At 74.1% G+C, this 56,435-nt stretch carries 55 protein-coding genes and 1 rRNA gene (1 of these 56 running past the window's edge); 25 read left to right on the top strand and 31 right to left on the bottom strand.

The window, feature by feature from the left end:
- The 3 genes in view from ACFPK1_RS19995 to ACFPK1_RS19985 are tightly spaced (at most 31 nt apart) and all read right to left on the bottom strand, a layout consistent with a single transcriptional unit that may run on beyond the window.
- Nucleotides 1–230, bottom strand: the 5' end (the start) of a protein-coding gene (locus tag ACFPK1_RS19995; RefSeq protein ID WP_378022698.1) for a flavoprotein. The gene continues 328 nt to the left of window position 1, outside the view; 230 of the gene's 558 nt are visible here — the first part of the coding sequence; its start codon is at nt 228–230; its stop codon lies beyond the left edge, outside the window.
- A 4-nt stretch (nt 231–234) separates the two neighbouring features.
- Nucleotides 235–1,437 (bottom strand): helix-turn-helix domain-containing protein, encoded by a 1,203-nt coding sequence (locus ACFPK1_RS19990; RefSeq protein ID WP_378022697.1) that lies wholly within the window; start codon nt 1,435–1,437, stop codon nt 235–237.
- Nucleotides 1,438–1,468: 31 nt separating this feature from the next.
- Entirely contained in the window at nt 1,469–2,899 is a 1,431-nt protein-coding gene (locus tag ACFPK1_RS19985) for an ApeA N-terminal domain 1-containing protein (protein ID WP_378022843.1), read from the bottom strand.
- Nucleotides 2,900–3,142: 243 nt separating this feature from the next.
- On the opposite strand from ACFPK1_RS19985, the gene ACFPK1_RS19980 reads away from it, so the two are divergent.
- A complete protein-coding gene (locus ACFPK1_RS19980) occupies nt 3,143–3,445 on the top strand; it encodes a DF family (seleno)protein (RefSeq protein ID WP_378022696.1) in 303 nt (100 codons plus the stop codon).
- An 18-nt stretch (nt 3,446–3,463) separates the two neighbouring features.
- Here the strand turns inward: ACFPK1_RS19980 and ACFPK1_RS19975 are convergent, their stop codons facing one another.
- Nucleotides 3,464–3,817, bottom strand: coding sequence for a bleomycin resistance protein (locus ACFPK1_RS19975; protein ID WP_378022695.1), 354 nt, complete (start codon nt 3,815–3,817; stop codon nt 3,464–3,466).
- A 444-nt stretch (nt 3,818–4,261) separates the two neighbouring features.
- On the opposite strand from ACFPK1_RS19975, the gene ACFPK1_RS19970 reads away from it, so the two are divergent.
- Complete coding sequence (locus tag ACFPK1_RS19970; RefSeq protein WP_378022694.1) at nt 4,262–4,645, top strand: VOC family protein; 384 nt, start codon at nt 4,262–4,264, stop codon at nt 4,643–4,645.
- On the opposite strand, the gene ACFPK1_RS19965 is transcribed toward ACFPK1_RS19970, so the two are convergent.
- Entirely contained in the window at nt 4,593–5,591 is a 999-nt protein-coding gene (locus ACFPK1_RS19965) for a DMT family transporter (RefSeq protein WP_378022693.1), read from the bottom strand. The genes ACFPK1_RS19970 and ACFPK1_RS19965 overlap by 53 nt on opposite strands.
- A 60-nt stretch (nt 5,592–5,651) precedes the next feature.
- The gene (locus ACFPK1_RS19960) at nt 5,652–6,824 is read right to left on the bottom strand and encodes a serine hydrolase domain-containing protein (RefSeq protein WP_378022692.1); all 1,173 of its coding nucleotides are present in this window, start codon (nt 6,822–6,824) and stop codon (nt 5,652–5,654) included.
- A 109-nt stretch (nt 6,825–6,933) separates the two neighbouring features.
- Here ACFPK1_RS19960 and ACFPK1_RS19955 point away from each other — a divergent pair, with 109 nt between their 5' ends.
- From ACFPK1_RS19955 to ACFPK1_RS19930, 6 genes are all read left to right on the top strand, one after another.
- Complete coding sequence (locus ACFPK1_RS19955; RefSeq protein WP_378022691.1) at nt 6,934–7,491, top strand: DinB family protein; 558 nt, start codon at nt 6,934–6,936, stop codon at nt 7,489–7,491.
- A 39-nt stretch (nt 7,492–7,530) separates the two neighbouring features.
- A complete protein-coding gene (locus ACFPK1_RS19950) occupies nt 7,531–7,965 on the top strand; it encodes a PPOX class F420-dependent oxidoreductase (protein ID WP_378022690.1) in 435 nt (144 codons plus the stop codon).
- Between the two features lie 46 nt (nt 7,966–8,011).
- The gene (gene wsfD, locus ACFPK1_RS19945; protein WP_378022689.1) at nt 8,012–9,505 is read left to right on the top strand and encodes a glycan biosynthesis hexose transferase WsfD; all 1,494 of its coding nucleotides are present in this window, start codon (nt 8,012–8,014) and stop codon (nt 9,503–9,505) included.
- 9 nt (nt 9,506–9,514) lie between these two features.
- Nucleotides 9,515–10,420 carry an NADP-dependent oxidoreductase gene (locus ACFPK1_RS19940; RefSeq protein ID WP_378022688.1) on the top strand — a complete coding sequence of 302 codons (906 nt, stop codon included), beginning with the start codon at nt 9,515–9,517 and terminating at the stop codon, nt 10,418–10,420.
- 248 nt (nt 10,421–10,668) lie between these two features.
- On the top strand, nt 10,669–10,932 hold the full coding sequence (locus ACFPK1_RS19935; protein WP_378022687.1) for a hypothetical protein: 264 nt from the start codon (nt 10,669–10,671) through the stop codon (nt 10,930–10,932).
- A gap of 164 nt (nt 10,933–11,096) precedes the next feature.
- Complete coding sequence (locus ACFPK1_RS19930; protein WP_378022686.1) at nt 11,097–11,714, top strand: TetR family transcriptional regulator; 618 nt, start codon at nt 11,097–11,099, stop codon at nt 11,712–11,714.
- Here the strand turns inward: ACFPK1_RS19930 and ACFPK1_RS19925 are convergent.
- Genes ACFPK1_RS19925 through ACFPK1_RS19910 form a run of 4 tightly spaced genes read right to left on the bottom strand, consistent with a single transcriptional unit; the run spans nt 11,711 to nt 15,181 of the window.
- The gene (locus ACFPK1_RS19925; protein ID WP_378022685.1) at nt 11,711–13,096 is read right to left on the bottom strand and encodes a uracil-xanthine permease family protein; all 1,386 of its coding nucleotides are present in this window, start codon (nt 13,094–13,096) and stop codon (nt 11,711–11,713) included. The genes ACFPK1_RS19930 and ACFPK1_RS19925 overlap by 4 nt on opposite strands.
- 25 nt (nt 13,097–13,121) lie before the next feature.
- Nucleotides 13,122–13,700 (bottom strand): TetR/AcrR family transcriptional regulator, encoded by a 579-nt coding sequence (locus ACFPK1_RS19920; RefSeq protein ID WP_378022684.1) that lies wholly within the window; start codon nt 13,698–13,700, stop codon nt 13,122–13,124.
- 34 nt (nt 13,701–13,734) lie between these two features.
- Nucleotides 13,735–13,929: a ferredoxin gene (locus tag ACFPK1_RS19915; RefSeq protein ID WP_378022683.1), complete on the bottom strand. Its 195-nt coding sequence runs from the start codon at nt 13,927–13,929 to the stop codon at nt 13,735–13,737.
- Nucleotides 13,930–13,960: 31 nt separating this feature from the next.
- Nucleotides 13,961–15,181, bottom strand: coding sequence for a cytochrome P450 (locus ACFPK1_RS19910; protein ID WP_378022682.1), 1,221 nt, complete (start codon nt 15,179–15,181; stop codon nt 13,961–13,963).
- Nucleotides 15,182–15,287: 106 nt separating this feature from the next.
- On the opposite strand from ACFPK1_RS19910, the gene ACFPK1_RS19905 reads away from it, so the two are divergent.
- Nucleotides 15,288–15,989, top strand: coding sequence for an SDR family NAD(P)-dependent oxidoreductase (locus ACFPK1_RS19905; RefSeq protein WP_378022681.1), 702 nt, complete (start codon nt 15,288–15,290; stop codon nt 15,987–15,989).
- Nucleotides 15,990–16,030: 41 nt separating this feature from the next.
- Here the strand turns inward: ACFPK1_RS19905 and ACFPK1_RS19900 are convergent, their stop codons facing one another.
- On the bottom strand, nt 16,031–16,918 hold the full coding sequence (locus ACFPK1_RS19900; protein WP_378022680.1) for a LysR substrate-binding domain-containing protein: 888 nt from the start codon (nt 16,916–16,918) through the stop codon (nt 16,031–16,033).
- A gap of 140 nt (nt 16,919–17,058) precedes the next feature.
- Here ACFPK1_RS19900 and ACFPK1_RS19895 point away from each other — a divergent pair, with 140 nt between their 5' ends.
- Both ACFPK1_RS19895 and ACFPK1_RS19890 read left to right on the top strand, forming a co-directional pair.
- Nucleotides 17,059–18,165: an FAD-dependent oxidoreductase gene (locus tag ACFPK1_RS19895; RefSeq protein ID WP_378022679.1), complete on the top strand. Its 1,107-nt coding sequence runs from the start codon at nt 17,059–17,061 to the stop codon at nt 18,163–18,165.
- A 179-nt stretch (nt 18,166–18,344) separates the two neighbouring features.
- The gene (locus tag ACFPK1_RS19890; protein WP_378022678.1) at nt 18,345–19,253 is read left to right on the top strand and encodes a GDSL-type esterase/lipase family protein; all 909 of its coding nucleotides are present in this window, start codon (nt 18,345–18,347) and stop codon (nt 19,251–19,253) included.
- Between the two features lie 6 nt (nt 19,254–19,259).
- Here ACFPK1_RS19890 and ACFPK1_RS19885 read toward each other — a convergent pair whose 3' ends face one another.
- The 6 genes from ACFPK1_RS19885 to ACFPK1_RS19860 all read right to left on the bottom strand — a co-directional run bounded on the left by ACFPK1_RS19885 (nt 19,260) and on the right by ACFPK1_RS19860 (nt 23,181).
- A complete protein-coding gene (locus ACFPK1_RS19885; RefSeq protein WP_378022677.1) occupies nt 19,260–19,976 on the bottom strand; it encodes a PIG-L deacetylase family protein in 717 nt (238 codons plus the stop codon).
- 34 nt (nt 19,977–20,010) lie between these two features.
- Entirely contained in the window at nt 20,011–20,385 is a 375-nt protein-coding gene (locus tag ACFPK1_RS19880; protein ID WP_378022676.1) for an MmcQ/YjbR family DNA-binding protein, read from the bottom strand.
- Nucleotides 20,386–20,399: 14 nt separating this feature from the next.
- Nucleotides 20,400–20,546, bottom strand: coding sequence for a hypothetical protein (locus tag ACFPK1_RS19875; protein WP_378022675.1), 147 nt, complete (start codon nt 20,544–20,546; stop codon nt 20,400–20,402).
- A gap of 40 nt (nt 20,547–20,586) precedes the next feature.
- Nucleotides 20,587–21,711: a hypothetical protein gene (locus tag ACFPK1_RS19870; RefSeq protein ID WP_378022674.1), complete on the bottom strand. Its 1,125-nt coding sequence runs from the start codon at nt 21,709–21,711 to the stop codon at nt 20,587–20,589.
- 140 nt (nt 21,712–21,851) lie between these two features.
- Nucleotides 21,852–22,667 (bottom strand): Fpg/Nei family DNA glycosylase, encoded by an 816-nt coding sequence (locus ACFPK1_RS19865; RefSeq protein ID WP_378022673.1) that lies wholly within the window; start codon nt 22,665–22,667, stop codon nt 21,852–21,854.
- A gap of 43 nt (nt 22,668–22,710) precedes the next feature.
- On the bottom strand, nt 22,711–23,181 hold the full coding sequence (locus ACFPK1_RS19860; RefSeq protein ID WP_378022672.1) for a ribose-5-phosphate isomerase: 471 nt from the start codon (nt 23,179–23,181) through the stop codon (nt 22,711–22,713).
- 95 nt (nt 23,182–23,276) lie between these two features.
- On the opposite strand from ACFPK1_RS19860, the gene ACFPK1_RS19855 reads away from it, so the two are divergent.
- From ACFPK1_RS19855 to ACFPK1_RS19820, 8 genes are all read left to right on the top strand, one after another.
- Nucleotides 23,277–25,838, top strand: coding sequence for a glutamate--cysteine ligase (locus tag ACFPK1_RS19855; protein WP_378022671.1), 2,562 nt, complete (start codon nt 23,277–23,279; stop codon nt 25,836–25,838).
- A gap of 30 nt (nt 25,839–25,868) precedes the next feature.
- Nucleotides 25,869–27,644 (top strand): N-acetylglutaminylglutamine amidotransferase, encoded by a 1,776-nt coding sequence (locus ACFPK1_RS19850; protein ID WP_378022670.1) that lies wholly within the window; start codon nt 25,869–25,871, stop codon nt 27,642–27,644.
- Between the two features lie 14 nt (nt 27,645–27,658).
- Nucleotides 27,659–29,515, top strand: coding sequence for a S9 family peptidase (locus ACFPK1_RS19845; RefSeq protein ID WP_378022669.1), 1,857 nt, complete (start codon nt 27,659–27,661; stop codon nt 29,513–29,515).
- An 89-nt stretch (nt 29,516–29,604) separates the two neighbouring features.
- Nucleotides 29,605–29,961: a type VII secretion target gene (locus tag ACFPK1_RS19840; protein WP_378022668.1), complete on the top strand. Its 357-nt coding sequence runs from the start codon at nt 29,605–29,607 to the stop codon at nt 29,959–29,961.
- A complete protein-coding gene (locus tag ACFPK1_RS19835) occupies nt 29,961–31,226 on the top strand; it encodes an RNase A-like domain-containing protein (protein WP_378022667.1) in 1,266 nt (421 codons plus the stop codon). The genes ACFPK1_RS19840 and ACFPK1_RS19835 overlap by 1 nt, the downstream gene beginning before the upstream one ends.
- A gap of 12 nt (nt 31,227–31,238) precedes the next feature.
- Entirely contained in the window at nt 31,239–31,610 is a 372-nt protein-coding gene (locus tag ACFPK1_RS19830) for a contact-dependent growth inhibition system immunity protein (RefSeq protein WP_378022666.1), read from the top strand.
- Nucleotides 31,600–31,959, top strand: a complete 360-nt coding sequence (locus ACFPK1_RS19825) for a contact-dependent growth inhibition system immunity protein (protein WP_378022665.1) — start codon at nt 31,600–31,602, stop codon at nt 31,957–31,959. Before ACFPK1_RS19830 ends, ACFPK1_RS19825 begins: the two co-directional genes overlap by 11 nt.
- Nucleotides 31,956–32,639, top strand: coding sequence for a contact-dependent growth inhibition system immunity protein (locus tag ACFPK1_RS19820; RefSeq protein ID WP_378022664.1), 684 nt, complete (start codon nt 31,956–31,958; stop codon nt 32,637–32,639). Before ACFPK1_RS19825 ends, ACFPK1_RS19820 begins: the two co-directional genes overlap by 4 nt.
- Before the next feature lie 3 nt (nt 32,640–32,642).
- On the opposite strand, the gene ACFPK1_RS19815 is transcribed toward ACFPK1_RS19820, so the two are convergent.
- Nucleotides 32,643–33,746, bottom strand: coding sequence for an acyltransferase family protein (locus tag ACFPK1_RS19815; protein ID WP_378022663.1), 1,104 nt, complete (start codon nt 33,744–33,746; stop codon nt 32,643–32,645).
- A 20-nt stretch (nt 33,747–33,766) separates the two neighbouring features.
- On the opposite strand from ACFPK1_RS19815, the gene ACFPK1_RS19810 reads away from it, so the two are divergent.
- Complete coding sequence (locus ACFPK1_RS19810) at nt 33,767–34,120, top strand: DUF488 domain-containing protein (RefSeq protein WP_378022662.1); 354 nt, start codon at nt 33,767–33,769, stop codon at nt 34,118–34,120.
- On the opposite strand, the gene ACFPK1_RS19805 is transcribed toward ACFPK1_RS19810, so the two are convergent.
- Nucleotides 34,101–35,531, bottom strand: coding sequence for an aldehyde dehydrogenase family protein (locus ACFPK1_RS19805; protein ID WP_378022661.1), 1,431 nt, complete (start codon nt 35,529–35,531; stop codon nt 34,101–34,103). The genes ACFPK1_RS19810 and ACFPK1_RS19805 overlap by 20 nt on opposite strands.
- 82 nt (nt 35,532–35,613) lie before the next feature.
- On the opposite strand from ACFPK1_RS19805, the gene ACFPK1_RS19800 reads away from it, so the two are divergent.
- Nucleotides 35,614–36,510, top strand: a complete 897-nt coding sequence (locus tag ACFPK1_RS19800) for a phytanoyl-CoA dioxygenase family protein (RefSeq protein WP_378022660.1) — start codon at nt 35,614–35,616, stop codon at nt 36,508–36,510.
- Between the two features lie 24 nt (nt 36,511–36,534).
- Here the strand turns inward: ACFPK1_RS19800 and ACFPK1_RS19795 are convergent, their stop codons facing one another.
- The gene (locus ACFPK1_RS19795) at nt 36,535–37,143 is read right to left on the bottom strand and encodes a mycothiol-dependent nitroreductase Rv2466c family protein (protein WP_378022659.1); all 609 of its coding nucleotides are present in this window, start codon (nt 37,141–37,143) and stop codon (nt 36,535–36,537) included.
- Nucleotides 37,144–37,266: 123 nt separating this feature from the next.
- On the opposite strand from ACFPK1_RS19795, the gene pepN reads away from it, so the two are divergent.
- Nucleotides 37,267–39,828, top strand: coding sequence for an aminopeptidase N (gene pepN, locus ACFPK1_RS19790; RefSeq protein ID WP_378022658.1), 2,562 nt, complete (start codon nt 37,267–37,269; stop codon nt 39,826–39,828).
- A 69-nt stretch (nt 39,829–39,897) separates the two neighbouring features.
- Here pepN and ACFPK1_RS19785 read toward each other — a convergent pair whose 3' ends face one another.
- The 4 genes from ACFPK1_RS19785 to ACFPK1_RS19770 all read right to left on the bottom strand — a co-directional run bounded on the left by ACFPK1_RS19785 (nt 39,898) and on the right by ACFPK1_RS19770 (nt 42,852).
- Nucleotides 39,898–40,425 (bottom strand): DUF5130 family protein, encoded by a 528-nt coding sequence (locus tag ACFPK1_RS19785; protein ID WP_378022657.1) that lies wholly within the window; start codon nt 40,423–40,425, stop codon nt 39,898–39,900.
- The gene (gene ctaJ, locus ACFPK1_RS19780) at nt 40,412–40,657 is read right to left on the bottom strand and encodes an aa3-type cytochrome oxidase subunit CtaJ (RefSeq protein ID WP_465252225.1); all 246 of its coding nucleotides are present in this window, start codon (nt 40,655–40,657) and stop codon (nt 40,412–40,414) included. The genes ACFPK1_RS19785 and ctaJ overlap by 14 nt, the downstream gene beginning before the upstream one ends.
- A gap of 61 nt (nt 40,658–40,718) precedes the next feature.
- Complete coding sequence (locus tag ACFPK1_RS19775) at nt 40,719–42,125, bottom strand: amidase (protein WP_378022655.1); 1,407 nt, start codon at nt 42,123–42,125, stop codon at nt 40,719–40,721.
- A gap of 40 nt (nt 42,126–42,165) precedes the next feature.
- Nucleotides 42,166–42,852, bottom strand: a complete 687-nt coding sequence (locus ACFPK1_RS19770) for an HNH endonuclease (protein ID WP_378022654.1) — start codon at nt 42,850–42,852, stop codon at nt 42,166–42,168.
- Between the two features lie 263 nt (nt 42,853–43,115).
- Here ACFPK1_RS19770 and ACFPK1_RS19765 point away from each other — a divergent pair, with 263 nt between their 5' ends.
- Genes ACFPK1_RS19765 through ACFPK1_RS19755 form a run of 3 tightly spaced genes read left to right on the top strand, consistent with a single transcriptional unit; the run spans nt 43,116 to nt 45,254 of the window.
- Nucleotides 43,116–44,105, top strand: coding sequence for a mechanosensitive ion channel family protein (locus ACFPK1_RS19765; protein WP_378022842.1), 990 nt, complete (start codon nt 43,116–43,118; stop codon nt 44,103–44,105).
- 52 nt (nt 44,106–44,157) lie between these two features.
- Nucleotides 44,158–44,556, top strand: a complete 399-nt coding sequence (locus tag ACFPK1_RS19760) for a globin (protein WP_378022653.1) — start codon at nt 44,158–44,160, stop codon at nt 44,554–44,556.
- A 2-nt stretch (nt 44,557–44,558) separates the two neighbouring features.
- Entirely contained in the window at nt 44,559–45,254 is a 696-nt protein-coding gene (locus ACFPK1_RS19755; protein WP_378022841.1) for a dienelactone hydrolase family protein, read from the top strand.
- Nucleotides 45,255–45,295: 41 nt separating this feature from the next.
- Here the strand turns inward: ACFPK1_RS19755 and ACFPK1_RS19750 are convergent, their stop codons facing one another.
- From ACFPK1_RS19750 to rrf, 7 genes are all read right to left on the bottom strand, one after another.
- Nucleotides 45,296–45,868 carry a DUF8010 domain-containing protein gene (locus ACFPK1_RS19750; RefSeq protein WP_378022652.1) on the bottom strand — a complete coding sequence of 191 codons (573 nt, stop codon included), beginning with the start codon at nt 45,866–45,868 and terminating at the stop codon, nt 45,296–45,298.
- Complete coding sequence (locus ACFPK1_RS19745; protein WP_378022651.1) at nt 45,865–46,299, bottom strand: acyl-CoA thioesterase; 435 nt, start codon at nt 46,297–46,299, stop codon at nt 45,865–45,867. Before ACFPK1_RS19745 ends, ACFPK1_RS19750 begins: the two co-directional genes overlap by 4 nt.
- 26 nt (nt 46,300–46,325) lie before the next feature.
- A complete protein-coding gene (locus tag ACFPK1_RS19740) occupies nt 46,326–51,266 on the bottom strand; it encodes an NAD-glutamate dehydrogenase (protein WP_378022650.1) in 4,941 nt (1,646 codons plus the stop codon).
- A 154-nt stretch (nt 51,267–51,420) separates the two neighbouring features.
- Nucleotides 51,421–53,691, bottom strand: a complete 2,271-nt coding sequence (locus ACFPK1_RS19735; protein ID WP_378022649.1) for a hypothetical protein — start codon at nt 53,689–53,691, stop codon at nt 51,421–51,423.
- Nucleotides 53,692–53,704: 13 nt separating this feature from the next.
- Entirely contained in the window at nt 53,705–55,381 is a 1,677-nt protein-coding gene (gene ettA / locus ACFPK1_RS19730; RefSeq protein WP_378022648.1) for an energy-dependent translational throttle protein EttA, read from the bottom strand.
- 50 nt (nt 55,382–55,431) lie between these two features.
- The gene (locus ACFPK1_RS19725; protein ID WP_378022647.1) at nt 55,432–56,055 is read right to left on the bottom strand and encodes a single-stranded DNA-binding protein; all 624 of its coding nucleotides are present in this window, start codon (nt 56,053–56,055) and stop codon (nt 55,432–55,434) included.
- Between the two features lie 270 nt (nt 56,056–56,325).
- Nucleotides 56,326–56,435 (bottom strand): 5S ribosomal RNA (gene rrf, locus ACFPK1_RS19720); the annotation flags it as partial.

The following is a 56,435-nucleotide window of genomic DNA, read 5'->3' as shown; positions in this document are numbered from 1 at the left end:
ACCACGCGGTCCGGCCGGCCACTAGCTCGACTCTCGTCGGGCAAGCGGCGGCGGGTCGCGGTCGGTGCCGTCGCGGCCTCGGACAGGGTGTCCGGGTTCAGCCAGTCGGTGGCGGCGGCCGTGATGCCGACCGTGAGCGGCCAGCCCGCGCTGACGAGCTCGCGGGCGACGTCAGCTGCTCGGGCCGCGAGCGGCGCGCCGCAGACAACGAGTCCGAGGGGCGAAGTCACCGAGTCAGTGCAGCACACCCGCGCGCGTCGCGAGCGCTTGCAGCGATGAGCCGTGTCCTCGCTTCGACCGCGCCAGCATCTCGCGCATGATCTCGCGCGCCATCACGTTGTGAGCCACCGCTTCGGGCGCGGCCTTCTCGGCGTCGAGCAGGTTCAGGGTCGCTTCCGCGTCGCGCTTGCGCTGCGCCTGCGCCCACGCCAGGTCCAGGTTGACCTGCGCTCGACGGCTCGACAGCCCTGCCGGAAGCCGACCGAGGTCAACGCTCGACGCCGCTTCGAGTGCTGCGGCCGGATCACCCAGCTCAGCCGCGACTGACACGCGGTGGATAGCGACGTTCGTGGGCCCGAACGCAGTCCAGGCATAGTTGGCGTCATGACCGAGCAGGTCCGCGAGAGCCTGCGCCTGGTCGAGGCGACGCTCCGCCTCCCAACGCTCCGCGCGCCGCGCGGCGATGACGCTCGAGATGAGCCACAGCGCGCCGGCCACCGAGACAAGCGCCGGGTCATCGGATCGCACACGCGGGACGAGCTGGCCGGCCATGCGAGTCGCGAGTTGCTCCGCCTGATCAACCTGATCAGAACGCAGCAGGGCAGTCACGACCTGGTAGATCGCCATCCCCTGTGCCACGCCCGAGTCCGTGCGGCCTGCCGCCATCGCCGCACGATCCGCCGTCACCGCTCCGAGGTCTCCCACTCCAAGCTTCGTCAGCAGCTTCGAGGCCACCACGTACGCCTCGACGTACGACAGTGCTGCCTCGCGATCGTCACCACTGGCGCGTAGCAGCGCCGAGTCCGCTTGCCCGATAAGAAGTGGCAGCTCTCGAATGACGGTCGCGTACTTAGCCGCCTGATACTCCTGGTGCAGCGACGAGGCAATCGACCGCAGCGAGGAAGCTGACGGAGCGGGGACGTCGTCTTCGATAAGATTAGCGTATCTGTTGAGAACCCCTCGGACACTTGCCAGCCCTTCGGCACGCGAACCGCCGTTTGGCGCAAGCTGCCAAGGTGTGCCCGTAAGCGCTTGGACCTCAACGTCAAGCACACGGGACATGTCGAGCAAGACTGACATTTTGTCGACTGATCGAACTCCGCGCTCGACCTGCGAGAGCCAGGACTCCGACCGGCCGATCAGTCCAGCAAGTGCGGCCTGACTCAATCCGCGGCGACGACGATATGCCGCAACTCTTTTTCCTACTCCTTCGGCCACGTCATCATTATCTCACGCAAGATACACCGAATCAAGACTCGTCCACGAGATGCTTGGAGGCCAGCCAGAGAGCCATTCGCATACGACTGTTGCCCTGCGGGAGGTCCCGAATTACAGTGCCATCCAATTGTAGTTCAACAAACACCAAGACGGTGACTACAAGTAGGGTGGTCTCGACAATCGCGTCAAGCTGGTGCAGATCCATACGCCGCAGCTGTCGCGCTAGCGAGCCCGCCTCGTCGCGATGAACGAGCGCGTTTCGCGCCCGCTTCGCCTGAGCGGCCCACCGACCTGAGTTTATCGGGAGCTCGCTGCCACTGTAGCTCTCGATTCTCGACACCATATCGAGAAGCCTGTCGTTCAGCGTCGGCTCATTATGCAGTCGCTCCCGCAGCCACTTCGCGTCCTCTTCGACAAGACCGTCCGTCGCCGTGCTTCGAAGGGCGTCAAACCTCTCCTTAGTCATCGCCGTCGAGCGATACAGAGACCTATGCAGCCCCTCCGCCGCGCTTACGGCTGTCACCAGGCGCCCCTCAAGGTACCCATCCGAAACATAGGAGAGCCCCGTCACCATACGCACCGAAGAGCGAATCTTCTCGATAAGCGAGAACCAGCGAGCGACGAGCCCGGCGAAGTCCGCGTCTTCTCCGAGCAGCGCCAGCGCTTCAGAAGTGTCGACGGCATCCTTTTCCGGCTCGGGCGCTACCACGTAGCGCTTGTACAGCCTGGCCTTCGATTGCCCTTCGCGGCCACTCGCCCGCCCTCCTGCGACAGAAATCACTTCCCGTAGAATCGCCGACGGGCGATCCACGCAAAAAGTGATCAAATCCTGTAGATCCGAGACGTATCGATCATACGTTTCAAGCGATACCGGATTGTCAAACTCGAACTTTACGTAGCAATACTCTCTTATTGATACCGTCCGCTTGGCCGTGCTGTTTTCGAAATCGAGCGGATTAAACACGTGCTTAAGGTAGAGCCGCGCACCTGGGATCACCACTTCGTCGTCGTCGGTAGCCACTACGTCGATCCGTGAACGACCCGTCCAGTGACCAGAATCCTCCATCATCATCTGAGCTCGGATAGCCGTACGTCCCGCCCATACCGTCAAGTTCTCGACGTGCACCTCAGCGCCAGCAACGAATTCGCTGAACGGGTCCACAACATGCTGCCCAACGAGCGTGACGGCAGCAGCAAGCGTGTGCTCGTGCGGCCGACCGAGCAAGCCGCCCTTCTGCCCGGCAGTCGAAGAACCGAACAGGGTGATACTTTTACCTGACGCTTCACCGTGGATCGTACCTGGAGCTCTCAACTCTCCATGGGAGGTGAGCGATCCGTCTGGCGTCAGCTGCATAATCCGCAGCTCGAATCCGCCGATCAACCTCAGCACCGGATCGACGTTTCCGTCCATCTGCAAGATGCCAGGTAGCCTATTATCTGGGTCGCTAGTACGCCACCACACGCCAGGCTCGTCCAGGAACGGCAATTCTCCCCCTCGGGCCGTCGGCCGAAGCGGCCAGCTTAGCGTGAGGACTTTCTATACGTCTTCAAGCCGGCCCTGACGGGCCGGACGGGCGGGCTCGCTGCGGCACCGCCTCCTGTCTTCGACCCGGCGTGCCGCGCGGCCACGCCCGCCAGCACCTCGGGCCACAGCAGACGTCAGAAGCACACCGCACAGACATGGGCGCAGCGGATACTCACTCGGGTGCGACTGGAACTGCTGTACTTCGATGGCTGCCCGAACGCAGCGGACTACCTGCCCCGCCTGCGGAACCTCGCGGCGCAGACAGGTGATGAGGTCGTCGCGCGCCAGGTCACTAGCGCGGAGCAGGCGCTCACCGAGGGATTTCTTGGTTCACCAACGGTCCGAGTGGACGGCTCTGACGTGGAGCCCGGAGCCGACGCTCGACGCGACTACGGCTTGTCCTGCCGCGTGTACATCACCGACGACGGGGCACGGGGCACTCCCCTCGATGAGTGGGTGCTCGCAGCCCTGGGCGATCGCTGAACATGCAGGCTGTGTCGATCAGTCACCGCATCCCAGACGGATCGTGTTCCCGTCGGGGTCGGTCAGCGTGAACTCGCGCATCCCCCACGGCTCGTCACGGACCTCGGACACCTGCATGCCGGCAGACGCCAGGGTTGCCCGTAGCGCGTCGATTCCCGGTACGTGCAGGTAGCAGCCAGCCATGTTGTCCAACCGGTTCAACTCGGGTCGATGATCGAGGTGGATCACCTCGGCATCGAGATGGCGCACGAAGGCGTAGCCGCCGCCGCCGTACTCCTCGACCTCCAGGTGCGGCAGGCGTGACCAGAACTCCACGGCCTCGGCCATGTCCCGGACAGGCAAGATCGGCACGGCCACGAGGTGCTCAGACATGCCCGCATCCTCCCCCGAGGTGCCTGCAAGACCGGCGGGGCGCTCGCCGCCCCCGCACCCCCGGCGACCTCCGGGGAGGGGGTAGGGCAGGTCTCCCCGCCGGCCACCCACGGGCGTAGCACCCCAGAACCAGGGGGCCAGGTCGTTCAGCGCGTCGGGTGCTCCACCTGGCCCCCTGGCCCTGGCGCGCTCCGGGAGGACCTGGCCGACGGGGAGACCAGACACCGGCTTGCTGCGCTGCAAGGAGCACCACGAGGCAACCTCCCAACGTGCGATTAGCGTGCGATTAGCAGCGGTCAACCAGGGGCGCGAGCGGGCACGCCCGCCGGGCTCCGGCCGAGGTCGTGCCCTCCGACCCGGGCCCGGCGCGGCCTTCCAAACTGGCTACGCGGGTTCGATTCCCGTCGCCCGCTCCACACCGTTCGCGCAGGTCATGATGGGCGCATGCCCACGCTCGGCTCCTTCGTCCTCGGGACGCCCGACCCGCCGGCGCTCGCCGCCTTCTACCGCGACCTGCTGGGGTGGGTGACCGTCGAGGGCGCCGACGACCCGACCTTCGTGCGCCTGCGCGCCCCCGAGCAGGAGCGTCCCGGCCTCAGCTTCCAGCTCGAGCCCGAGCACGTCGCCCCGACGTGGCCCGCGCGCGAGGGCGAGCAGCGGATGCACGCGCACCTCGACCTGCTCGTCGCGCCGGACTCCCTCGACGCCGAGGTGGCGCGCGCCGCCGCCCTCGGGGCCACGCGCGCCGACCACCAGCCCGCCGAGGGCGTGGTGGTCATGCGGGACCCGCACGGCCACCCGTTCTGTCTGTTCGTGCCGGGGGCGTGACGGCGGGGGGTCCCACGGGGCCCCGCCGCCGCCCGACCAGCCCGAGCCCGATGTACATGCCCAGCAGGGCGACGACGAGCCCGGCGACGGCGTGCAGCGTCAGCGGCTCGCCGAGGATCGGGACGGCGGCGAGCGCGGTGACCGCCGGGACGAGGTTCAGCAGCGAGCTGACGTGCACCGTGCTGCGCCACCGCAGCAGCACGAACATCAGCACGAAGGCGCCGGCGGAGTTCACGACGCCGAGCCAGAGCGAGGTCCACCACCCGGTCGCGTCACTCGGCAGCCAGGCGGCGCCGAGGAACGGCATCGCGGCGGCGGTGACGACGAGCGAGGTGCCCATCTGCACGGCGACGCTCGTCGCGACGGGCGTGTCGTCGTTGAACCGCTTCTGGTAGAGCGTGCCGGCGGCCATCGACAGCGCGCCCAGCACCGGGAGCACGATCGTGGTGCCGAGGTCCCCGCCGAGCCGGTCGGACAGCACGATGTAGACCCCGCAGGCCCCGATGATCAGGCCGATGACGGGCGCCGCGCCGAGGCGGGTGGAGAGCACGAGCGGCGTCAGCAGCCCGACGAGCAGCGGCGCCATCCCGAGCACGAGGCTCGTGACGCCGGCCGGGACGCCGGCGGCCAGCCCGGTGTAGCAGAAGGCGAACTGCCCGACCTGCAGCAGCAGGGCCGTCACCACGAGGTGGCCCCACGCCCGCCCGCGGGGCAGCGCCGGACGCGTCGCGACGACGGCGACCAGCACCACGACCAGCGCGACGAGGAACCGCCACAGCAGCACCGTCGGCACCGCCATGTGCGCGGTGGCGATCTTGCCGACGACGAACCCGGACGCGTAGACCGGCACGAACAGGGTGCTCAGCAGCGGGACGAGCCAGGTCCGCGACGGCCCCGCGACACCGGTGGACGGCGCCACGGGACCGGCGCGCCTGTCACGGAGCATGGCCCCCAGTCCATAGCACCGCTAACGACAACGCAAACGGTCGCCGGTCACACACCGGCCTCACAGGGCCGCGTAGAGCGCCGACTCGAAGTCGCCGTAGAGCTTCCACGCCTCCTGCTCGGAGATGAACGGCAGCGAGTTCGTGTAGATCGACGCGCAGATGCCCGTCGTCCGGTCGATCCAGAAGTGGGTGTTGAGCAGGCCCGCCCACGCGCCGCTCCAGGCCCGGCGCCGCCCGGGGACGTCCTCGGTGTTGAGCAGCAGGCCGTAGCCCCAGGTCCAGCCCGGACCGAGGTGCAGGGTGTCGGTGGTCGCCGGGTCGGCGCTCGCGATCTCCTCGGGCATCGGGATGCCGCCGAGCTGGTCGGAGAACGCCGCGTCGACGGTCTCCTGGCGCAGGATGCGCGTCCCGTCGAGCTCGCCGCCGCGCAGCAGGGCCCGCTCGAAGCGGATGTAGTCCCGCGGCGTCGAGTGCAGGCCGTGCCCGCCGGGCCACCACTCGGGATAGTCGGGGAGGAAGTTGCCCACCGACATCCAGGCGCCGTCCTCGCCGCGCACGTGCACCGGGGTCTTGTTGCCCTGGCGGGCGTCGTCGAGGGCGAACATCGTGTCGTCCATGCCGAGCGGGCCGGTGACGTTCTCCTTGATCACCACGTCGAGCGTGGTGCCGGCGACGGCCTCGACGACCTGTCCGAGCCAGTCGGTGTTGATGCCGTACTCGTAGCGCGTGCCCGGGTCGGCGACCATCGGCGCGAACAGGGCGCGCTTCTCGCCGGGCACGACGTTCGGGTGCCCGGTGAGCTGCTCGTAGCGGCCGATGTCGGCGTTCCAGAACCAGTAGCTCAGGCCCGAGGTGTGGGTGACGAGGTGCCGGACGGTCGCCTTGGTCGCGGGCGCCCGCAGCTTCGGGGTGTCGCCGTCGAAGCCGTCGAGGACCTGGATCTCCGCGAACGACGGGACGTACTGCTCGACCGGGGCGTCGAGGTCCAGCTCGCCGCGCTCCACCTGCTGCAGCGCGGTGGTCGTGGCGACCATCTTGGTCATCGACATGATCCGGAAGTGGGTGCTCCCGGAGACCTGGTCGGCGTCCCCGACGGCGCGCGGCCCGGAGCCGCCCTCGTAGAACACGCCGTCCGCGTCGGCGGCGATCGCCACGACGTGCGGCACGGCGCCGGCCTCGACCGCCCCCGCCAGCACCTTGTCGATCCCGGAACCGTCGATCGTCCTGCTCATGGGGTGAACCTCCTGGAGTGATCGTCAGCACACAGTCTGCTGTGCCGCACGGTCCTCCGGCCCCGTCCGTCCGGGCAGGGCCGTCGGTCCCCCTCGCTACCGTCCCGCCATGGCGCTGGACTGGAACACCCTGCTGCTCGACCAGGTCGACTTCCAGTGGCGCGGGTGGCGCCCGCGCCTGGACGGTCTGACCGACGAGCAGTACCTCTGGGAGCCCGCCCCGGGTGCGTGGAGCGTGCGGCCCCGCGCGCAGGCGGCGACGCCGATGGCGGCGGGCGCGGGCGACATGGTGATCGACTTCGCGCTCCCGGAGCCGGACCCGCCGCCGGTCACCACCATCGCCTGGCGCCTCGGCCACGTCATCGTCGGCGTGCTCGCGATGCGCGTGGCGGGACACTTCGGCGGCCCGCCGGTGGACTACGCCACCCACCACTACGCCGCCACCGCGCACGAGGCCCGCCAGCAGCTCGACGACGCCTACGCGGCGTGGACCGCGGGCGTGCGCGACGCCGACCTCGAGGCGCCGTGCGGGCCGAGCGAGGGCCCGTACGCCGACGCGCCGATGGCCGTGCTCGTGCTGCACATCAACCGCGAGCTGCTGCACCACGGCGCGGAGATCGCGCTGCTGCTGGATCTGCACCGGGCACGGTCGGGCGCGACCGGGTAGCCCCGCGGGTCCCGCACGCCGATCAGGAAGGACGACACCGTGTCCGAGACCCGCAACGGGCCCGAGCTGCACCCGATGACCGAGGAGCTGGCCACCGGCCCCAACTTCGCCTCCGTGTCGACGGTGCTGCCCAGCGGCCGCATCCAGACGCAGATCCTGTGGGTGGGGGTGAAGGACGGCGCCGTGGTGATCAACACCGAGACCCACCGGAAGCGCTTCGAGAACATCGAGCGCGATCCCCGCATCACGGTGCTGATCCGCGACGAGAAGGACCCCTACCGCTACGCCGAGGTCCGGGGGCGCGTGGAGCGCACCATCACCGGCCCGGAGGCCCGCGAGCACGTCGACGAGCTCGCGCGGCGCTACACCGGCGGCGACTACCCGCCCGGCGCCATCAAGTCCGAGCGCGTGATCCTCCGGGTCACCCCGGAGCGCCAGACGATCGTCGACCAGAACGTCGACACCAGCGACTGAACCGCCGCCGCGGTGGCCGGGACGCGCTCGGGCATCATGGGCGCCGATGGCCACCGGGACGGCGGACGCGACCGACACGAGCGAGCCGCCCCGCCGCGTCACGCGGCCCGGCCCCCGCCACCGCGCCCTCCTCGGGGTCGTCGCGGGCGTGGCGGCCGCGGGGCTCGTCGCGCTCGCCACCCGTCTGTTCACCCTCGGCGTCGAGGACAACGGCGACGGCTACCGCCTCTTCTGCGGCGCCGGGCTCACCCCGCTGACGATGGACGGCTACGCGAGCTGGCGCGGCGGGTGGACCACCGACTTCGCCGTCGGGCCGATCACCTGCGACGACCCGGTGCCGTCCTCGGCGCTCCTGCTCGCCCGCGCGACCACGCTCGTCACCCCGGGGACGTGGTCGCCGACGGTGCTGGGGTGGGCCTACGCCCTGCTCGTCGGCATCGTGGTCGGCCTCGGCGCCTGGGCGGCGTCGGCCGCGGGGCGCCGCCGGGCGCTGGTCGTGGCGGTGCCGGTCCTCCCCCTGGCCGCCGCCACCTTCTCCCGCTTCTTCGTCTCCACCTACAGCGAGCCCGCCGGCCTGCTCGGGTGCCTGACGACGGCGGTCGGGGTGGCCGCGCTGCTCGCGACGCGCCGCGAGCACCGGTCGGCGCGCGCCGTCGCGCTGGCCCTGACCGCGCTCGGCGGCCTCGTCGCCACCACGGCGAAGGTCGCCTACATCCCGGTCCTGGGCGCCGCGGTGCTCGCGTGCGCGGTCGTGGCGGTCGGCGTCCGCCGGCCCCGGGTCGCCGGGCCCGTCGTCGCGCTGGTCACCGTGCTGCTGGCGGCCGTGCCGGTGCTCGCCGCGCTGGAGCGCCAGGAACAGGCGTACGCGCCGGTCAACGCGCACAACCTGGTGTTCACGACCGTGCTGCTCGAGGTCGGGCCCTCGGCGACCTCCCCGCTGGGCCTGCCGCCCCAGGCGGTCGCCCTCACGGGCAACGGCTACTTCAACGGTCCCCCGCGTCCCGACGGCGTCCCGTGGTGGGAGGGCGCGATCCTCGGCCGGCCCGCGGAGACCCGGTCCGCGGCGCTCCTGCTGCTCGCCGAGCACCCCACGGCGGCCGCGCGCGCCGTCGGGGTCGGCCTGCAGGCCACGACCCTCGCCGACCTCCCCTACCTCGACGCCCTGCCGGCCCCGTACGGGGCGCCGTCGTCGCCGGACGGGCACCCGGGCTGGTCGGGGGCGCGCCAGCCCGACCTCGCGCAGGTCCTCACCGACACCCGCCGCCCGCCGTGGCTGCCCGGCGCGCTGGTGCTCGTCGCCCTGGTGGCGGCGGCGACCGCGCGCTGGCAGGGCCGTGCCGGGCGCTGGTCGCTCGCGGCGGGGCTCGCCGCCGCCACCGGGCTCGGGCTCGTCGTCGTCGCGGTCGCCGGGGACGGCTACTTCGAGGTCTTCAAGCACGTGTGGCTCGCCGCGTACCTGCTCGCACTCGCCGGGCTGTCGCTCGTGGGGGCGGCCGCGACCGGCCTGCTCGCCGCGTGGAGGACCCGCCGCACGGAGTAGGAAGGTGCCGTGCGCGCGTACGGATTCCTCCGGGCCGGCGGCCCCGACCAGCAGGCCTACCTCGACGTCCCGGTGCCCGAACCAGGCCCCGACCAGCTCCTCGTGCGGGTCCGCGTCGCGGGCGTGAACCCCGGCGACTGGCGGCTGCGCCGCGGCGAGTACGGCCACGAGGGCCCGGCGGTGCTGGGTCGCGAGGTGGCCGGCACGGTCGTCGCGCTCGGCGAGGGCGTGGCGGGGTTCGCGGTCGGCGACGAGGTCTTCGGCGGCTGCCCGGGCATGGTCGGTGGCTGGGCCGAGCAGGCCCTGGTGACGGCGTCGTTCGCGGCGCACCGTCCGGACGAGGTCTCCGCGCAGGACGCCGCCGCCCTGCCCGTCGCCGCCGGCACCGCGTACGACGCCCTCACCGCGCTCGACCTGCCCGCGGGCGCGACGCTGCTCGTCAACGGCGCGGGCGGCGGGGTGGGCATCCCCACCGTGCAGCTCGCCCGGGCCCGCGGTCTGCACGTGATCGGCACCGCGAGCGAGGGCAAGCAGGACCTGCTGGGCGAGCTGGGCGCCACCGCGGTGGTCGGGGGCGGCGACGTCGCCCACCACGTCCGCGCCGTGGCCTCGCAGGGGGTCGACGGCGTCTTCGACCTCGTCGGCGGTGACGCCCTGCGCGCGGTCGCGCCGCTCACCGACCCGTCCCGGCTGTTCTCGGTCGCCGACAAGCCGCTGGTCGCCGAGCTCGGCGGGCGGGACGTCCCCCGGGACCGCAGCACGGCGGGGCTCGAGGCCCTCGCCGCCCGGGTCGCCGCGCAGGACCTCGACCCGTGGGTACGCACGGTGCTGCCCTTCGCGCGGGCCGCGGAGGCGCTCGACGCCGTGGAGGACGGGCACGTGCTCGGCAAGGTCGTCATCGCGGTGGACGCCTGAGCTGCCGATGTCACCGAGGGCGAACACCACGGTGGCATTTCACCCGAACGTTCTAGTCGTCACTCCGTCGAGCGTCCCTGAGAGCCATCTGCTCAATCTGAGTGGTCCGATCGGCCGTCCGTCTCCGGCCGTCCGTTTGACTGAGCGAATGTTCAGCGAACGACCCCTCGATGAGCCGTCCCTCACCTCGTCGGGAGACTCCTCCTCGCCGCGATCACGCGGCGGACCGACCGAAGAGGAGATCAACGATGAAGCGACTGCAGCGGATCGCGGCGGCGACGGCGCTGGCCGGCGCCGGCACGCTCGCCCTGTCCGGCGTGGCGAGCGCGACCGAGTCCCACGGCTCGGACGGCGGGAGCGAGTCGTCGCACGGTGACGCCCGGAGCGACCGCACGGGCCTCGTGTCCGGCGTCGCCCAGGGCGTCGGCGGCCTCCTGGGAGGCGTCGGCAGCGCCGCCGGCAGCGTGCTGGGGAGCGACGCGGTCGGCGACGTGGTCGACGGCCTGCTCTGACCCGGCCGCCGCGTCCCGACCCATCGGGGGAGCCGGGCCGCGCGCCGACGAGCAGGTGACGGGTGCGGGTCCCGGTGGCGCCGGAATCGCCACCGGGCCCCGCACCCCGTCGAGTCTGCAGGACCGCGTTTGCGGGACCCCCCGCCCGCGGCGACGCTGGGGCGGTGTCGACCCCCGACGCCCCCCGCTCCGGCTCCCGCGCCGCGGCGAAGGAGCGCACGCACGTCGGGCTGCTCGACGCCGCGGCCACCGTCTTCGCCGACCGGGGCTACGGCGCGGCGTCGGTGGGCGAGATCGCCCGCACCGCCGGCGTGTCCGTCGGCGCCCTCTACGCGCACTTCCCCAGCAAGCAGGACCTCTTCCTCGCCCTCATGGACCGCCGGCGCGTCGCCGAGATGGCCGCGGCCCGCGAGCACCTCGCCGACGGCCTGCCCTCCGCGCTCGACGCCCTCGAGCGGCAGGTCACCGACACCGCCGACGACGAGCGCGCCGCCCTCCTCGGCGCCGAGGCCTGGCTCTACGCCGTCCGTGACCCCGGCTTCGGCGCCGACCTCGCCGCCCACCACGAACGCCTGCGCGCCGACCTGCTCCCGCTCATCCGCGCCGAGCGCGAGCGCCGCGGGGTGACCTGGGCGCTGCGGGACGAGGAGGTCGCGGCCGTCGTGCTCGGGCTCTTCACCGGCCTCGTCCAGCACCGCCGCCTCGCGCGCGACACCGTCCCGGCCGATCTCTACGGACGCGCGCTGCTGGCCCTGCTCGACGGGCTGGCGACGGGCGACTAGGTCGACGGGCGGTCCTGCTCGTCGTCGACGCGGGACTCGTCGGTGCGCTCGACCGGCGCCGGCGCCAGCCGCCGCAGCACGTGGTAGCCGACGATCACGACGATCGAGCCCAGCGCGATCCCCGACAGCGACCCGCCCCCGGCCGACAGGGCCACGTCGCCGATGCCGATGACGATGCCCGCGGCGAGCGGGACGAGGACCTCGGGGCGGGAGAAGTCGACCTTGTTCTCGACCCAGATCCGGGCCCCGAGCAGGCCGATCATGCCGTAGAGCACCACCGTGATGCCGCCGAGCACCCCGCCGGGCGTGGCCGCGACGACCGCGCCGAACTTGGGGCAGAAGCCGATGAGGATCGCGACGACCGCCGCCACCCAGTACGCCGCGGTGGAGTAGACGCGCGTGGCGGCCATGACGCCGATGTTCTCGGCGTAGGTCGTGGTCGGCGAGCCGCCGACGCCGCCGGCCACGGCCGTGGCGATGCCGTCGGCGGCGAGCGCGCGCCCGAGGTAGGGGTCGAGATCCTCGCGGGTCATGCTCGCGACTCCCTTGACGTGCCCGGTGTTCTCGGCGATCAGCGCGATCGCGACCGGCACCACCAGGAGGATCGCCGACGCGCTGAACGCGGGCAGGTGCAGGCCGGGCATCTCCGGCGTGCCCAGCGGCAGCCCGATCCACGGCGCGTCGCCGACGCCCGAGAGGTCGACGCGCGGGTGGGTGGACACGACACCCGAGGCGTCCGGCCCGGTGATCGGCCCGAGCGTCGCGTCGAGCAGCAGCGAGAGCCCGAAGCCGACGACGAGCCCGACCAGCACCCCGAGCCGGGAGAGCATGCCGCGCCCGGCGACGGCGGTGCCCATGACCACGAGCATGGTGATGAGGGCGGCCGCCTCGTCCTGCGGCCAGTACACCCCGGCGACGACGGGGGCGAGGTTGAAGCCGATGAGCAGGACCACCGCGCCGGTCACGGCCGGTGGCAGCACCGCGGAGACGAACCGCGCCCCGCCGAGGTGCACGGCGAGCCCGACGAGGGCGACGACCACCCCGCAGACCGCGATCGCCCCGGTGACCTCGGCGCTCGTGCCCCCGTCCGCGCGGACCGCGGCGACGACGCCGACGAACGACGCGCTGGTGCCGAGGTAGCTCGGCACGCGCCCGCGCGTCATCAGCAGGAACAGCATCGTCGCGAGCCCCGAGAGCAGGATCGCGAGGTTGGGGTCGAGGCCCATGAGGACCGGGAAGACGAATGTCGCCCCGAACATCGCCAGCACGTGCTGGGCCCCGAGGCCCACCGTGCGGCCCCACGACAACCGCTCGTCGGGCTTGACGACCTCGCCGGGCGCGGGCGCCCGTCCGTCGCCGTGGACCGTCCATCCCCTCAGCACGGCTGCAGAGACTAAGGGCGGCCGATCACCGCTCCCGCGGTCGCATCCCGTCGAGCAGCAGCCCGAGGTAGCGCGGCCAGCGCCGCGCGCCGTCGGCCCGGCCCTCGGCGGTGGCGACGGCCATCTGCACGGCGACGAGCAGGTCCTCGGGCTCGAGGTCGCCGCGGACGACGCCGGCGGCCTGGCCGCGCCGCAGCAGGTCGCCCAGGGGCGCGAGGGTGCGCACGGCGAGCTCGGGGGTGAACGCCCCGACGGCCTTGGCGGCGGTCAGCAGGCCGCGGTGGCGGGTGACGCCGTCGACGAGGCCCTCGAGCACGCCGGTGAGCGCCGCCCACGGGTCGTCGACGGCGGCCGCGCGGGCCAGCAGCGGTTCGACGGACTCGGCGACGTAGTCCTCGAGCACCGCGGCGACCAGCTCGTCGCGTCCCGCGAAGCGGCGGTAGAGCGTCGAGGGGGCGACGCCCGCGCGCCGGGCGACCTCCTCGAGCGCGACGTCGGGTCCGTCGGCCTCGAGGGCGGCGCGCGCGGCGGCGAGGATCGCGGCGTGGTTGCGGGCGGCGTCCGCGCGCAGGGGCCGGATCACCGGGTCTGACGGGGCCGACATCCAGGTCACCCTAATCGGTCGTGCTCGACCGGTCTCAGTCGTCGACCAGCGACAGGGCGCCCGACGGGCACTGGGCGACGGCGTTGCGGACCTCGGACTCCTGGTCGGGCCCCGGGTGCTCCTGGAGCACCTCGACGACCGCGTCGTCGTCCTGGTCGAACACGTCCTCGGCCGCGAGCACGCAGTTGCCGGCACCGATGCAGATGTCGCGATCGGCCTGGATCCTCATGGTGGGTCCTCCCCGGGTGGTGGTGTGGCGGTCACCAGGTGACGGGCAGCGCGCGCAGCCCGTGCACCACGGTGGCCGAGCGGAACTCGACCTCGTCGAACGGAATGCCCAGCGCGAGGCCCGGGAACCGTCGCAGCAGTGCGGGGAACGCCACCGCCATCTCCGCGCGGGCGAGCGGCGCGCCGAGGCAATGGTGCACCCCGTGCCCGAACGCCACGTGCGGGGCGATCGCGCGGGTGACGTCGAGGTCGTCGGGGTGGTCGGTGGCCGCGGGGTCGCGGTTGGCGGCGGGCAGCGAGAGCACGAGCAGCTCGCCCTCCCGGACCGGGCGCCCGCCGACCGTCGTGTCGTGGCGGGCCAGGCGCGGGATGCCCGAGTGCACCACCGACAGGTAGCGCAGCAGCTCCTCGATCGCGGGCGCGACGGCGCCGGGCTCGTCGCGGACGTGGGCGAGCTGGTCGGGGGCGCGCAGCAGCGCGAGCGTGCCGAGGCCCAGCATGTTGGCGGTGGTCTCGTGGCCCGCGATGAGCAGCAGGGAGGCGATCCCGATGAGCTCGGAGCGGGTCAGGTCGTCGCCGTGCTCGCGGATCAGCATCCCGAGCATGTCGTCGCCGGGCGCGGACCACGCGCGGTCGACGAGCTCGCCCATGTAGGCGCGCGACTCGGCGGCGACGCGCCCGCGCTCCTCGAGGGGCAGGCTGAGGTCGATCTGGCGGGTGGCGCGGCCCTGGAACTCCTCGCGGTCGGCGTACGGGACGCCGAGCAGCTCGCAGATCACCAGGCTCGGGACCGGCAAGGCGAAGGCGCTCACCAGGTCCGTGTACGGCCTTCGGCGCGTCAGCTCCGCTTCGCTTCGTGCCGCCTGGCGGCCCGCGGCCGCCATGGCGTCGAGGTGGTCGTCGACGATCTCGGTGATGCGCGGCTCGAGGCGCCGGATGCGCTTCACGGTGAACTCGCCGGTGAGCAGGCGGCGCAGCCGGGTGTGCTCGGGCGGGTCGATGGCGAGCAGGTTGCCGGCGCGGGGGTCGACGCCGTCGTCGGGCATCGGCAGGCGGGGCAGGCCCTCGTTGGAGAACCGCTCGGCGTCGCCCAGCACCTCCCGCACGTCGGCGTAGCGCGTGACCAGCCGCGCGGGCGTGCCGATCGCGGTGCGGATCGTCGGGAGGTCGTCCTCGTCGCGGGCCGCCTGCGTCTCCGGGACCGGCGCGAAACGGTCGCGCTGCATGTGCCGCGGGATGGTGGGGGTGGACATCGTCGCTCCCGTCGTCGGACGTCCGGACGACCCGACCGTACTCGAAGTGAGAGTAAACTTCCGTTTAGGAACGCGTCGGGGGCGCCGGCGGCGGATACTCGTGGACATGAGCGAACCGAACGACGGGCGCGTCGTCCTCGTGACCGGGGCCGGGCGCGGGCTGGGCGTCGAGATCGCGCGGCAGCTGGTGGCCGCGGGCGCCACGGTGGTGGTCGCGGCCCGCGACGCCGGGGCGGGCGCGGCGACGGCCAAGGAGCTGGGCGACGGCGCCTGGCCGCTGACCCTCGACGTCACCGCGCCCGAGTCCGTGCAGGCCGCCGTGGAGGCGATCGACCGGCGCCACGGCCGGCTCGACGCGCTGGTCAACAACGCGGCGGTGAACTTCGACAGCGGCGCCGACCCCGTCACCGAGGACCTCGAGATCGCCGACGGGGCGTGGCGCACCAACGTCCTCGCGCCGTGGCGCCTCAGCCAGGCGTTCGCGCCGCTGCTGCGCGCGGGCCGCGACCCGGTGATCGTCAACGTCACCAGCGGGCTCGGGTCGCTGAGCCGCATGGGCGCCTCCTCGCCGGCCTACAGCGTGTCCAAGGCGGGCGCGAACGCGCTGACCCGCGTGTTCGCCGACGCGCTGACCCGCGACGGGATCGCGGTGCACGCGGTGTCGCCGGGCTGGACCGCCACCGACATGGGCGGGCCGAACGGACGCCCGATCGCCGACGGCGCGGCCGGGATCGTCGACGTCGTCCGCTCCCCCGGCGCCCACCCCTCCGGCTCGTTCCTGCAGGACGGCCAGCACGTCCCCTGGTGACCCACGTGAGCGAACTTCGGGGCTATGGCCCCGAAGTTCGCTCACGAACCGAGGGAGCGCGCCGCGTCGACGAAGTGGGCCACGGCGGGCGAGCGATCGGAGCGGCGCCAGGCCACCTGCAGCGCGACCATCGGCACGTCGCCCGACAACGGGCGGAACACCACGCCCGGCGGGCGCAGGTTCGCGTAGTACGCGGGCTGCAGGGACACCCCGAGGCCCGCGGCGACGAGACCGAGCTGGGTCTCGATGTCGGCGCCCTCGGCGACGATGTCAGGGCTGAACCCGTGGTCGCGGCAGTAGCTCGTGATGATGTCGAAGAACGCCGTGCCCAGCGGCCGCGGCCAGAGCACGAACGGCTCGTCGGCCAGCGCCTCGGGCTCGATCTCGTCGCAGCCCGCCAGCGGGTGGTCGTCGGGCAGCGCGGCGAGCAGCGGCTCGGACACGAGGTGCTCGACGGCCACCGTCTCGGTCGACGGCGCCGCGCGCACCAGCCCCACGTCGACCCGCCCGTCGGCGATCGCCACCAGCTGCGCCGCGGTGTCCTGCTGGGAGACCTCGAGCTGCAGGTCCGGGAACGACGCCCGCATCGACCGCAGGATGCGCGGGGTGATCGAGGCCAGGGCCGTGCCCACCGACCCGACGACGAGCAGCCCCACCGCCCCGTTCGACGCCTGCGTCACCAGCGACTGCGCGCGCTCGGCCTCGAACAGCACGCGCGGCGCCGCGTCGAGCAGCACCCGCCCGGCCGGCGTCAGCTCGGTGGCCCGGCTCGAGCGGTCGAACAGCGCCGCGCCGAGGGTCTTCTCCAGCGCGCGGATCTGCTGCGAGAGCGCCGGCTGGCTGACGTGCAGCCGCTTGGCCGCCCGGCTGAAGTGCAGCTCGGACGCCACGGTGAGGAACACCCGCAGCTGCCGCAGCTCGACGTCCATGAGGTGATCCTGCCCCCGGGGCGCCGCGAACGGGGCCCACTCATAAGTCCGACCTGATGAGAGCAGAGGCAGCCGCGATCGCCGATCCCGACCACGCGAGCGGGGGAACGGCGAGGGTGGGGCACAACCGAGTCATCGGAGTGATCACCGTGCCCCGCTCGCCCGACCTCCGCCACGTCGTCGTCGGGTGCGGGGGGCTCGGCGCCGCCGCGGCCTACTGGCTCGCCCGCGCCGTCGGCGGCCGCGCGCTCGTGCTCGAGCGCGACACCCTCGGCGGCGACGGCCAGGACCCCGCGCGGGTCCTCCGGTACGCCCAGCACCGCGACGCCGACGCCGCGCTGGCCCGCGAGGCCTACGCGACCTGGCGCGACGTCGAGCGCGTCTCCGGGCAGACGCTGGTCACCGAGACCGGCGGGCTGATCATCGAGGACGCGGGCCCGCGGCGGAGCCTCGGGGAGCGCGCCGCGGTCGCCGACCGCCACGACGTCGACTTCGAGCTCCTCGACGCCCGCGCCGTGGCGCGCCGCTGGCCGCAGTTCCGGCTCGCGGGCACCGAGGAGGCGCTCTACCAGCGCCGGACGGGCGTCGTCGACGCCGCGCGCGCCGACGCCACCCACGTCGCGCTCGCCCGCGGGCACGGCGCCGAGATCCGCGAGCACAGCCCCGTGCGCGCGCTGCGGCCCACCGCGGGCCACGTGGAGGTCGTCCTCGACGACGAGGTGATCCGCGCCGAGCGCGTGGTCGTCGCCGCCGGGGCGGGCACCAACGAGGTCCTCGACGGGCTGGTCGACCCGCTGCCGCTGACGGTCCGCCGGGAGCAGGTCACCTCCTTCGCGACGCCGAACCTCCTGGACTTCTCCCCCGCCCGCTTCCCGGTGTTCACCTGGCACGGCACCGACACCGTGCACGGCTTCCCCGTGGACGGCGAGGTCGTCACGAAGCTCGGGCACGAGGCCGCCACCGACGCCCGGCGCCGCCACGAGTTCCTCTCCGCGCACGTCCCCGGCTTCCTCGGCCCCGAGCGGCACACCAGGACGCGCCTGGCCACGGTCCCGGCCGACCAGCACCACGTGGTCGACACGCTGCCCGGTGAGCCCCGGGTCAGCGTCGGGGTCGGGGCCCGGGACGCGTTCACGTTCGCCTCGCTGATCGGGCGCATCCTCGCCGAGCTCGCGACCACCGGCGCCAGCCGGCGCCCCATCGGCTCCTTCGCCCTCGACCGCCCCGCCCTCGCCGCCGCGGCCTGACCTGTCGGTCAGCCTGGCGGCCACGCTCGCGTCAGACGTCAGTACCTCCCCCACGATCACCCCACCCGTGTGGGTGATCGTCGGCGCTCGACGGCGTGACGTCACCGCCTCGTGTGGCTGTCGAGACCGACACTGACCGCCGTCGGGATGCGTGATCACGGCGGAGATCAGGGGGCGGCATGGGCGCTCGAACGGTGGTGGCGGCGACGCTCGTGGCGGCGGCGCTGGTCCTGGGGGCGGTGCCCGCGACGGCGGCGGTCGGGACCGGGAGCCCGGGCAGCGGCGGTGACGGCAACCGCCGGGTCGCGCTCGGCGACTCCTGGGCTGCCGGCACCGCGGCCGGCGCCGTCGAGGCCGCGTCGGGGACGTGCCGACGCAGCCCCCTGGCCTACCCCGCGCTGCTCGCCCGCGCCGCCGGCGACACCGCCTGGACCTCGCGGGCCTGCGCGTCGGCGTCGGGCAGCGGCGGGAACGGGCAGTTCAGCTCGCTCTCGGACGCCACCGAGGTCGTCACCGCCACCGTCGGCGCCGACGCCACGGGCCTCGGCGCGCTGGCCGCTGCGTGCTCGAGCGCGGGCACCCCGGCGCGCTGCGACGAGGCCGCCGGTCGTTTCGACCGCGCCCTGCAGACGCTGCCCGGGTCGCTGGACGCGGCCCTCGCCGACATCCGCCGCCGTGCCCCGCGGGCCGCGGTGACCGTCACCGGCTACCCCCTGCTCGCCGAGGGCGCGGCGTGCCCGGCCGGGGCCGCCGACGCCGCACGGGCGACGCGCCTCGACGACGCCGTGAACCGCCTCGACACCGTGCTCGCCGAGCGCGTCGCCGCGGGCGGCATGCGCTTCGTCGACGTCCGCCCGGCCTTCGCGGGCCACGGTGTCTGCTCGCCGGCGCCCTGGGTCACCGCGTTCACCGAGGGCGAGGCGCTGCTCGCCGGCGGGCCGACCGCCGACGGGCACGCGCTCGGCGTCCTGCCCGCCCTCGCCGCGGCCGGACCGCTGCCCGCGCCCGCCCCGACCCCGACGGCGGCCCCCACCACGCCGGCACCGCCCGCGGACGGGCGCGCGGCGCCCGGGCTGTTCCCGGGCTGAGGCCCGTCAGCCGAAGACCTCGAAGCGCACCCGCGCCCGGCCGTCGTCGTCGCCCGTGGTCATCAGCACGACCTCGCGGGCCTGCTCGGCGACCGGGCGCGGGTCGAGTGCCGTGAGGTAGGCCGCGTGCTCGGAGAGCGACGCGATCGCGGCCTCCTGGTACCCCGTCACGTCCATCGCGTGGGTCGGCTGCGTCGAGGCCGCCACCGCGACACGCTTGACGCCGTCCCACGGCTCGAAGCCCTCGTCGACGAGCTCGGGGAAGATCCACCGGTTGCCGGCGTCGCCGACGGCGTCGATGGTCGCCCGGCCGACCGCGCGGTGGTCGGCGCTGTTCCACGCCCCGGCGCCGAACGTCTCGTGGTGGCTGTTGACGACCACCAGCTCCGGGCGGGCGCGGCGGATCTCGCGCGCGAGGTCGCGGCGCAGGTCGATCCCCTCGACCACCACGCCGTCGCGGTGGTCGAGGAACCGCACGTCGTGCACCCCGACCGCGGCCGCGCTGCGCCGCTCCTCGTCCTCGCGCACGGCGGCCGCCTTCTCCGGAGGCATGTCGGCGATCCCGGCCTCGCCGCGGGTCACCAGGACGTAGGACACCGCGCGCCCGCTCGCCGTCCACGCCGCGACGGCGGCGGCCGTGCCGTACTCGAGGTCGTCGGGGTGCGCGGCCACGGCCAGGACCCGCGCGAAGTCGTCGGGCAGGGCCGGCAGGTCGGTGCTCATGGCCCCCAGGGTGAGACCTCGAGCAAGGTCGAGGTCAAGCGTCCTGGTCGAGTCGCGCCGCGAGCCGCCGCGGCGCGATGTGGCGGTAGGCGTCGGTGACGACCTCGCGGACCTCGTCCCAGTCGGGCCCGCCGGGCTCGACGTCGAGCCGCAGACCCAGCCACCCGCGGTGCCCCACGTACGGCGGGACGAAGAACCGCTCGGGGTCGGCGGTGACCATCTCCTCCTGGGCCCCCTCGGGCGCGGCGGCCCAGAGGGCCAGGTGCTCGTCGCCGTGGTGGTACGCCACGTAGCTCACGAACATCTTGCGCACGAACCACGACGGCGACCCGTGGCTGATCTTCTCGGTGGTCTCGGGCAGCGCGAGACACACCTGGCGCAGGCGCTCGACCAGCTCGTCCGGGTCCACGCCCGGCATCCTGCCTACAGGGCCAGGGCGCTCACCAGGGTCGCGACGACGAACACCGCCAGGACGACCAGCGTGACGATCTTGATCCAAGGCCGGTGGGTGGTCACCCCGGGCTCGGAGGCGCCCTCGGTCGGGTCGGTGCGCTCGGCGGGCTCGGTCATCACGTTCCTCACGGACGGGACGGATCGGACACCGTCGAGGCTACCGAGCGGCGTGGCCGACGCTCGCGTGCCGGCCGGAGTTGGGTGCCGGCGTGCCCCGCCGCGCCGCGACCGGGTCCTCGACGTCCGCGCGGTGGCGGGGGCGGCGGGGTGCCGGGGTGTCCGCGTCCTCGGCGGCGTGCCGGCGACCGCCGGACCGCGGCGGGTCCCCGGACGTGCGGGCGCCGGCGGTGGCCAGCGGCCCCGAGATCGGCGAGGGCGCCCGGGGCGCCGGCGCGGCGTCGACCGGCAGCTCCGCGAGCACCGGGACGGGCGTGGACGGGTCGAGCGGGTCGGGCCGGGTGCTCCGCGGCGCGGGGCCGGGGCCGGTGCCGAAGGAGAGCGACGACCCACCTCCGGTGGGCCTCGCGGGCGCCGCCGCGGCACCGTTCCGGAAGGCGACGGTCGTCGGCTCGGGCAGCTCGGGGCGCCGGGCGGGGATCGCCACGCGCGCCGTCGCGGCGGGTGCGGGAGCCGGCCGCGCGGGGGCCGCCCGCGCGGCGGCCGGACGCGCGGTCGCCGGGGGACGCACGGCCTCGGTCCGGGCGGGCTCGGGAGGTGCGGGCGCCGGACGCGCGGGCGCCGGGGGACGCGCGGGCGCCGGGGGACGCACGACCTCGGTGCGGGCGGGCTCCGGACGTACCGCGGCCGGGCGGTCGGCGGCCGCGGCCGGGCGCACCGCCTCGGTGCGAGCGGCACGTTCCGCAGGCTCCGGCGCCTCTCGATCATGCGCACCGTGCCGGTCGCGCGCGGCCGGGCGCACCGCCTCGGTGCGGGCGGCACGGTCCGCAGGCTCCACCGCCGCGGACGCCGCCTCCTCCCGCCGCGGCCGGGGACGGGCCGGGCGGACGGGCACGGGGACGATCTCCTCGACCGGAGCGGCGGGGGCCGCGGCGGGTGCGGGCCGCCGGCGTTCGCGCAGGCGCGTGGCCGCGGCGGAGAGCAGGTAGCCGAAGCCGACGAGGCCCCAGAAGGCCACGACGACGATCTGGATGACGGTCGGGGGGTCGCTGAGCATCGCGACCTGCACGCCCGCGACCGCGAGGCCGGCGAGCCCGAGGACGAGCGCGAACCGTGAGCGGGTGGTCAGCTGCCACCGAGAACGCTGCTCCGTCTCCCGCGCCACGCACACCTCCTCGCCGGGCCCCAGGACCCGGACACCACGGACTCGCCCGGGGACGGTACGTGATCGGTTCGCCCGTTCGGGACGGACCACGCGTCATCCCCTCGGGTGACGCATCGGTGGCGGGGGGCGAAACGTAACGGTCAGGTCGCGGCCTGGCATCGGGCGCACCAGAACAGGTTGCGGCTCGCGTGCGTCCGTTTGCTGATCTCCGTGCGGCACACGCGGCACGGCTGGCCCGTCCGGCGGTAGACGTACACCTCGCGGCCACAGCTACGTCGGTGCGGCTGGTCGTGCTCGTGATCACACGACCGGTGCTCGGACCGGACGGTGTCGATCGCCCCGCGGCGCACGCCGTCGGCGAGCAGGTCGACGAGATCGGCCCACACCGCCTCCCACCGCTCGCGCCCGAGGTCGCGGCCCGGCAGCAGCGGGTCGAGGCCGTGCCGGAAGAGCACCTCGGCGCGGTAGACGTTGCCGACCCCGGCGATCACCGACTGGTCCATCAGCAGGGTCGCCAGCGGTGCGCGGGAGCGCGAGATGCGCGCCCAGGCGGTCTCGGGGTCGGTGTCGCGGCGCAGCGGGTCGGCGCCGAGCCGGGACCGCAGGCCGTCGACCTCGCCCTCGGTGAGCACCTCGCAGGCGATCGGGCCGCGCAGGTCGGCCCAGTGGTCCGGCCCGACCATGCGCATCCGGACCTGGCCGCGCGGCGGCGTCACGTCCCCGGTGTGCATCGAGAACTTGCCGTACAGCCCGAGGTGGACGTGCACGACGAGATCGTCGGCGTAGACGTGGAACAGGTGCTTGCCGTGGGCGTCGGCGCGCTGCAACACCCGGCCGTCGACCAGCTCGGCGTCCTGCGCGAACCGGCCCTGCGGGGACGACACGGCCACCTCGTGGCCCACGAAGCGTCGGGTGTGGGTGCGCGCGAGGCGGCGGATCGTGTGGCCTTCGGGCACGCGCCCGCCTACCCCGCCCCGGAGCCGGTCACTCCTCCGGCCGTCACTCCTCGGGCAGGGCCGGGGGCACGCCCGTCTGCTCGTAGGCGGTGAGCATGTCGATGCGGCGCTGGTGGCGCCCGCCCTCGAACGCGGTCGCGAGGAAGGCGTTGACGATCTCGGTGGCCTGCTCGGCGGTGTGCATCCGCGCGCCGACGGCGACGACCTGCGCGTTGTTGTGCTTGCGCGCAAGCTGGGCGGTCTCGACGCTCCACGCGAGCGCCGCGCGGCAGCCCGGGACCTTGTTGGCGGCGATCTGCTCACCGTTGCCGGACCCGCCGATGACGATGCCGAGGCTGCCCTCCGCCGACACCGTCCGCAGGCCCGTCTGGACGCAGAACGGCGGATAGTCGTCGTTGGGGTCGAGCTCGGCGGGGCCGACGTCCACGACGTCGTGGCCGGCCTTGGCCAGCTCGCGCAGCAGATGGGCCTTGAGCTCGAACCCGGCGTGGTCCGATCCGACGAAGACGCGCACCCGCGCAGTCTCGCAGGTGCGGGGAGCGACGCGACGAGGCCCACGATCGGGCCCTGGGAAACATTCCCGTGACACGTCCGGCCTAGTTTGTCGCCATGTCACTGACGCCCGCCCGCGACGTCGTCATCGGGGTGGAGGAGGAGTTCCACCTCGTCGACCTCGAGTCGCGGTCGGCCGTGCCCCGCGTGCCCGAGCTGCTCGACGAGCTGCAGTCGCTCGACGGCGAGGCGTTCGCCGCCGAGCTCAAGCCCTCGATCATCGAGACGAACTCGCGGTCGACGACGGACCTCGCCGACCTGCGCACCGACCTGGTGCGCCTGCGCGGGATGCTCGCCCACATCGCCGACGCGCGCGGTCTCGGCGTGGTCGGCGCCGGCAGCGTGCCGCTGATCGACGGGTCGGCCCAGGGGATCACGCCGTCGCCGCGCTACGAGCGGATGCGCGACGAGTACCAGATGCTCGCGTTCGAGCAGCAGATCTGCGGCACCCAGGTGCACGTCGACGTCCCCGACCGCGACGCGGCGATCGCCGTCATGCAGCACAGTGCGCCATGGCTGCCGGTGCTGCTCGCGCTCTCGGCCAGCTCGCCGTTCTGGAAGAGCGAGGACACCGGCTACGCGAGCAGCCGCACGCTCGCCTGGCACCGCTGGCCCACCGCCGGTCCCCCGGCGCCCCTGCGCGACGCCGCCGACTACGACGCGCTCATCGGCGACCTGCTCGCCTCCGGGACGATGTCCGACCCCGGCATGGTCTATTTCGACATGCGGCCCTCGGCGCACCAGGACACGGTCGAGGTCCGCATCTGCGACGCCGGCCCGAGCGTCGACGGCGTCGTGCTCATCGCGGGCCTGTCGCGGGCGCTGGTGCGCCACGGGGTGCGCGCGCACCTCGAGGGCCGGCCGACCCCGTCGTACCGCGCGGAGCTGCTGCGGGCAGCGAGCTGGCGGGCCGCGCGCTCGGGCCTCGAGGGCGACCTCGTCGACGTGGCCGGCCGCGACCTCGTGCCGCCGTCGCGCGCGGTGCGCCTGATGCTCGAGCATCTCGCCGACGACCTCGACGAGGCCGGCGACCGCGCCGTCGTCGAGGAGCTGGCGCTCGAGGCGCTGGCCCGCGGCAGCTCGGCGGCCCGCCAGCGCCAGCGCGCCAACCGCAGCGGCGGTCTCGAGGCCGTCGTCGACATGCTCGTCGCCGAGACCCGCGGCGCTCCCGACTCCCCCGTCGACGCGCCCGTGGGCAAGACGGTGGCCCCGGTGCTGCTCGCCGACTACGTCCCGCCCGGGTTCGACGAGGCGGTCGCCGAGGACGGCACGGTGCGCCCGGCGTACTCGTGGCTGGTCTCGACCCTCGAGCGGATCGGGCCGTCCGGCCTGCTCGTCCACGAGAAGAGCCGCGACGCCGAGCAGCGCGCCCGCAGCATGTTCTTCCCGCAGGGCGAGGACGCCGAGCGGCTCTTCCCCCTCGACCTGGTCCCCCGCCTGATCAGGCCCGGCGAGTGGGCGACCCTGTCCGAGGGGCTGATCCAGCGCGCCCGTACCTGCGAGGCCCTGCTGCAGGACCTCCACGGCGAGCGCGCCTGCCTGCACGACGGCGTGCTGCCCGAGGCCGCGCTGCGCTGGATCCCGCGACCCCACGAGGCCGCGATGAACCTGCCCCCGGCCTCCGTGCGCGCGCTGGTGAGCGGGCTCGACCTCGTCTGCGACGCCGACGGCGAGTGGAAGGTGCTCGAGGACAACCTGCGCATCCCCTCGGGCATCGGGTTCGCGATCGCCGACCGCCGCGTGATCCGCAGCGTCCTGCCCGAGCTCCAGGCCCCCGACGGGGTGCTCGACGCCGACGACGGCCCGGCGATGCTGCGCGACGCGCTGCTCGCGTGCGCCCCGCCGGCGGCCGGCAGCGACCCGGTGCTCGCCGTCGTCACCGAGGGACCGAGCGACGCGGCGCACTACGAGCACCGCCTGCTCGCCGAGGAGATGGGCGTGCCGCTGCTCACGCCCGGCGAGCTCCGCGCCGCCGCCGGGATGATCACGATCGCGGCGAGCGGGCGGCCCGTCGACGTCCTCTACCGGCGCATCGACGAGGAGGTCCTGTTCGCCGCCACCGACGCGTCCGGCGTGCGGCTCGGCGACCCCGTCCAGGAGGCCGTGCGGACGGGCCGGCTGACCCTGGCCAACGCGCCGGGCAACGGCCTCGTCGACGACAAGGGCGTCTACCCCTTCGTCTCGGCGCTCACCGAGTACTACCTGGGCGAGAAGGCGACCCTCGCGGCGGTCCCGACCTGGTCGTGCGCCGATCCCGAGCAGCGCGAGCACGTCCTGGCGCACCTCGACGAGCTGGTGCTCAAGCCCGTCGACGGATTCGGCGGGCAGGGCATCGTCGTCGGCCCGTACGCGAGCGCCGAGGAGCTCGAGGCGGCCGCCGCCGCGGTGCGCGCGGAGCCCGCCGGCTTCGTCGCGCAGGAGACCATCCGGATCTCCACGCACCCCACCTTCACCGGCACGGCGCTCGAACCGCGGGCTGTCGACCTGCGCGCGTTCGTCGTCCTCGCGCCGACCCCGACGGTGCTGCCGACGCCGCTCACACGAGTCGCGCCCGCGGACTCCCTCGTGGTCAACTCCTCGCGCGGTGGGGGCTCGAAGGACACCTGGATCCTGCGCTGAACGCGCGCACGACGAGCGAGGAGGACACCTGTGTGCGGCATCGCCGGTGAGTTCCGGTTCGACGGCCGTGCGGCCGAGGTCGCGACGGTGCTGGACATGGCCCAGGTGCTCGAGCCCCGCGGGCCCGACGGCTGGGGGATCGTCGGCCACGGGCCGCTGGCGCTCGCCCACCAGCGACTCAAGATCATCGACCTGTCCGAGGCCGGCGCCCAGCCGATGGTCGACGCGGAGCTCGGCCTGACCGCCGTGTTCAACGGGATCATCTACAACTACAAGGAGCTCCGCGAGGAGCTGCACGCGCAGGGCTACCGGTTCTTCTCCACCTCGGACACCGAGGTGCTGCTCAAGGCCTTCCACCGCTGGGGGAAGGCCTGCGTCGAGCGCTTCAAGGGCATGTTCGCGTTCGCCGTGGCCGACCGGCGCACCGGCGAGCTCGTGCTCGGTCGCGACCGCCTGGGGATCAAGCCGCTCTACGTCGCCCAGGTCACCGGCGCCCTGCGCTTCGCGTCGTCGCTGCCCGCCCTGCTCGCGGGCGGCGGGCTGAACACCGACGTCGACCGCGTCGCCCTCCACCACTACATGAGCTTCCACTCGGTGGTGCCCGCACCGCGCACGATCCTGCAGGGCGTGCGCAAGCTCCCGCCGGCGACCGTCCGCACCGTCTCCCCCGACGGCGGCACCGACGACTGGGTCTACTGGGAGCCGAGCTTCACCCGCGACGGGGAGCGGTCGGCGCAGGAGTGGGCCGAGACCGCGTTGACCTCGCTGCGCACCGCCGTCGAGCGCCGCATGGTCGCCGACGTGCCGGTCGGCGTGCTGCTCTCCGGCGGCATCGACTCGTCGATCGTCGTGGCCCTGCTCGCCGAGATGGGCCAGAAGGACCTCAAGACCTTCTCGATCGGCTTCGAGGCCGAGGCGGGCCAGAGCGGCGACGAGTTCGACTACTCCGACCTGGTCGCGAAGACCTACGGCACCGACCACACCCGGTTCAAGGTGCCGAAGCACGAGACCGACGACGCGCTGGCGGGCGCGGTCGCGGCGATGGCCGAGCCGATGGTCAGCCACGACGTCGTCGCCTTCTACCTGCTCTCGCGCGAGGTCTCGAAGTCGATCAAGGTGGTGCAGTCGGGCCAGGGCGCCGACGAGATCCTCGGCGGCTACGACTGGTACCCGCCGCTGGCCGGGGTGCCGCGCGACGGCGCGCTCGACTCCTACCAGAAGGCGTTCTTCGACCGCCCGCACAGCGAGGTCGCCCAGCTCCTGACGCCCGAGGCGCTCGTCGACGACGACGTCAGCCGCGCGTTCGTCGCCGAGCACTTCGGCCGGCCCGGCGCCGACTCGGCCGTCGACGCGGCGCTGCGCCTCGACACCACGATCATGCTCGTCGACGATCCCGTGAAGCGCGTCGACAACATGACGATGGCGTGGGGCCTCGAGGCGCGCGTGCCGTTCCTCGACCACGAGTTCGTCGAGACGATGGGCGCCTGCCCGCCCGAGTACAAGCTCGCCGACGGCGGCAAGGGCGTGCTCAAGGCCGCCGCGCGCGGGGTGCTGCCCGACGAGATCATCGACCGGAAGAAGGGCTACTTCCCGGTGCCGGCGATCCGCCAGCTCTCCGGGCCGGTCCTCGAGCGCGTCCGCGGCGCCCTCACCGACCCCGCCGCCACCTCGCGCGGCATCTTCCGTCCCGACGCCGTGACGCAGATGCTCGACGACCCCAACTCGTCGCGCACCAACCTGGGCGCCAACGCCCTGTGGCAGGTCGCACTCCTGGAGATGTGGCTCCAGGCGCACGGCATCACCTGACGTACGGTGCGGCGGTGGACGAGTGGATCAGCGCGACGCGTTGCTGGTCGCCCAGCCCCTCCCCGGACGGGACCACGATCGCGTTCGTCTGGGACGGCGACGGCCGGCCACAGGTGCGGATGCACCGCCGCGCCACCGGCGAGGAGTGGTCGCTCGACACCGGTGAGGACCTCGTCTCCACCGTGCGCTGGTCGCCCGACGGCGCCTGGCTGGCCGTCGAGACCGCGCCCGACGGCGGCGAGCGCACCCAGGTCGCGATCGTCCGCCCGGACGGCACCGACCTGCGGCCCGTGCGGGGCGTGGGCGACGGCGACCGCGGCGCGGTCACCCTCGACCGCTTCACCCACACGGGATCGGTCCTCGCGATCACCGAGTCGGACACCGAGACGACGACGGCCTGGCTGGTCGACGCCGACTCCGGCCAGCGCCGGCGCCTGGGGTCCGGGCACGCCCTGCAGATCCTCGACGTGAGCCGCGACCGGCGCCGCGTGCTGCTGCGCCGCGGCCGCCGCGGCTCCCGGCACGTCGGCATCGTCGACCTCGACGGCACCGAGGGCTGGCACGAGGTCGACTCCTCGCGCGGTCCGGGTGGTCCCCCGGGCGCCGTGGAGCACCCGGTCGCCATCACCTACGACTCAAGCGTCGTCGCCGGCCGCTTCACCCCCGACGGCACCAAGATGCTGCTGCTCACCGACGGCGGGCGCGAGCGGGCCGCCCTCGTGGCGGTCGACGTCGCCACCGACGCGAGCCCCATGACCCCCGAGGTCCTCGCCGAGCGCGAGGACGCCGAGCTCGAACGCTTCGCGCTCACCGAGGACGCCGGGCTCGCCGCGCTCGTGTGGAACGTCGAGGGACGCAGCGAGGTCGACCTGCTCGACCTGGGCTCCGGCACGTGCTCGGCGTACGCCCCGCCCGGCGACGTCGTCACCCACGCGGTCTTCAGTCACGACGGCGACTCGCTGGTGATGGGCATCCAGTCCCCCGAGGTCCCGGCCGCCGTCTGGTGCCACGAGCTCTCGTCGGACACCACGGCGCTGATCTGCCCGCAGGAGGAGCCGCGCTGGTCACCGGGCCAGCTCGTGCACCCGACGCTCGAGGTCGTCACCACCCCCGACGGCCTGCGCCTGCCCGGCTGGCTCTACCGCCCGCGCGGGCAGTCGGGCCCCTTCCCCACGGTGATCTACCTGCACGGTGGGCCCGAGGCGCAGGAGCGCCCGGTGTTCACCCCGCTCTACCAGCACCTGCTCGCCCGCGGCGTCGCCGTCTACGCGGCCAACGTGCGCGGCTCATCGGGCTTCGGGCGCTCGTTCGTCAACGCCGACAACGGCGCCGGGCGCTTCGCCGCGATCCGCGACGTGGCCACGTGCGTCGAGCACCTCGTCGAGAGCGGCGTCGCCGACCCCGCGCGCGTCGCCGTGATGGGCCGCTCCTACGGCGGTTACCTGACCCTCGCCGCGCTCGTGAACCACCCCGAGCTGTTCGCCGTCGGCATCGACGTGTGCGGCATGGCCGACTTCGAGACGTTCTTCGCGCGCACCGAGCCGTGGATCGCCGACGCCGCGGTCGGCGAGTACGGCCACCCCATCCACGACCGCAACCTGCTGCGCGAGCTCTCCCCCGTGCACCGCATGGAGCACCTGCGCGCGCCGCTGCTCGTCGTGCACGGCAAATGGGACACCAACGTGCCCGTGCACGAGGCCGAGCTCGCCGTCCACGGCGCCAAGGCCGCCGGCGTGCCCGTCCGCTACCTGCTCTTCGACGACGAGGGCCACGAGATCCAGCGCACCGAGAACCGGGTGCGCTTCATCCACGAGTGCGTCGACTGGCTCGCCGAGCACTTCGGGCTCGCCGAGCGCGCGGACGCGGGGTAGCTCGCCACCCCGACTTCTCCCGAACGCACCCTGCGGTCGGTGCGCCCCTGCCAACATCCGGTCGACGGCGACGATCGGACGGGGGCCGCGTGACCGCACCGGGCGAGGGGTTCGACGTCCGCCCCGAGGAGCTGCGGGCGGGCGCGGCGGCGCTGCGCGGCGACGCGGAGGCCCTGGTGGCGGCGTGCCGGGCGGCCTCGGCGGCCATCGCGTCGGCCTCCGGCGCCTGCGGCACCGAACCGCTGGCGTCGGCCGCGTCCCGGTTCGGGCAGGCGCTGGACGGCGCCGGCGGCGCCGCGGCGAGGCGGGTCACCGACGCGGCCGCGTCCCTCGAGGCCTCGGCGAGCACGTACGTCGCCCGCGACGGGGGCGTCGCCGACGGGCTGGGCGGGCCTGCGGTCCCCGGGGCGCCGCCGGTCGTGCTGCCCGGTCTGGGCGGGAACTGATGCCGGGCCCCCCCGGCGATCCGGGCGCGGTCGAGGCGGCCGCCGACGCCCTCGATCGCGCCGCGCAGGAGATCGCCGCTCTCGGCGAGGGGGTCGCGGGTCACGGGCGCGCCGCGACGGCGGGATGGTCGGGGATCGCGGCCGTGCTCGCGGCGACGAACGTCGGGACGGCCGCCACCGGCGCCCGCACCATCGCCGACGCCGCCCGCGCCGCGGTCGCGCCGATGCGGGTGTTCGCGGCCGAGCTCCGCCGCGCGCAGCAGGACTGGCTCGAGGGCGAGCGGATGGCCCTGCAGGGCCAGGCGCTCCTCGTGGGCGTCGGCTCCGGCGCCCCCGCCGACGCGGCGCGGGAGGCCGGACGCCTCGCCTACCAGGACGGCACCGCCGTCATGCTGGCCGCCGAGGACCGCGCCCGCACCGCCGCCGAGGACGCGGCGCGCGCCCTCGATGCGGCCGGCGCGGGACTGGCGAGCCTCCTCCCCGCGCCGCCGGCCCCGCCCGACGGCAACGCGTGGGACGGGCTGGTGAAGGCCGGCGGGGACGTCGTCGACGAGGTCACCGACACCGTCGGCGGCGTCATCGACCACGTCAACGTCGTCGACGACGACTTCGGGGACACGTGGGCGAGGACCTGGGAGACCACCCAGGCCGCCGTCACCGACCCGCTCGGCGCCGTCGGGGCGATGGTCCAGGGCACCGTCGCGCCGGTCGTCGATTCGTACCGGACCGGCGGCCTGGACGAGGCGATCGGCCGCAGCCCCGGCGTCATCGCCGCGGCCCTGGGCGGCAAGGGGCTCACGAAGCTCGGACGCCTCGACGACCTTCCGGTGCACGGACCGGACCCGCGGCCGTCGACGCCGCTCGCCCCTCACGGCGGGCTCCAGCGGCACGAGGATGCCGGCGGACACACGCTGAACCCGGAGAGAGCGCACATCGGGGCGACCGACCAGGAGCTCCTCGACCGCCAGGCCACGATGAGGCGGCCCACGTCGATCTCCAGCTTCGACGACCGCCAGACCGCGGAGCGCTCGGTCCACGACAACATCGCCGCCAACCGAGACCGCATCGAACGGTGGTTACGGTCGTACCCCGCGGACGCCGAGCCCTTCGAGTGGCAGCACGGGCACCCGATCGGTCGCTCGGCCCCGAAGAACGCGACGGGAGTCGACGACGTCGTCGACGCCACGTGGTCTCGTGTCGTGCTGCAACCAGACCCGAGCGCACCTGGTGGCTACTACATCCTGACGTCCTACCCGCGGCCGTGACGGAGGAGGCTCGTGAAGATCGACAGAGACGCGGAGGAGTGGGCGTCGCTGCGCAAACTGCTCGTGGCGTCCTTCAACCAGGATTTCGCGGAAATCTGGGGGTCGCCGGAGGACGTCGTCCTCGCCTTCTGTCGAGACGCGCCCGCGGAGAGCCGAGCTGCGGCCGACGCCATCGCCACGCTCCTCGACGGCACGGCGGACGACACCGACACGCTCCGCGCCCTCGAACCCCTCGGGCGTGATCACCGCCCCGAAGCCGCCGGGTGGTCGATCCGCGACTGGCTCGCCGAGGTGGAGCGCGTCCTCCGTGACCCGACCCCACCAACGAGGCTCAACGAGCGGCGCGGCCCGTCATGGCGATCCAGGAGCACCCATGGACATTGATCCGAAGGCCGAGGAGTGGGCCGGCCTCCGGACGCTCCTCGGTGCGTACTTCAACCAGGACTTCGAGGACATCCATGGATCGCCGACGGACACCGTCCGGGCGTTCTGCCGCGATGCCGCGCCGGAGAAGGTCGCGAACGCGGCAGACGGGGCGCGCCGCATCCTGGACGGCACCGCGAGTGAGGAGGAGGCCCTGCACGTCGTCCGACAGTTCGGGCTCGACTATCACCCGGAGGCGGAGGGCTGGCAGATCCGCGACTGGCTCGCGGAGCTCGAGCGGTTCCTGCGCGATCCCGAGGGCCCGACGCGGCTCGACTGGCCTCACGAATCAACGGAGTCGCCGCGGTGACCGACCCACGCATCGACCTCGACAGCATCGCCTGGGACTGGCAGCCCGGGAGGCAGGACGTCACGCCGTCCGGCCGGTCGATCGAGTCGTCGAGCTTCACCGACCGCGAGGTCGCGGAGCACTCCGTCGCGGCGAACCTCGCCGGCAACGCGGCCGTCGTCCGGGCCTGGCTCGCCACGGCCCGCCCGATGCTCGGGACCACGTGGGAGCACGGCACCGTCACCGGACGGCACGTACCCAAGTGGGCGGGGACCGCCGCCGACATCGACGACGTCACGGCGTCGCTCGTCGTGCTGCGCCGGGACCCGACCATGTCCGAGGGCTACCACGTGCACACCGCCTACCCGGTGCCCTGGCGTCGGATCGACGGCGCCGACCCGACGGCCGCGGAGTGGCAGGCCCTCGCCGGGCTCTTCAGCGGTTACCTGAACCAGGACGTGGGCGACGACCACGGGTCGGTCGAGGGCGGGCTGGTGGCCTTCGCGCAGCAGTGGCCGCGCGACGACGTGTGGGCGGCGACGGGCCAGGCGCAGCGACTGCTCGAGCTCTTCCCGGGCGAGGACGCCACGCGGGCGGCCGCCGAGTCGCTGGGCCTCGAGTACCACCCGCCGTCGGCGGGCCAGTCCTACCGGCGGTGGCTGGACGATCTCCAGCAGATCCTCTGGCGCGCGGTGCCCTGACCCCTACCGCAGCTCCGCGCGCCGGAACACCGCGACGAGCCCGGCGAGCACCACCGCGGGCGCGAGCAGCCAGAACGGTCGGGCCAGCACCCAGCCCGCGTCCGGCACCCCACCCGGCGCCGCCCCGAGGTGCTCCACCACGAGGAACACCGCGGCGAAGCCCGTCATGTGCCACACGAAGAGCGTCATCGCCGTCGCGTTGACCGCGACCACGCACCGCCACGGCCGGCGCCGCCGCAGCAGGCGGTCCGCGGCGGGGGCGAGGAGCGCCACGAGCCCGAGCTGCAGGACGGCCAGGGCGACGACCGCCGGCGTCGTCGGCCACAGGTTCGCGCCGACCATCGACCGCGGGTAGCCGAGCACGCCCGTCGCCACCACGAGCGACCCGAGCCCGACACCGGCGACCGCCAGCGCCACCCCGCCCGGCACTCGCCCATGGTCCCGCCACAGGTAGCCGAGCTGGTGGACGAGCAGCCACACCAGCGCCGAGGACATGACGCCCGCGACCGGCAGCGCGCCGGCCCGCCGCAGCGTCTCGGCGAGCACCACCACGAGCAGCAGCGCGCCGAGGGTCGCCGCCGGGGCCCGCCGGTGCCGGCCCGCCGTCACCGGCACCAGGGCCGTGACCAGCGCATACACCCCGAGGAACCACAGCGGCGTCAGCACGCCCGGGAACCACGCCACCAGCGGGCTCGCCGCTCCGGCGAGCGTCGCGACCACCTCGACCCCCGCCCACAGGACGACCCACACCCCCACCGGCGCGAGCAGCCGCCGGGCCCGCCGCCGCAGGAACACCCCCGCGCGGTGCCCCGCGGCGTCCCACCCGGCCAGGTTCGCGAACCCGCCGACGACGAAGAACAGCGGCATCACCTGCAGCGCCCACGTCGCCGCCCACCCCAGCGGCACGGCATCCACCGGGTTCGGCATGACGATCACGCCGTCCGCGCCGCGGTGCGTCAGCGACCCGACCCAGTGCCACAGGATCACGACGACGATCGCGGCGGCGCGGACGCCGTCGACCAGCCGGTCGCGCCCCGCCGGGGTCGCGTCGGCGAGGGCCGCGACGCCGGCGGGCGCGCGGTGCCCGTCGCCCCGGTCGGTCGTCACGTACGGCACCATCCCCGAGGATGACCGTGCGGGTGAAGCGGGTGCGCGAGGAACGGGCCGACGGCGACGGCACGCGGGTGCTCGTCGACCGGCTCTGGCCCCGCGGGGTCGCGAAGGCCGACGCCGACCACGACGCGTGGCTGCGCGACGTCGCGCCCAGCCCCGAGCTGCGGAAGTGGTTCGCCCACGACCCCGCGAAGTACGACGAGTTCGCCCGCCGCTACCGCGCGGAGCTCGAGGAGGAGCCCGCCGCGTCGGCGCTGGCCTCGCTGCGCGACACGACGGGCCCCCTCACCCTGCTCACGGCGACCAGGGACACGGACCACAGCCACGCGCGTGTCCTGGCCGAGGTCCTCAGAGCTGGATCGACTTGACCTCGAGGAACTCCTCGAGCCCGTAGCGGCCGAGCTCACGGCCGGTGCCCGACTGCTTGTAGCCGCCGAACGGGGCGAGCGGGTTGAACGCCCCGCCGTTGACGTCGACCTGGCCGGTGCGCATGCGCTTCGCGACCTCAAGGCCCCGCTCCTGCGACCCCGCGAACACCGCGCCCGCGAGCCCGTAGACGGTGGCGTTGGCGATCTCCACGGCCTCGTCCTCGTCGCCGTAGGGCATCACCGACAGCACCGGGCCGAAGATCTCCTCCTGCGCGATCGTCGCGTCCGGCCGCACGCCCGAGAAGATCGTCGGGCGCACGTAGGCGCCGCTCTCGAGCCCGTCGGGTCGACCCGGGCCGCCGACGGCGAGCTCGGCGCCCTCGGAGACGCCGGTGGCGATGTACTCCTCGACCCGCTGACGCTGGCGCTCCGAGGACATCGGCCCGATGCGCGTCGACTCGTCGGTGGGGTCGCCGACCGTGTACTTCGCCGCCTGCTCCACGGCCATCTCCACGACCTGGTCGTGCAGCGACTGGGGCACGAGCAGGCGGGTCCACGCGGTGCAGGTCTGCCCGCCGTTGATGAAGCAGTTGCCCAGGCCGAGCTTCACGGCCTGGGTGAGATCGGCGTCGTCGAGGACGATGTTGGCCGACTTGCCGCCGAGCTCGAGGGCGACGCGCTTGACGGTGCCGGCCGCGACCTCCTGCACGCGCCGGCCCGCGGGCACCGACCCGGTGAACGACATCATGTCCACGCCCGGGTGGGCGGCGAGCGCCTCACCCGCCTCGGGGCCCGTGCCGTGCACGACGTTGAAGACACCGGTGGGCAGGCCGGCCTCGCGGGTGATGTCGGCGAGGATGCCCGCGGTCAGCGGCGCGACCTCGCTGGGCTTGAGCACGATCGTGCAGCCGGCGACCAGCGCCGGCGCGACCTTGGCGACCACCTGGTGCAGCGGGTAGTTCCACGGCGTCACCGCGCCCACCACGCCCACCGGCTCCCGGACGACCAGCGAGTTGCCGATCTCCTCGGTCCACGGGAACGACTCCGCGAGCCCGGCCACGCCCTTCGAGGTGGCCATCGGCATGCCGACCTGCACCGAGTTGGCGAACTTCGTCGGCGACCCCATCTCGGCGGTGATCGACGCGGCGATCGCGCCGCTGCGCGCCTTGATGCCCTCGCGGATCGCCAGGACCATCGCGACCCGGTCGGCCAGCGGCGTCGCCGCCCATCGCGGGAACGCGTGCCGCGCGGCCAGCACGGCGGCGTCGACCTCGGCCGTGCCGCCCGCGGGCACCTCCGCGATCGTCTGCTCCGTCGCCGGGTTCACGACGGCGATCGACCCGGACCCCTCCTGCCAGGCCCCGTCGATCCAGTGCCTCGTCAGCGTCTCCGTCGCGGTCGTCGTCTCCATGGGTCCAGCCTGCCCGACGGGGCGACGTCCTCGCCCGCGTGACCTACCGTGTGAGCACGGACACACAGCGTGGAGGCCCCTCATGCTCATCGACGACATCCGGCGCACACCCGCGAAGGTGCTCACCGAGGAGCAGCGTGAGTCGTACTGGGCGGACGGCTACCTGCTCCTCGAGCGCCTGATCGGAGAGGAGTGGCTGGAACGCCTGCGCGCTGCCACCGAGGAGATGGTCGAGCGCAGCCGCGCCCTCACCGCGTCCGACCGGGTCTTCGACCTCGAGCCCGACCACACCGCCGACGCCCCGCGCCTGCGCCGCGTCACCAGCCCCGTCGACCAGCACCCGGACTACTGGGCCTACGCCCGGGACTCCGTGCTCGCCGACGTCGCCGCGGACCTCGTCGGCCCCGACGTCGGCTTCCACCACTCGAAGCTCAACTTCAAGTGGGCGCGCGGCGGCGCCGAGGTCAAGTGGCACCAGGACATCCAGTACTGGCCGCACACCAACTACACGCCGCTGACCTTCGGCACGTACCTGTACGACTGCGGCATGGAGCAGGGGCCGCTCGGTGTCCTGCCCGGCAGCCACGACGGTCCGCTGTACGACCTCTACGGCGGCGACGGCGCCTGGGCGGGCGCGCTGAACCCGCAGGACGCGGCCGGGCTCGACGTCGACCGCACCGTCTACCTGCCCGGCCCCGCGGGGTCGGTGACGATCCACAACTGCCGGGCCGCGCACCACTCCGCGGCCAACGACTCGCCGATCGGGCGGCCGCTGCTGCTCAACGTCTACAAGGCCGCCGACGCGCTCCCGTACACCGCGAACCCGCTGCCCTCGAGCCACGCCGAGGAGATCGTCCGCGGCGAGCGGGCGCGCTGGGCGCACCACGACCCGCGGCCGTGCCTGGTGCCGCCGGACTGGTCGGGCGGCTACACCAGCCTGTTCGCGCTCCAGCAGAAGGAGGCGCCGGCGTCGATGTGACGCCGGCGTCGGCCTCCCGCGGGGTCAGTCGAACTTGAGCTCGGTGTCGCGCGTGCGCTTGAGCTCGTAGAAGTACTCGTAGCCGGCGAGGAGCCGGGCGCCGTCGAAGATCTGGCCGGCCTGCTCGCCCTTGGGGATGCGGGTCAGCACCGGGCCGAAGTACGCCGAGCCCTCGACGTGGATGACCGGCGTGCCGACGTCCATGCCCACGGGGTCCATGCCCTCGTGGTGGCTCTTCTTCAGGGCCTCGTCGTACTCGTCGGTGTGCGCGGCCTGCGCGAGCGAGCTGTCGAGCCCGACCTCGTCGAGGGCCTTCGCGATGACGTCGTCGAAGTCCTTGTTGCCGTTGTTGTGGATCTCGGTGCCCATCGCGGTGTACAGCGGGGCGAGGATGTCGTCGCCCTTCTGCTGCGCCGCGGCGATGGCCACGCGCACCGGGCCCCAGGCCTTCTTCATCATCTCGGCGTACTCCTCGGGCAGGTCCCGGCCCTCGTTGAGCACGGCCAGGCTCATGACGTGCCAGTGCGTCTCGACGTCACGCACCTTCTCGACCTCGAGCATCCAGCGCGACGTGATCCAGGCGAACGGGCACAGCGGGTCGAACCAGAAGTCGACGCGGGTCTTGTCTGCCATGACGGCGGGTTCCCTTCTCGGAGGTCCTCATCCACGGCAACCCCGGCGATGGGCTGTGATGTTCCCGGAGCTGCGATGGTCCGGCTCCGCTGCGCTCCGCGTCCGCGGTCGTAGGGTGGCGCCGTGGCTGCCCCGAACCTGACCCGCGACGACGCCGCGACGCGCGCCGAGCTGCTCGAGGTCGACTCCTACGACATCGACCTCGACCTCACCGACCCGGCGACCGGCGGACCCGGCGAGTCCACGTTCCGGTCGATCACCACCGTGCGTTTCCGCTGCGCACAGCCCGGCGCGTCGAGCTGGATCGACATCGTCGCCGCCGGCGTGTGCTCGGCCGTGCTCAACGGCAGGCCGCTCGACGTCGCCGCCTACGACGAGGAGAAGGGGATCGAGCTCCCCGACCTCGCCGCCGACAACGAGCTGGTCGTCGACGCCGACTGCCGCTACATGAACACCGGCGAGGGCCTGCACCGCTTCGTCGACCCCGTCGATGGCGGCGTCTACCTGTACAGCCAGTTCGAGACGGCCGACGCCAAGCGGATGTTCGCCTGCTTCGACCAGCCCGACCTCAAGGCGACCATCGCCGCCGCGGTCACGGCGCCGTCGAGCTGGGAGGTCATCGCCAACGGCGCGGCCGCCGAGGCGTCCGAGGCGGGCGGGGTCACGCGGCACGTGTTCGCGCCGACGCCGCGCATCTCGACCTACCTGGTCGCGCTGGTCGCCGGCCCGTACGCCAAGTGGACCGACACCTACACCGACGAGCACGGCTCGATCCCGCTCGGCATCTACTGCCGGGCGAGCCTTGCCGAGTTCATGGACGCCGACCGGCTGTTCACCGAGACCAAGCAGGGCTTCGGCTTCTACCACCGCAACTTCGGCGTGCCCTACCCGTTCGACAAGTACGACCAGCTCTTCGTGCCCGAGTTCAACGCCGGCGCGATGGAGAACGTGGGCGCGGTGACGTTCCTCGAGGACTACGTCTTCCGCAGCCGCGTCACGCGCTACCTCTACGAGCGCCGCGCCGAGACCGTGCTGCACGAGATGGCGCACATGTGGTTCGGCGACCTCGTCACCATGCGCTGGTGGGACGACCTGTGGCTCAACGAGTCGTTCGCGACCTGGGCCAGCGTCGTCAGCCAGGCCGAGGCCACCGAGTACCGCAACGCGTGGACGACGTTCGCCAACGTCGAGAAGTCGTGGGCGTACCGCCAGGACCAGCTGCCCTCGACCCACCCGGTCGCCGCGGACATCCCGGACCTGCAGGCGGTCGAGGTCAACTTCGACGGCATCACCTACGCCAAGGGCGCCTCGGTGCTCAAGCAGCTCGTGTCGTACGTCGGGCAGGAGGAGTTCCTGTCCGGGCTGCGGCTGTACTTCTCGCGCCACGCCTACGGCAACGCCACGTTCGACGACCTGCTCGGCGCGCTGACCGAGGCGTCGGGCCGCGACCTGTCGGGCTGGAGCGCGCAGTGGCTGCGCACCACGGGGCTCAACTCGCTCGCGCCGTCGTTCAGCGTCGGTGAGAACGGCAAGTACACGGCGTTCGAGGTCGTGCAGGGCGGGGCGCGGCCTGGCGCCGGCGAGCTGCGGACCCACCGCCTCGCGGTGGGGATCTACGGCGAGGACGGATCGGGCAAGCTCGTCCGGCAGCACCGCGTCGAGCTCGACGTCAGCGGCGAGCGCACCGAGGTGCCCGAGCTGATCGGTGTCGAGGCCGGCGCGCTCGTGCTCGTCAACGACGACGACCTGACCTACTGCACGATGCGCCTCGACGAGCGCTCGCTGACCACGCTGATCGACCGCATCGGCGACATCGCCGAGCCGCTGCCCCGCACCCTGTGCTGGTCGGCGGCCTGGGAGATGACGCGCGAGGCCGAGCTGCGCGCCCGCGACTTCGTCACGCTGGTGACCGGGGGCATCGCCGCCGAGTCCGAGGTCGGCGTCGTGCAGCGGCTGCTGCTGCAGGCCCAGACGGCGCTCGCGTCGTACGCCGAGCCGGCCTGGGCGGTCGCCGAGGGGTGGCCGACGTTCGTCGCCCGCCTGCTCGAGCTCGCCCACGCCGACCCGGGCTCGGACCACCAGCTCGCGATCGTCAACGCGCTCGCCGGGTCGGTGCTCACCCCCGAGGCGCTCGACGCCCTCGCCGGGTGGCGCTCCGGGTCGGCGCCGCTCGAGGGCCTCACCGTCGACACCGACCTGCGCTGGCGGCTCCTGCACGCGCTCGTCGCCCACGGCGCCGCGGGCGAGGCGGAGATCGACGAGGAGTACGCGCGCGACAACACCGCCACCGGGCGGCGCATGGCCGAGCGGGCCCGCGCGCTGATCCCCACCCCGGAGGCCAAGGCCGAGGCGTGGCGGCGCGCGGTCGAGGACGACACCCTGCCCAACGCCATCAACTCGGCGATCATCATGGGCTTCTCGCACCCGGCCCAGCAGGCGCTGCTCGCCGACTACGTGGCGAAGTACTTCGCGGTCGTCGACGAGGTGTGGGCGCGGCGCTCGTCGGAGCAGGCGCAGCCGATGGTGCAGGGCCTCTTCCCGTCCTGGGCCGTCGAGCCCGCGACGGTCGAGGCCGCGGACGCCTGGCTCGCGGGCGACCACCCGCCGGCCCTGCGACGCCTGGTCACCGAGGGCCGCGCCGGCGTGGTCCGCGCCCTCGCGGCCCGGGAGTTCGACCGGGGCTGAGGTGCGCTTCGCGCATGTGAGCACTTTCGCGTGCTATGGCACGCGAAAGTGCTCACATGCCGAAGGCACCTAGTGCGCCTGGCCCGCCTGGTCGGCGAGCATCGTGATGCCCTCGACCATGCCGCCGACGAGGTCGGACTCCTTGAACGAGGCGACCATGCTCATCACCGCGAGCTTGGCGCCGCGGTCGTCGATGCGGCGGCTCGACTCGGCGCCGGTCACGATCTCGACGACGCGCTCGCCCGGGGACACCGCGACGACGACGGCCTCGGCGGCGCTGTCGCCGAGCGAGGCGTGCAGTTCCTCGGCGCGTTCCCGCGAGCGGGTGCCGAGCGCGCCCACCCACAGCGTGAACAGCAGCCCGGACTCGCGGGAGGCCAGCGTCAGGGCCTCGTCGAGACGCGAGAGCTGGGACGCGGAGAACGGCGTGCGCGAGTCCTCGGCCAGCACGTCGGTCGCCTCGGAGATCCGCCCGGAGGCGGTGGCGACGCGCGCCTGCCCGGAGACCGGGTCCTCGAGGACACCGGGGCCGCTGGTCAGTCGGGTGGTCTCGCCGGGCGCGTCCTGCCCGGCCGGGACGACCTCACCACGTGCCACGAGCGCCTCCTCGGGCGGTGTGCTCGGCGGCCGCGCCGGCGGGCACGGCCTCGACGGTCGGCCCGGCGACGCCCGAGCCTCGGGGGTTGCCCATCCACCACAGCGGTTCGTGGTCCCACGCGTCGCCGGAGCGGTAGCGCGCGCCACGCGACGACGGGCGGACGAGGGTCATCGCGGCGATCAGCCCGATCCCCCCGATCGAGGTCACGCCGTAGAGCAGGAAGGTGGTCATCGGGCTCACGCGCAGCACCGTAGTGGATCGGCTCGACGACGTCCCGTCGTAGGAGACGTCCTCACACCTCGGGCGGACGCCGGTCGGCCCACGGACGAGCGGCCTCGAGCTCGGCGCCCAGCCCGAGCAGCACCGACTCCTCGCCGCGCCGTCCGCGCAGCGCCACCCCGATCGGGAGACCGTCGGACCACCCCAGCGGCAGCGAGATCGCGGGCTCGCCGGTGAGGTTGGCGACCGCGGTCCAGGGCGTGAACGCGATCTGGCGGGCGAAGTCGTCGGCGGGATCGCCGGTCTCGGTGAACCACCCGACCGGGCGCGGCGGCAGCGCCACGGTCGGGGTGAGGACGGCGTCGTGGGCCGCGCGCTCCGCGACGAGCGCGCGCGTCACGACCTGGACCGTGTGCAGCGCGGCCATCGCCGCCATCCCGTCGACCTCCCGACCGCGGGATCGCAGGTAGCGCGTCAGCGGCTGCAGGCGCGGCTCGTCGGCGGGGTCGACGGGGTCACCCAGCGAGAGCACCGTCCACAGCGTCAGGAACGCGTCGACGCCCTCGTCGGGCAGGCGGAGCGACACCGGCTCGACCTCGTGCCCGAGCTCGGCGAGCAGCGCCCCGACGTCCTCGGCGGCGGCACGGCACGCGGGGTCGACCGCGACACCGTCCAGCGGCGCGTCCACGGCCAGTGCGATCCGCCGCCGGGGCGACGGCGCGGACAGGGCCGCGAGGTAGCCGCCCGCCGGTGGCGGCGCCGGCACGAACGGCTCCCCGGGCGCAGCCACGGCCATGGCGTCGAGCAGCGCGGCGGCGTCGGCGACCGTCCGGGCGAGGGGGCCGTGCACCGAGAGCCCCGCCGGGTCGCCGCCCGCCGGGCCGGCGGGGACGCGCCCCCGGGTGGTCTTGAGGCCGACCAGACCGCACGCCGAAGCGGGGATGCGGATCGAACCGCCGCCGTCGGTGCCGTGGGCGACGGGCATGATGCCGGCGGCGACCGCGGCCGCCGCCCCGCCCGACGAGCCACCGGCCGAGCGCGAGCGGTCCCACGGGGTCACCGCCGGCGGTCCCACGGCGGGCTCGGTGTAGCAGGGCAGCCCGAACTCGGGCACCGCGGTCTTGCCGATGCTGATCGTCCCGGCGCCGCGCAGCAGGCCGACGACGTCGTCGTCACGGGCGGGGACCCACCCGTCGTAGATCACCGAGCCCCGCCCCGTCGGGACGCCGGCGGTGGCCGTGAGGTCCTTGACGGCGGTCGGGACCCCGGCGAGGGGGCCGGCGCCCTCCCCGCCCGCGCGGTCGAGCGCCCGGGCCGCGTCGCGGGCGCGCTCGGGCGTGAGCAGCGTGAACGCGCCGAGGGCGGGGCCCAGGCGCTCGGCGCGCGCGAGGGCGGCGTCGACGGCCTCGAGGGCCGTGATGTCGCCGCGTCGCACCGCGGCGGCGGTCTCGAGGGCGCTCAGCTCGTGGAGATCGCTCACGGTTGCCCCATGCTGCCGTACGGCCGGGGCGCGGGCCGCGTCAGGCGGCGGTCTCCCCGAGGTAGGGCAGCCAGAGCGGGTCGGCGTCGACAAGGCCGGCGAGCAGGCGCCAGTGCCGCCCGCGGGGCGCGGTCGGCATGGTGCGCAGCGGCCAGCCGAGCTCGGCGAGCAGCTTGTCGGCCTTGCGATGGTTGCACCGCGCGCAGCAGGCGACGCAGTTCTCCCAGGTGTGCGTGCCGCCGCGGCTGCGGGGCACCACGTGGTCGATGGTCTCCGCGCGCCCGCCGCAGTAGGCGCAGCGGAAGCGGTCGCGGTGCATGAGCGCCGCGCGCGTCAGCGGCACCCGCGCCCGGTAGGGCACCCGGACGTAGCTGCGGAGCCGGATCACCGAGGGGACCTCGACCGAGCCGGTGGCCGAGTGCAGGACCAGCCCGGCGGCGTCGCCGTGCACCACCTCGGCCTTGCCGCAGACCAGCAGCACGATCGCGCGCCGGAGGGGCAGCGCGGTGAGGGGCTCGAAGGTGGCGTTGAGGAGCAGGACCCGGCGGCGGCCCCAGGGCGGCGACGGCGGCGGGGCGGGGGGATCGTCCGGGGAGTCGAGAGCGAGAGGGGGAGCGACGGTCAGTTCGGGGACGGGATCGGGAGGGTCGGACGCGCCGCGGGGCGCGGTGGTGGGCGGGACCTCGCTGACCAGCGGAGTCACGCTGCCGGGTTGTCGTTCGTGCACACGACCACCTCCCGCCGAGTTGGCCCTAGTCGACCACACAACGGGCCCGATCGCACCTGTGTTCTCACCGAACGCATCGGCGCGTCACCGGCGTGTCACCGGGTGGTCGCCGGGGACCGCCCGGGAGGCCGACGGGCCGGCCGGGACGTGCTCTACCGTCGGGGAACGTGACCGTGCCGTTGCCGACGCCGCCACCGAGCACCCCGCCGGCCACCCCGACCCCCGCGCCGGGTCCGGCCGTCGACTTCTCCTCGCCGCTCTCGCTGCCCTCGCAGCCGCCGGCGTGCGCCTCCGACGCGGGCTCGCTGTGCCAGCGGGTCTACGAGCTCACCCGCGCCGACTGGCTCTCCCGCTCGGCCGACCAGTTGCTCACGCACCTCGTCGTCGTGGTGCTGATCATCATCGTCGCGGTGGTGCTGCGCCTGGCGGTGCACCGGGCGATCGCGCGGCTGACCAGCGGGGCGCGCGAGGGGCGGGTCCCGGCGCTGCTGCGCCCGCTGCGCGACCGTGCCGTGCGGACGCTGCGCGACGCCGCCCCGCTGATGGTCGAGCGCCGCACGCAGCGCGCGCAGGCGATCGGCTCGGTCCTGCGGTCGTTCTCGACGATCCTGATCTACGGGGTCGCGTTCGTGCTCATCCTGGGCGAGTTCGGGGTCAACCTCGCCCCGATCATCGCCTCGGCGGGCATCGTCGGCGTCGCGATCGGGTTCGGCGCCCAGAACCTCGTCCGCGACTTCCTGTCCGGCATCTTCATGATGCTCGAGGACCAGTACGGCGTCGGCGACGTCGTCGACCTCGGCGAGGCCACCGGCACCGTCGAGGCCGTCGGCCTGCGGGTGACGACGCTGCGCGACATCGCCGGGACCGTCTGGTACGTCCGCAACGGCGAGGTGCTGCGCGTCGGCAACTCCAGCCAGGGCTACTCGGTCGCCGTCGTCGACATCCCCGTCGGGCACAGCGCCGACGTCGACGACGCCCTCGAGATCGCCGAGCGGGCCGCGAACGCGGAGTGCGCCGAGCCCAAGATCGCGAGCAAGGTGATCGCGCCGCCCGAGATGCTCGGCGTCCAGTCCGTCACCGCCGAGGGCGTGCTCATGCGCCTGACCATCAAGACGCGCCCGGGCGAGCAGTGGGCCGTGCAGCGCGCCGTCGCCGCGGAGATCAAGACCCAGCTCGACGCATCGGGTGTGCCGGCGCCGTACCCGTTCGCGGGGCGGCCCGGCGTGGCGGGGCCCGGCACCCCCGCGGTCTGACCGGCGCCGGTCTGGTGCCACCCGGGGCGAGCGGATCTGGGACCGTGGTGGGGTGAGCGCACCACAGGCCGGCCGCCCCGAGACGTTCTACGAGGCCGTGGGCGGGCACGAGACGTTCGCGGCGATCGTGCACCGCTTCTACCAGCAGGTCGCCGACGACCCGGTCCTGCGTCCCCTCTACCCCGAGGAGGACCTGGGCCCGGCGGAGCTGCGGCTGCTGATGTTCCTCGAGCAGTACTGGGGCGGCCCGCAGACCTACTCCCACCAGCGCGGACACCCGCGCCTGCGCATGCGGCACGGCCCGTTCCCCATCGGCCCGCTCGAGCGCGACGCGTGGCTGCGCTGCATGCGCGTCGCCGTCGACGAGGCCGACCTGCCCGAGGAGCGGCGCCGCCAGATGTGGGAGTACTTCGAGATGGCCGCGACCAGCATGATGAACAAGGCCTGGTGAGGATGCCGGACAACCCGCTGCAGAACGTCAGCTTCCCCTCGGGCGGCCGGACCGCCCACGGCTACCTGGCGCTGCCCGAGTCGGGCTCCGGGCCCGGCGTCATCGTGATCCAGGAGTGGTGGGGCCTGACGTCCCACATCGCCGAGGTCACGGACCGGCTCGCGGCCGAGGGCTTCGTCGCCCTCGCCCCCGACCTCTACGGCGGCGCCACCACGCACGACGCCGACGAGGCGGGCAAGCTCATGCAGGACCTGCCCGTCGAGCAGGCCGCCACCGACCTCGCCGGCGCCGTCGACTTCCTGCTCGGCCACGACGCCGTCGTCGGCGAGAAGGTGGGCGCCGTCGGCTTCTGCATGGGCGGGGGCTTCGTCCTCGTGCTCGCCGCGCAGCAGGGCGACCGGATCGGCGCGGCGGTGCCGTTCTACGGCGTGCTCGGTGAGGACTACCCGAGCTTCGCGAACCTCTCGGCGCCCCTGCTCGGCCACTTCGGCGAGGAGGACGAGATGGCTCCGCCGGACGCCGTCGAGGAGCTCGCCGAGCGGATCGAGGCCGAGTCCGGCGTCACCCCGGACTTCCGGATCTACCCGTCGGACCACGCGTTCTTCAACGACGAGAACCACCTGGGCACCTACGACCCCGAGCAGGCCCTCAAGGCCTGGAGCGCCACCCGCGACTTCCTGCGCAAGCACCTGGGTTGACCTATGTGAGCACTTTCCGGCGCTATAGCCCCGGAAAGTGCTCACATGAGGACGGTGAGGGCCGGGCGGCGGTGGCGGACGATCGCCGCGCCGCCGAGCTCCAGGCGCATCCACGCCCCGTCGCCCGAGATCGCCACGCGCACCGCCGCGCCGCCCTCCGGCCAGCCCATCCCCGCCACGGCGACGGCGCAGCGCGCGGGCACGCGCACGCCGCCGGCCTCCCACGCCGTCGCGTCGAGCCCCGCCGGATCGGCGCGCGCGACGACGGCGTCGATCTCCGCCGACGGGATCTCCCCCACCACCTCCCAGCCCACCTCGCCCGGGAGGTCGCCGCGCCAGCGGTCGTCGACCGCCCGGCCCGGGTCGACCTCGGGGGCGTCGACCACCGACAGCGCCGCGAGCAGGTCGGACGCCATCACCGTGACGTCGGCGGGGTCGACCCGGCCCGGCGCCGCGGTCGTGACGAGCACCGCGAACGGGGTGCCCGCCCACAGCGCCACGCCCGTCCCGGCCGAGCGCAGCCGCACCACCGCCGCCGGGTCGAGCCGCACCACGCGGGCGACGACGTCGGCGAGTGCCGCGCGGTCGGCCGCGGCGGGGACGACCAGGCTCACGTCGTGTAGCCGGCGAGGAACTCCCGCTCCTCGGCGGTCAGGCGGCGCGGGCGCTCGGTGGCGAGGTCGTAGGGCACGAGCTGGGTGCTGGCGGTGACGGCGGGCTTGGCTTCGTCGAAGGACCCGTCGCCGGCACCGTTCGGCAGCAGCAGCCGGTAGGCGACGCGGAACGACGCCGCCCGCACGTCCTGCGCGGTCATCACCACGCGCACGCCGGCGGGCGTCCACGCGATCGGGCGCTTGTAGGCGACCTCCAGCGACGCGACGAGCAGGCCGGCCTCGAAGGCGGCGACGCCCGCCTTCGTCGCGGCGTCGAACAGCAGGCCGGTCCGGGCGTCCTCGAGCAGCGTCACCACGCGGGCGTGGTTGACGTGCCCGTAGGCGTCCTGGTCAGACCAGCGCACCGCGACGTCGTTGACGTAGGGCGCCACGCGCGTTCCTCCGGGGTGTCTCGGGTTCAGCGGACCATGCTGCGGATCTGGCGGGCGGCGACCGAGACGGTCGCGAGGTCCGCGCGACCGACCTTCGCGATCTCGGCGAGCGCGGAGCGTGCCCGCATCAGCCGCGACGCGTTCGCCTGCTCCCAGTGCTCGATCTTCTCGTCCGCCGACTCGTCGAAGCCCGTGTCCGCGAGCACGTCGAGCGTGATGGCGCGCAGGGACGAGTAGAGCTCGTCGCGCAGCGAGAGCCGCGCGAGCGCGTGCCACCGGTCGGAGCGCTCGAGACCGGCGACCGCGGTGAGGAGTGCGTCGAACCCGAGGTGCTCGGAGAGCGCGTAGTACAGCTCGGCCACCGCGTACATCTCGTCGTCGGTGACCTCGCCGTCGTCCTCACGCAGCCCGCCGCGCTCCCGCTCGGCGAACTCGGCGATCTCGACGACGTCGAGCAGGCCGAACGCGTAGAGGCCGCCGACGGCGCGGCGGGCCAGCTCGACGGGTGCGCCCTCGTCGACGAACGCCTGGGTGTGCTCCGCGAGGCCCTCGGCCTCCCGGCCCCGCAGCAGGTCGGGCACCCGCGGCGCCAGGCGCGTCACCCACGGCGAGAAGCGCGTGACCTCCGCGCCGATCGCCAGCGGCTGCGGCCGGTGGGTGAGGTACCAGCGCGCGACGCGGTCGAGCTGGCGGCGCAGGGCGAGGGTGAGCCGGTCGGCGACGAGTGTCGGCAGCGTCCGGTCGCCCGCCGCGATGTCGTCGGCGAGCACGTCGAGCCCGAACACGGTGGTGGCGACGTGGTAGGCGCGCACCGCGTCGCCCGGCGTCGCCGCGACCTCCTGGGCGAGGCGGTGCACGTAGGTCAGCCCGCCGCCGTCGACCACGGTGTTCGCCAGCATCGTCGTCACGATCTGGCGGCGCAGCGGGTGCGCCGCCACCGCCTCCGGGTAGCGCTCGGCGAACACCGCCGGGAAGTAGGACGGCAGGCGCCGGGTGAAGACCTCGAGGTCGGGCACCTCGGACGCCGCGAGGGCGTCGGTGAGGTCGAGCTTGACGTGGGCCATCAGCGTCGAGAGCTCCGGGCTCGACAGGCCCTCCCCCGCCGCCTGCCGGGCCGCGAACTCCTCGGTGCTGGGCAGGACGTCGAGCTCGCGGTCGAGGCGGCCGCGCGCCTCGAGGTCGGCGACCAGCGACTCCTGCACGTGCGCCATCGGCGCCGCGTGCGACCGCGACACCCCCAGCACCTCGTTCTGGCTGACGTTGTCGGCGAGCACCAGGTCGGCGACCTCGTCGGTGGTCGCGGCGATCTGCTCGTCGCGCTCGGCCGGCGCCAGCTCGCCGCGCTCCACCAGCGAGTCGAGCAGGATCTTGATGTTGACCTCGTGGTCGGAGCAGTCGACGCCCGCGCTGTTGTCGATGGCGTCGGTGTTGACCTTCCCGCCGCGGCGCGCGTACTCGATGCGGCCCCGCTGGGTCAGCCCCAGGTTGCCGCCCTCGCCCACCACCGCGACGCGCAGCTCGTCGCCGTCGACTCGCACCGCGTCGTTGCTCTTGTCCCCGACGTCGGCGTGGGTCTCGGTGGACGCCTTGACGTAGGTGCCGATGCCGCCGTTCCACAGCAGGTCGGCCGGGGCGCGCAGCACGGCGCGCACGAGCGACGGCGGGTCCAGCTCGCCCGCCTCGATGCCGAGCACCTCGGCGGCGCGCGGCGACACCGGGATCGCCTTCATCGTGCGCGGGAAGACCCCGCCGCCCTCGCTGATCAGCGAGGAGTCGTAGTCGGCCCACGACGACCGTGACAGCGCGAAGAGGCGGCTGCGCTCGGCGAACGAGACCGCGGGGTCCGGGTCGGGGTCGAGGAAGACGTGCCGGTGGTCGAACGCCGCGACGATCCGCAGGTGCTCGGAGAGCAGCATCCCGTTGCCGAAGACGTCGCCGGACATGTCGCCGACCCCCACGACGGTGACCTCGTCGCTCGCGACGTCGCGCCCGAGCTCGCGGAAGTGGCGACGCACCGACTCCCACGCGCCGCGGGCGGTGATGCCCATGGCCTTGTGGTCGTAGCCCACCGACCCGCCGGAGGCGAACGCGTCGCCGAGCCAGAACCCGTAGTCGACGGCGACGCCGTTCGCGATGTCGGAGAACGTCGCCGTGCCCTTGTCGGCCGCGACGACCAGGTACGGGTCGTCGCCGTCGTACCGCACGACGTCCGGCGGCGTCAGGATCGCCGACTGCGCGGCGTGCCCCTCGCGGTTGTCGACGAGGTCCAGGAGGCCCGAGATGAACATCCGGTAGCAGGTCACGCCCTCCGCGCGCGTGGCGTCGCGGTCGGCGGCGGCGTCACCGGTCGGGACCGGGGGGCGCTTCACGACGAACCCGCCCTTGGCGCCCACCGGGACGATCACCGCGTTCTTCACGGCCTGCGCCTTGACCAGGCCGAGGATCTCCGTGCGGTAGTCCTGCAAACGGTCCGACCAGCGCAGACCGCCGCGGGCGATGTCACCGAAGCGCAGGTGGACGCCCTCGACGCGCGCCGAGTAGACGAACGTCTCGATCGCGGGTGCCGGCTCCGGGACGCCGGGCACCTGCGCCGGGTCGAGCTTGAGGGCGAGGAACGGCCGCGCCGCGCCGCGCTCGTCGCGGCGGAAGTAGTTGGTGCGCAGCACCGCGCGCACCACCCCGAGCAGCGAGCGCAGGATGCGGTCCGCGTCGAGGCTCGTCACCTCGGCGATGGCCGCCGTGACGCGGCCGTCGACCTCGGCGACCCGGCGGTCGCGCTCGTCGTCGTCCAGCGCGGGGTCGAAGCGGGCCTCGAACAGCTCGACGAGCCCGACCGCGACGTCGCGGTGCGCCCCGACGACGTCGGTGATGTAGCTCTGCCCGTAGGCGTTGCCGATCTGGCGCAGGTAGCGCGAGAACGCCCGCAGCACCGCCGCCTGGCGCCACGTCAGGCCCGCCCGCACGACCAGCGCGTTGTAGCCGTCGGCGCCGGCCAGCCCGCTCCACACGGCGTCGAACGCCTCGGCGAACCGCTCGGTGAGGTCGTGCTCCGTGCCCGGCGGCACCGTCGCGGCGTCACCCAGCCGCAGGCCGAAATCGTTGATCCAGCACGCGACGCCGTCGCCGCGGGTGACCCCGTAGGGCCGCTCGTCGACCACCACCACGCCCAGCGACTGCAACGCCGGCAGCACCGACGACAGCGTCGCGCGGCGCCCCGCGAGGTACAGCTTGAGGCGTCGGTCGCCCGCGTCGGGGTTGGTCGGGTGGTAGAGCCGCACCGCGGTGTCGCGGCCTTCGGCGCCCTCGGCGCCCTGCGGCGTGAGGCCGTCCAGCACCCGCAGGTCGAGCAGCCCGCGCTCCGGCCCGAAGTCCTCCTTGTAGGCCTCGGCGAACGGCTCGCCGATCGCCGCGATGATCGCCCGCTCCTCGCCGCTGGCCGCCTCGCGCAGGCGGTCCGACCACGTGCGGGCGGCCTCCGCCAGCTCGTCGGTGAGCGTGTCGAGGTCGGGCGACACCGGGTCCTCACGGCCCGTGTGCACGGTGACGTGCAGCAGCGCGAGCTGGTCCTCGGTCACCCGTGCCGTGTGCTCGAGGTCGGTGCCGCGCAGCTCCCGCATCAGCACGTCCTGCATCCGCAGGCGCGCCGCGGTGGTGTACCGGTCGCGCGGCAGATAGATCATGCAGGAGAAGTAGCGGCCGAACGGGTCCCGGCGCAGGAACAGCCGGACGCGGCGGCGCTCGGCGAGGTCGAGCACGCCGGTGGCCGTGGCCTCCAGCGACGCGCGGTCGGTGCACAGCAGCTCGGCGCGCGGGTAGGTCTGCAGCACCTCGAGGAGCCGCTGCCCCGACCACGAGTCGACGGGCAGCCCGGCCTCGACGACGACCTCCTGCACCCGGCGCGAGACCACCGGTATGCCCAGCACGTCGGCGTGGCGCGCGGCCACGGTGAGGATGCCGAGGAAGCGGTGCTCGCCGACCAGGCGCCCGTCCTCGTCGAAGATGCTCACCCCGACGTAGAGCGGGTGCTCCGGGCGGTGGACCGTCGAGCGGGCGCTCGCCCGGGTCAGCACGAGCAGCCGCCGGGACGTCGTGTCGGCGCCGGTGCCGGCGGGGCTGACGCTGTCGGGGCTCGCGGTGAGCGTGCGGGCGACGAGGCTGTCGCGCCGCAGCACGCCCAGACCGGTCGCGAGCACCCCGCGCAGCGCAGGCCCGTCCGGGGTGTCGACGAGCTCCTGGCGCCGGTACCCGAGCATGATCAGGTTGCCCTGCGCGAACCACCGCAGCAGGGCGACCGTGTCGGCGGTCTCGGCGTCCCCGCCCGCGCCGTCCAGCTCGTCGGCCAGCGCCCGGGCCGCCGAGTTCATCCGGTCGCCGTCCTCGACGACCTCGCGCACGTCGGTGAGCACGCTCGAGAGCCGCGCGTGCAGGTCGGCGGCCAGGTCGCGCGCCGGGTCGGAGCCCGGGAGGTCACCCAGTTCGATGTTCATCCACGACTCGGCGACCGTGCCCGGCGGCGGGGCCGCGGGGTCGGCGAGCGGGAGGATGTCGAGCAGCTCGCCGCGCACGTCGCGGCGCACGACGACCACGGGGTGCACGACGCGGTGCACGCTCGCGCCGGTGCGGTCGAGCTCGGCGAGCACCGAGTCGATGAGGAACGGCATGTCGTCGGTGACGACGAGCACCGAGATCCGCCCCGCCGAGCCCGGGGTGTCGAGCACCGCGGTGACCGGCTTCCCCGGCACCCGCAGCCGCGCGAGGCTGCGGTGCGCGCGCACCGTGGCGAGCGCGTCCTTGGGGTCCGCGACGAGCTCGCCGTCGGGGACGCGGTCGAAGTAGGCCACCGCGAGCTCGCCCAGCGCCGAGTCCGGCGGGCTGTGCTCCGCGGCCACCGTGCGCAGGAGCCCGCGGTCGCCGGGCCACCCGTCGACCGCGGCGGACGTGGCGACCGGCTGTGTGCCCGTCGTCATGCCGCGCCCCCGGGGGCCAGGGGCCGTCGAGCCGCTACCCGCGCGGCATGGGGATCGTCGCCGTTCCTCCGGGCGTCCACGCCCGCCACCATAACGATCCGCTCGCCGTCCCCGGCCGCCCGGACGTCGGCGTCACGGCACCGGTCCGGGGGCCTCAGCGGCGCGCGCGGCGGACGGCCGCGCCGGGGTCGACGGAGTGGTACGCGTCCATGGCGTCGGCCAGCAGGTCGGCGAGGCGTGGGCCGGAATCGTCCGCCCGCCGCGCCGACGGCACCCCGTTGCGTGTGCCGGGCGCCGGCGGCGCAGCCCCGGGCCGGGGCTCCGCGCTCGTGGCGGGCGGTCGGCCCACGACCTGGGTCGTCGGCGCGGCCGGCTCCGGGGCGGCCTCGTACTCCGCGAGCAGGTCGACCAGCGTCAACGCCAGCTCCCGGCGGTACTCGTCGTCCGCGGCGGAGCTCGAGGTCCCGGTGCCCAGCGCCTCGCCCCACCGGCCGGCGACCGTCCGCGGCTCGTCCTCCCGGGCCCCGCCCTCGCTCCCCGGCCGGCCGTTCCCGCCGGCCCGCGGGGCACCGTCGACGCGCACGGTCTCCCCCGGGGCCGGCGCGCCGCGCATGACCTGGCCGCCGCCGACGGCACCGTGACCGTTGCGGCGTGGCGCGGGGTCGTCGGCGAGGCCGCCGTGCCCCCCACCGACGGGCTGCTCCAGGGGGTCCCGGCGACGACGGTGCCGCTCGCCGTCGTCCGCGTGGCCCCGGGCGAGGTGCTGGTCGGGCCCCTGTGGCTCGGCATCGACGGGCACCTCACCGCGCCCGTCGGGCGGCTCCGGGCGCCGGGGCAGCAGCGACTCGCTCGTCTCCCACCGCGCGCGGGCCCGGGCGAGGCGCCGGCTGCGCGCCTCCGCCGCCGAGTCGCCCCGTCCGTCGTCATGGCCCGCGTCGACGGCGCCGTCCCGGGTGCTGTCACCGTTCGCGGACGGGGCAGCCGTCGCGGTGAACGCCTCGAGACCACCCTCGCGTGCCGCGGCCAGGGCCGCCGCGAGCGCCGCGCCGGGGTCCTCGTCGTCGCGGTACCGCGCGCGCCGACGACGCGGTGCCGGCTCGGGTGCCGGATCGGGTGCCTCCTCCGGCGCCGGCGCCTCGGAGGGCGGGCCACCGGTACCGGCGGAAGGCTCCGCGCTCCGGGTGGTGAGCTCCTCGAACGACCCGAGCTCCGTCGCGGCGAGCGCTGCGCTCAGCAGATCGGCCGGCGACGGCCCGGCCCCGACATCCCCGCCCGGGGTGCCGAGGGCCGCCAACGACGCGCGGACGGCGGCCAGCGGATCGGCGTCGGGCGCCGGCTGCGCCTCGGTGGGCTCCGCCGGGCCCTGCTCGCCGGACCCGGTCGCGGGCGGCGCGTCCTCGGCTCGCGCGAGGGCCACGGCCAGGGCGATCCGGGCCCGGGTCGTCTCCTCGCGTGCCGCGGTCGCGTGGGCGTGGGCGCGCCGCAGCTCGTCGAGCGCGTGGCGGCTCTCCCCGCGGCGGGCGGCGACCTCGGCGAGCACCTCGATCGCCTCCGCCGCCTGGGCCTCGTGGCCGCGCGCGACGAGGTCGGCCTCCGCCTCGCGGGCCAGGTGCGCGGCGGTGTCGAGGTCTCCGGCCGGCACGGCGACGAGCCCGGCGAGGGTGCACCGCACTCTCCCGACCGCGAGCGCCGTGGTGGTCTGCGGGGTCCCCGCGAGGGCCGGCGCGGCAGTCTCCCGGGCCTCGTCCGCGCGGCCGAGCTCGGCGAGCAGCTCCACCTGGTCGGCGACGAGCATCGCCGTTTCCCGTCCGCCGTCGACGCCGGGTTCGCCGGTGACGGCATCGCGCAGGACGGCGAGAGCGCCCGTGGCGTCCCCGCCGACACGACGCGCGTGCGCCCGGGACCGCGCCACGGCCAGCCGGCGGACGTCGTCGGTCGGCGTGCCGACGAGGTCCTCGACCTGGCGGGCGGCGGCGTCGACCCCGGGGACATCGCCGCGGGCCGCGCGGGCGGCCGCCCAGGCGACCAGGGCGTCCGCGCGCACCGTCGGGGACAGTACCTGGCCGCCGGCGAGCGGTTCGAGCAGGGCCTCCGCACCGTCGACCTCCTCGCAGCGCACCGCGGCGAGGGCCAGCTCGCACCGCAGCACCGCCGCGTCGGCACCCCGCGCCTCGCGCTCGGCGTCGCGCAGCAGCGGCAGGGCGCGGAGGATCAGCGCGGCCGCCCGGTCCGACTGTCCGAGCGCGAGCACCGCCGACCGCTCGGCCGCACCCCGCGCGTCGGCGTCGTCCCCCGCCGACCGCGCGACGTGCTCGGCCAGTGCGACGCTCAACTGCGGGTCCGCCCACCGCAGGCCCTCGGCCACCGCGAGGATCGCGCTCGCGCTGAGCCCGTGGACCGCGGGCTGCCGCGCCGACCCCTCCACCGCGTCCGGGTCCTCAGTCCCGGGTCAGCTTGCGGTGCGTCACGCGGTGCGGGCGCGCGGCGTCGGGGCCGAGGCGCTGGATCTTGTTCTCCTCGTAGTCGGCGAAGTTGCCCTCGAACCAGAACCACGACGCCGGGTGATCATCGGTGCCTTCCCACGCGAGGATGTGGGTGCAGACGCGGTCGAGGAACCAGCGGTCGTGGGAGACGACCACGGCGCAGCCGGGGAAGTTCTCCAGCGCGTTCTCCAGCGACGAGAGGGTCTCGACGTCGAGGTCGTTCGTCGGCTCGTCGAGCAGCAGCAGGTTGCCGCCCTGCTTCAACGTCATCGCGAGGTTCAGGCGGTTGCGCTCGCCACCGGAGAGCACGTTGACCGGCTTCTGCTGGTCCGGCCCCTTGAAACCGAACGCCGAGATGTACGCCCGCGAGGGCATCTCGACGTTGCCGACCTGGATGAAGTCGAGCCCGTCGGAGACGACCTTCCACACGTTGTCGGTGCCGGAGAGCCCCTCGCGGCCCTGGTCGACGTACGACAGCTTGACCGTGTCGCCGACGCGGACCTCGCCCGAGTCCGGCTTCTCGAGCCCGACGATCGTCTTGAACAGCGTCGTCTTGCCGACACCGTTCGGGCCGATCACGCCGATGATGCCGTTGGGCGGCAGGGAGAACGACAGGTCCTTGATCAGCACACGGCCGTCGAACCCCTTGTCGAGGTGGCTCACCTCGACCACCACGTTGCCCAGGCGGGGGCCTGGCGGGATCTGGATCTCCTCGAAATCGAGCTTCCGCGTCTTCTCCGCCTCGGCCGCCATCTCCTCGTAGCGGGCCAGACGCGACTTGCTCTTCGCCTGCCGTGCCCTGGCCCCGGAGCGCACCCAGGCGAGCTCGTCCTTCAGGCGCTTCTGCAGCTTGGAGTCCTTGCGCCCCTGGACCGCGATCCGGTCGGCCTTCTTCTCGAGGTACACCGAGTAGTTGCCCTCGTAACCGATCGCCCGGCCGCGGTCGAGCTCGAGGATCCAGCCCGCCACGTTGTCGAGGAAGTACCGGTCGTGGGTGACGGCGAGGACGGCGCCCTCATAGCTCGCGAGGTGCTGCTCGAGCCACTGCACGCTCTCGGCGTCGAGGTGGTTGGTGGGCTCGTCGAGCAGCAGGAGGTCGGGCTTGCTGATCAGGAGCTTGCAGAGCGCGACACGACGACGCTCACCGCCGGAGAGGTGGGTGACCGGCTCGTCGCCGGGCGGACAGCGCAGCGCGTCCATGGCCTGCTGGAGCTGCGAGTCGAGGTCCCACGCATCGGCGTTGTCGAGGTCCTCCTGGAGGCCGCCCATCTCCTCCATCAGCTCGTCGGAGTAGTCGGTGGCCATCAGCTCGGCGATCTCGTTGTAGCGCGCGAGCTTGGTGGCGACGTCGCCGGCGCCCTCCTGCACGTTCCCGAGGACCGTCTTCTCCTCGTTCAGCGGCGGCTCCTGCTGCAGGATGCCGACCGTCGCCCCCGGGGCGGCGAACGCCTCACCGTTGTTGGGCTGGTCGAGTCCGGCCATGATCTTCAGAACGCTCGACTTGCCCGCGCCGTTGGGGCCGACGACACCGATCTTCGCGCCGGGCAGGAAGCTCAGCGTGACGTCGTCCAAGATGACCTTGTCACCATGGGCCTTGCGAACCTTCTTCATGGTGTAGATGAACTCAGCCACGCCCTCGATGGTAGTTGCCACGACTCGGCGCCCACCGGCCCCGGGGCGGTTCAGGCGCTCACACGCCCGGTGCCGGACCGACGGCGCTCTCCTGCGGCGATCCCGGTGACCGTCGCCCCCTCCCCCGTCGCCTCCTCGGCCTCCGACCGCTCGTGGACGTCGCGTCCTCCCAGCGGCCGCGCGGCCTCCACCGTGGCGCCTCCGGCCCCGGGTGCTGCGTCCGCGTCCTCGGACGCTTCTGCCCCGACCGGCCGCATGCCGGCCTCGTCCGTCCCGGAGGGCGCGCCCTCGACGCCGTCGGCCGCGGTGGCGGCCCGCCAGGGCTGCACGGTGGCCGTGCACCGCGCGAGGTCGGGCCCGACCGCCGTCGCGGCGATCTCGGTCATGTACCGCCGCTGCCCCTCGACCTCGAACTCCCGCACCGACAGTCGTCCGGTGACGACCACGGGGTCGCCCTTGACGAGCACCCGCGCCCCTTCGGCGAGCCGTCGCCAGCAGGTCACGGACGCCGTGAAGCGGCCGCCGTCGATCCAGGTGTCCGACGCCTTGTCGTACCGGCGCTCCGAGCTCGCCACCCGGAAGGTCACGAGGAGGTGCTCCTGGTTGTTGCCGACCCGCTTGGCGATCACGTCGCTGGCGACGTTGCCCGTCACCGTCACCATCGTCTCGTTCACGTCGCACTCCGCTCGCTCCGCGCCGAGGCGATTCCCCGGTCCGCTGCGAGAAGCCTCCCCGTGAGTCACGGGAAGGCGTGAGCGCCGAATGACGGGCTGTGGACGGTGTGCGCGGGTGGGGACAACTGCCGGCCGGCCCGGCGCCGTTCTTGGGCCGGTTGCCGCAACCCGGAGGTCCGCACAGCGGAGGTCGAGGAGCACGAAAAAAGGGGCGAGGCTCGGTGGGAGTCTCGCCCCTTCTTGTGTGGGGGTGGTGGGGGTGGTCGGGTGTTCCGGCGGTGTCCTACTCTCCCACGACCTGTCGGTCGCAGTACCATCGGCGCTGGAGGGCTTAGCTTCCGGGTTCGGGATGGGTCCGGGCGTTTCCCCTCCGCTGTGAC

Origin of the sequence: Actinomycetospora rhizophila, from assembly GCF_042657905.1 — a bacterium.
Classification (GTDB): domain Bacteria; phylum Actinomycetota; class Actinomycetes; order Mycobacteriales; family Pseudonocardiaceae; genus Actinomycetospora; species Actinomycetospora rhizophila.
The sequence above is the reverse complement of the archived record's forward strand: the minus strand, read 5'-3'. Positions and strand labels throughout refer to the sequence as shown.

Coding starts and splice junctions, on each gene's coding strand:
- ctaJ (WP_465252225.1), bottom strand. CDS start 40,657: ATGACCACCTTCCTGCTCTACGGCGTGACCTCGATCGGGGGGATCGGG.
- ACFPK1_RS19800 (WP_378022660.1), top strand. CDS start 35,614: ATGCTCATCGACGACATCCGGCGCACACCCGCGAAGGTGCTCACCGAG.
- ACFPK1_RS19835 (WP_378022667.1), top strand. CDS start 29,961: ATGCCGGGCCCCCCCGGCGATCCGGGCGCGGTCGAGGCGGCCGCCGAC.
- ACFPK1_RS19915 (WP_378022683.1), bottom strand. CDS start 13,929: ATGAGGATCCAGGCCGATCGCGACATCTGCATCGGTGCCGGCAACTGC.
- ACFPK1_RS19890 (WP_378022678.1), top strand. CDS start 18,345: ATGGGCGCTCGAACGGTGGTGGCGGCGACGCTCGTGGCGGCGGCGCTG.
- ACFPK1_RS19960 (WP_378022692.1), bottom strand. CDS start 6,824: ATGAGCAGGACGATCGACGGTTCCGGGATCGACAAGGTGCTGGCGGGG.
- ACFPK1_RS19955 (WP_378022691.1), top strand. CDS start 6,934: ATGGCGCTGGACTGGAACACCCTGCTGCTCGACCAGGTCGACTTCCAG.
- ACFPK1_RS19905 (WP_378022681.1), top strand. CDS start 15,288: ATGAGCGAACCGAACGACGGGCGCGTCGTCCTCGTGACCGGGGCCGGG.
- ACFPK1_RS19805 (WP_378022661.1), bottom strand. CDS start 35,531: ATGGAGACGACGACCGCGACGGAGACGCTGACGAGGCACTGGATCGAC.
- wsfD (WP_378022689.1), top strand. CDS start 8,012: ATGGCCACCGGGACGGCGGACGCGACCGACACGAGCGAGCCGCCCCGC.
- ACFPK1_RS19740 (WP_378022650.1), bottom strand. CDS start 51,266: ATGACGACGGGCACACAGCCGGTCGCCACGTCCGCCGCGGTCGACGGG.
- ACFPK1_RS19970 (WP_378022694.1), top strand. CDS start 4,262: ATGCCCACGCTCGGCTCCTTCGTCCTCGGGACGCCCGACCCGCCGGCG.
- ACFPK1_RS19920 (WP_378022684.1), bottom strand. CDS start 13,700: ATGTCGGCCCCGTCAGACCCGGTGATCCGGCCCCTGCGCGCGGACGCC.
- ACFPK1_RS19900 (WP_378022680.1), bottom strand. CDS start 16,918: ATGGACGTCGAGCTGCGGCAGCTGCGGGTGTTCCTCACCGTGGCGTCC.
- ACFPK1_RS19825 (WP_378022665.1), top strand. CDS start 31,600: ATGGACATTGATCCGAAGGCCGAGGAGTGGGCCGGCCTCCGGACGCTC.
- ACFPK1_RS19855 (WP_378022671.1), top strand. CDS start 23,277: ATGTCACTGACGCCCGCCCGCGACGTCGTCATCGGGGTGGAGGAGGAG.
- ACFPK1_RS19975 (WP_378022695.1), bottom strand. CDS start 3,817: ATGTCTGAGCACCTCGTGGCCGTGCCGATCTTGCCTGTCCGGGACATG.
- ACFPK1_RS19755 (WP_378022841.1), top strand. CDS start 44,559: ATGCCGGACAACCCGCTGCAGAACGTCAGCTTCCCCTCGGGCGGCCGG.
- ACFPK1_RS19935 (WP_378022687.1), top strand. CDS start 10,669: ATGAAGCGACTGCAGCGGATCGCGGCGGCGACGGCGCTGGCCGGCGCC.
- ACFPK1_RS19885 (WP_378022677.1), bottom strand. CDS start 19,976: ATGAGCACCGACCTGCCGGCCCTGCCCGACGACTTCGCGCGGGTCCTG.
- ACFPK1_RS19795 (WP_378022659.1), bottom strand. CDS start 37,143: ATGGCAGACAAGACCCGCGTCGACTTCTGGTTCGACCCGCTGTGCCCG.
- ACFPK1_RS19910 (WP_378022682.1), bottom strand. CDS start 15,181: ATGTCCACCCCCACCATCCCGCGGCACATGCAGCGCGACCGTTTCGCG.
- ACFPK1_RS19965 (WP_378022693.1), bottom strand. CDS start 5,591: ATGCTCCGTGACAGGCGCGCCGGTCCCGTGGCGCCGTCCACCGGTGTC.
- ACFPK1_RS19810 (WP_378022662.1), top strand. CDS start 33,767: ATGACCGTGCGGGTGAAGCGGGTGCGCGAGGAACGGGCCGACGGCGAC.
- ACFPK1_RS19875 (WP_378022675.1), bottom strand. CDS start 20,546: ATGACCGAGCCCGCCGAGCGCACCGACCCGACCGAGGGCGCCTCCGAG.